The organism is Inquilinus sp. YAF38, from assembly GCF_052113205.1.
Classification (GTDB): Bacteria; Pseudomonadota; Alphaproteobacteria; order DSM-16000; family Inquilinaceae; genus Inquilinus.
Genome location: NZ_JBFRCU010000059.1, coordinates 1 through 47,088 on the forward strand (window position 1 = coordinate 1; position 47,088 = coordinate 47,088).

The 47,088-nt window shown below is 68.7% G+C and carries 41 protein-coding genes; 23 read left to right on the top strand and 18 right to left on the bottom strand.

Annotation, left to right across the window (positions count from 1 at the left end; all coding sequences use genetic code 11):
* Positions 1-269 precede the first annotated feature (269 nt).
* From AB4Z01_RS23335 to ligA, 5 genes are all read left to right on the top strand, one after another.
* Complete coding sequence (locus AB4Z01_RS23335; RefSeq protein ID WP_441698045.1) at positions 270-893, top strand: hypothetical protein; 624 nt, start codon at positions 270-272, stop codon at positions 891-893.
* 505 nt (positions 894-1,398) lie between these two features.
* The gene (gene lpxC, locus AB4Z01_RS23340; protein WP_441698046.1) at positions 1,399-2,364 is read left to right on the top strand and encodes a UDP-3-O-acyl-N-acetylglucosamine deacetylase; all 966 of its coding nucleotides are present in this window, start codon (positions 1,399-1,401) and stop codon (positions 2,362-2,364) included.
* 139 nt (positions 2,365-2,503) lie between these two features.
* Positions 2,504-3,331 (top strand): outer membrane protein assembly factor BamD, encoded by an 828-nt coding sequence (locus AB4Z01_RS23345; RefSeq protein ID WP_441698048.1) that lies wholly within the window; start codon positions 2,504-2,506, stop codon positions 3,329-3,331.
* A gap of 4 nt (positions 3,332-3,335) precedes the next feature.
* A complete protein-coding gene (gene recN / locus AB4Z01_RS23350) occupies positions 3,336-5,015 on the top strand; it encodes a DNA repair protein RecN (RefSeq protein WP_441698050.1) in 1,680 nt (559 codons plus the stop codon).
* On the top strand, positions 5,012-7,156 hold the full coding sequence (gene ligA / locus AB4Z01_RS23355; RefSeq protein WP_441698052.1) for an NAD-dependent DNA ligase LigA: 2,145 nt from the start codon (positions 5,012-5,014) through the stop codon (positions 7,154-7,156). Before recN ends, ligA begins: the two co-directional genes overlap by 4 nt.
* Before the next feature lie 59 nt (positions 7,157-7,215).
* Here ligA and AB4Z01_RS23360 read toward each other — a convergent pair whose 3' ends face one another.
* On the bottom strand, positions 7,216-10,314 hold the full coding sequence (locus AB4Z01_RS23360) for a M10 family metallopeptidase C-terminal domain-containing protein (protein ID WP_441698054.1): 3,099 nt from the start codon (positions 10,312-10,314) through the stop codon (positions 7,216-7,218).
* A 622-nt stretch (positions 10,315-10,936) separates the two neighbouring features.
* On the opposite strand from AB4Z01_RS23360, the gene AB4Z01_RS23365 reads away from it, so the two are divergent.
* Complete coding sequence (locus AB4Z01_RS23365) at positions 10,937-11,269, top strand: hypothetical protein (RefSeq protein ID WP_441698056.1); 333 nt, start codon at positions 10,937-10,939, stop codon at positions 11,267-11,269.
* Between the two features lie 3 nt (positions 11,270-11,272).
* Here AB4Z01_RS23365 and dinB read toward each other — a convergent pair whose 3' ends face one another.
* Positions 11,273-12,532, bottom strand: a complete 1,260-nt coding sequence (gene dinB / locus AB4Z01_RS23370; RefSeq protein WP_441698058.1) for a DNA polymerase IV — start codon at positions 12,530-12,532, stop codon at positions 11,273-11,275.
* A 149-nt stretch (positions 12,533-12,681) separates the two neighbouring features.
* Between dinB and AB4Z01_RS23375 the strand changes: the two genes are divergently transcribed.
* Positions 12,682-13,290 (top strand): hypothetical protein, encoded by a 609-nt coding sequence (locus AB4Z01_RS23375; protein WP_441698060.1) that lies wholly within the window; start codon positions 12,682-12,684, stop codon positions 13,288-13,290.
* Between the two features lie 15 nt (positions 13,291-13,305).
* Here the strand turns inward: AB4Z01_RS23375 and AB4Z01_RS23380 are convergent, their stop codons facing one another.
* A complete protein-coding gene (locus tag AB4Z01_RS23380) occupies positions 13,306-14,031 on the bottom strand; it encodes a GntR family transcriptional regulator (protein ID WP_441698061.1) in 726 nt (241 codons plus the stop codon).
* 241 nt (positions 14,032-14,272) lie between these two features.
* Here AB4Z01_RS23380 and AB4Z01_RS23385 point away from each other — a divergent pair, with 241 nt between their 5' ends.
* From AB4Z01_RS23385 to AB4Z01_RS23405, 5 genes are all read left to right on the top strand, one after another.
* Positions 14,273-15,304, top strand: coding sequence for an ABC transporter ATP-binding protein (locus AB4Z01_RS23385; protein ID WP_441698063.1), 1,032 nt, complete (start codon positions 14,273-14,275; stop codon positions 15,302-15,304).
* 13 nt (positions 15,305-15,317) lie between these two features.
* The gene (locus AB4Z01_RS23390) at positions 15,318-16,607 is read left to right on the top strand and encodes an ABC transporter substrate-binding protein (protein WP_441698065.1); all 1,290 of its coding nucleotides are present in this window, start codon (positions 15,318-15,320) and stop codon (positions 16,605-16,607) included.
* Positions 16,608-16,675: 68 nt separating this feature from the next.
* Positions 16,676-17,608 carry an ABC transporter permease gene (locus tag AB4Z01_RS23395; protein WP_441698067.1) on the top strand — a complete coding sequence of 311 codons (933 nt, stop codon included), beginning with the start codon at positions 16,676-16,678 and terminating at the stop codon, positions 17,606-17,608.
* Positions 17,608-18,510 carry an ABC transporter permease gene (locus tag AB4Z01_RS23400; RefSeq protein ID WP_441698069.1) on the top strand — a complete coding sequence of 301 codons (903 nt, stop codon included), beginning with the start codon at positions 17,608-17,610 and terminating at the stop codon, positions 18,508-18,510. The genes AB4Z01_RS23395 and AB4Z01_RS23400 overlap by 1 nt, the downstream gene beginning before the upstream one ends.
* Before the next feature lie 158 nt (positions 18,511-18,668).
* On the top strand, positions 18,669-19,418 hold the full coding sequence (locus AB4Z01_RS23405) for an aspartate/glutamate racemase family protein (RefSeq protein ID WP_441698071.1): 750 nt from the start codon (positions 18,669-18,671) through the stop codon (positions 19,416-19,418).
* 183 nt (positions 19,419-19,601) lie between these two features.
* Here the strand turns inward: AB4Z01_RS23405 and AB4Z01_RS23410 are convergent, their stop codons facing one another.
* On the bottom strand, positions 19,602-19,847 hold the full coding sequence (locus AB4Z01_RS23410; protein WP_441698073.1) for a type II toxin-antitoxin system ParD family antitoxin: 246 nt from the start codon (positions 19,845-19,847) through the stop codon (positions 19,602-19,604).
* Positions 19,848-20,076: 229 nt separating this feature from the next.
* Positions 20,077-20,682, bottom strand: coding sequence for a DUF1349 domain-containing protein (locus tag AB4Z01_RS23415; protein WP_441698075.1), 606 nt, complete (start codon positions 20,680-20,682; stop codon positions 20,077-20,079).
* Positions 20,683-20,895: 213 nt separating this feature from the next.
* Here AB4Z01_RS23415 and AB4Z01_RS23420 point away from each other — a divergent pair, with 213 nt between their 5' ends.
* The 4 genes from AB4Z01_RS23420 to AB4Z01_RS23435 all read left to right on the top strand — a co-directional run bounded on the left by AB4Z01_RS23420 (position 20,896) and on the right by AB4Z01_RS23435 (position 24,660).
* The gene (locus AB4Z01_RS23420) at positions 20,896-21,870 is read left to right on the top strand and encodes a Bug family tripartite tricarboxylate transporter substrate binding protein (protein ID WP_441698077.1); all 975 of its coding nucleotides are present in this window, start codon (positions 20,896-20,898) and stop codon (positions 21,868-21,870) included.
* Between the two features lie 4 nt (positions 21,871-21,874).
* A complete protein-coding gene (locus tag AB4Z01_RS23425; protein ID WP_441698079.1) occupies positions 21,875-22,321 on the top strand; it encodes a tripartite tricarboxylate transporter TctB family protein in 447 nt (148 codons plus the stop codon).
* 19 nt (positions 22,322-22,340) lie between these two features.
* Complete coding sequence (locus AB4Z01_RS23430) at positions 22,341-23,840, top strand: tripartite tricarboxylate transporter permease (RefSeq protein ID WP_441698081.1); 1,500 nt, start codon at positions 22,341-22,343, stop codon at positions 23,838-23,840.
* 61 nt (positions 23,841-23,901) lie between these two features.
* Positions 23,902-24,660 carry a metallophosphoesterase family protein gene (locus AB4Z01_RS23435; RefSeq protein ID WP_441698083.1) on the top strand — a complete coding sequence of 253 codons (759 nt, stop codon included), beginning with the start codon at positions 23,902-23,904 and terminating at the stop codon, positions 24,658-24,660.
* 15 nt (positions 24,661-24,675) lie between these two features.
* Here AB4Z01_RS23435 and AB4Z01_RS23440 read toward each other — a convergent pair whose 3' ends face one another.
* Positions 24,676-25,524 carry a hypothetical protein gene (locus tag AB4Z01_RS23440; protein ID WP_441698085.1) on the bottom strand — a complete coding sequence of 283 codons (849 nt, stop codon included), beginning with the start codon at positions 25,522-25,524 and terminating at the stop codon, positions 24,676-24,678.
* A gap of 207 nt (positions 25,525-25,731) precedes the next feature.
* On the opposite strand from AB4Z01_RS23440, the gene murA reads away from it, so the two are divergent.
* The 3 genes from murA to AB4Z01_RS23455 all read left to right on the top strand — a co-directional run bounded on the left by murA (position 25,732) and on the right by AB4Z01_RS23455 (position 27,786).
* Complete coding sequence (gene murA / locus AB4Z01_RS23445; RefSeq protein ID WP_441698087.1) at positions 25,732-27,063, top strand: UDP-N-acetylglucosamine 1-carboxyvinyltransferase; 1,332 nt, start codon at positions 25,732-25,734, stop codon at positions 27,061-27,063.
* 61 nt (positions 27,064-27,124) lie between these two features.
* On the top strand, positions 27,125-27,562 hold the full coding sequence (locus AB4Z01_RS23450; RefSeq protein WP_441698089.1) for a PPC domain-containing DNA-binding protein: 438 nt from the start codon (positions 27,125-27,127) through the stop codon (positions 27,560-27,562).
* 23 nt (positions 27,563-27,585) lie between these two features.
* Positions 27,586-27,786 carry a CsbD family protein gene (locus tag AB4Z01_RS23455; protein WP_441698091.1) on the top strand — a complete coding sequence of 67 codons (201 nt, stop codon included), beginning with the start codon at positions 27,586-27,588 and terminating at the stop codon, positions 27,784-27,786.
* 60 nt (positions 27,787-27,846) lie between these two features.
* Here AB4Z01_RS23455 and AB4Z01_RS23460 read toward each other — a convergent pair whose 3' ends face one another.
* Together AB4Z01_RS23460 and AB4Z01_RS23465 are read right to left on the bottom strand one after the other, a co-directional pair.
* Entirely contained in the window at positions 27,847-28,269 is a 423-nt protein-coding gene (locus tag AB4Z01_RS23460; protein WP_441698092.1) for a hypothetical protein, read from the bottom strand.
* Positions 28,270-28,357: 88 nt separating this feature from the next.
* Positions 28,358-29,197, bottom strand: coding sequence for a phytanoyl-CoA dioxygenase family protein (locus AB4Z01_RS23465; RefSeq protein ID WP_441698094.1), 840 nt, complete (start codon positions 29,195-29,197; stop codon positions 28,358-28,360).
* A 139-nt stretch (positions 29,198-29,336) separates the two neighbouring features.
* On the opposite strand from AB4Z01_RS23465, the gene AB4Z01_RS23470 reads away from it, so the two are divergent.
* A complete protein-coding gene (locus AB4Z01_RS23470) occupies positions 29,337-30,554 on the top strand; it encodes an MFS transporter (RefSeq protein WP_441698096.1) in 1,218 nt (405 codons plus the stop codon).
* Positions 30,555-30,904: 350 nt separating this feature from the next.
* On the opposite strand, the gene AB4Z01_RS23475 is transcribed toward AB4Z01_RS23470, so the two are convergent.
* Complete coding sequence (locus AB4Z01_RS23475; protein WP_441698098.1) at positions 30,905-32,911, bottom strand: aminopeptidase P family protein; 2,007 nt, start codon at positions 32,909-32,911, stop codon at positions 30,905-30,907.
* Positions 32,912-33,258: 347 nt separating this feature from the next.
* Between AB4Z01_RS23475 and AB4Z01_RS23480 the strand changes: the two genes are divergently transcribed.
* A complete protein-coding gene (locus AB4Z01_RS23480; protein WP_429227086.1) occupies positions 33,259-33,513 on the top strand; it encodes a DUF1127 domain-containing protein in 255 nt (84 codons plus the stop codon).
* Here the strand turns inward: AB4Z01_RS23480 and AB4Z01_RS23485 are convergent, their stop codons facing one another.
* The 3 genes from AB4Z01_RS23485 to AB4Z01_RS23495 all read right to left on the bottom strand — a co-directional run bounded on the left by AB4Z01_RS23485 (position 33,514) and on the right by AB4Z01_RS23495 (position 37,593).
* Positions 33,514-34,767: an MFS transporter gene (locus tag AB4Z01_RS23485; protein WP_441698100.1), complete on the bottom strand. Its 1,254-nt coding sequence runs from the start codon at positions 34,765-34,767 to the stop codon at positions 33,514-33,516. It abuts the gene before it with no gap.
* Positions 34,768-35,212: 445 nt separating this feature from the next.
* A complete protein-coding gene (locus AB4Z01_RS23490) occupies positions 35,213-36,574 on the bottom strand; it encodes a glycerophosphodiester phosphodiesterase family protein (protein ID WP_441698102.1) in 1,362 nt (453 codons plus the stop codon).
* Positions 36,575-36,702: 128 nt separating this feature from the next.
* Positions 36,703-37,593: a 50S ribosomal protein L11 methyltransferase gene (locus AB4Z01_RS23495; RefSeq protein ID WP_441698103.1), complete on the bottom strand. Its 891-nt coding sequence runs from the start codon at positions 37,591-37,593 to the stop codon at positions 36,703-36,705.
* Positions 37,594-37,820: 227 nt separating this feature from the next.
* Here AB4Z01_RS23495 and AB4Z01_RS23500 point away from each other — a divergent pair, with 227 nt between their 5' ends.
* Positions 37,821-38,843, top strand: coding sequence for a lipase family protein (locus tag AB4Z01_RS23500; RefSeq protein WP_441698105.1), 1,023 nt, complete (start codon positions 37,821-37,823; stop codon positions 38,841-38,843).
* Between the two features lie 220 nt (positions 38,844-39,063).
* Here AB4Z01_RS23500 and AB4Z01_RS23505 read toward each other — a convergent pair whose 3' ends face one another.
* The 6 genes from AB4Z01_RS23505 to AB4Z01_RS23530 all read right to left on the bottom strand — a co-directional run bounded on the left by AB4Z01_RS23505 (position 39,064) and on the right by AB4Z01_RS23530 (position 46,582).
* Entirely contained in the window at positions 39,064-40,974 is a 1,911-nt protein-coding gene (locus tag AB4Z01_RS23505; protein ID WP_441698107.1) for a S9 family peptidase, read from the bottom strand.
* Positions 40,975-41,042: 68 nt separating this feature from the next.
* Positions 41,043-42,038, bottom strand: a complete 996-nt coding sequence (locus AB4Z01_RS23510) for an ABC transporter ATP-binding protein (RefSeq protein WP_441698109.1) — start codon at positions 42,036-42,038, stop codon at positions 41,043-41,045.
* Entirely contained in the window at positions 42,035-43,030 is a 996-nt protein-coding gene (locus AB4Z01_RS23515; protein WP_441698111.1) for an ABC transporter ATP-binding protein, read from the bottom strand. The genes AB4Z01_RS23510 and AB4Z01_RS23515 overlap by 4 nt, the downstream gene beginning before the upstream one ends.
* The gene (locus AB4Z01_RS23520) at positions 43,020-43,919 is read right to left on the bottom strand and encodes an ABC transporter permease (protein WP_441698113.1); all 900 of its coding nucleotides are present in this window, start codon (positions 43,917-43,919) and stop codon (positions 43,020-43,022) included. Before AB4Z01_RS23520 ends, AB4Z01_RS23515 begins: the two co-directional genes overlap by 11 nt.
* Positions 43,916-44,833 carry an ABC transporter permease gene (locus AB4Z01_RS23525; protein WP_441698115.1) on the bottom strand — a complete coding sequence of 306 codons (918 nt, stop codon included), beginning with the start codon at positions 44,831-44,833 and terminating at the stop codon, positions 43,916-43,918. The genes AB4Z01_RS23520 and AB4Z01_RS23525 overlap by 4 nt, the downstream gene beginning before the upstream one ends.
* 138 nt (positions 44,834-44,971) lie before the next feature.
* Positions 44,972-46,582 carry a peptide ABC transporter substrate-binding protein gene (locus AB4Z01_RS23530; protein ID WP_441698117.1) on the bottom strand — a complete coding sequence of 537 codons (1,611 nt, stop codon included), beginning with the start codon at positions 46,580-46,582 and terminating at the stop codon, positions 44,972-44,974.
* 266 nt (positions 46,583-46,848) lie between these two features.
* Here AB4Z01_RS23530 and AB4Z01_RS23535 point away from each other — a divergent pair.
* Positions 46,849-47,088, top strand: a 240-nt coding sequence (locus AB4Z01_RS23535; RefSeq protein WP_441698118.1) for an alcohol dehydrogenase catalytic domain-containing protein, incomplete at its 3' end; no start/stop codon positions are given.

The window sequence follows — 47,088 nt, forward strand, 5'->3', positions numbered from 1 at the left end:
CCGCCGMACGGCGAAGCCGGTCCAGACCGGCTTGCGTCTGACCTCGCGCATCTCGTCCTCGCATGAAAAAGCCCGCCGCGGCGGGGCCGGGCGGGCGCAACTCTTCGACTGTGCCTGAATGATGCGGTTCGATGCGGCATCGCGTCAAGAACAAAGATAGAACATGCGCATGGGCGCGCACGCCGCCACGGCCCGCCGGGCACCCGGCCGGAGCCAGTAAACACATTGTGCAATTGTATTAACTGCGACTCACGTTCATGCTATGTTCCATGAACAAGGCGCAGACCGATTCGGCCACCGAGGCCCCGGCCGCTCCGCAGGAGGAGCGGGCGGCGGATCTGTGCGTGGTGGCGGAGCTGGTCGAGATTCAGATGTCGATCGCCCGGGCGACGCAGCGGGAGGCGCTGCAGGCGCCGCAGCCCGGGGTCGACTATTGCCAGCGGATCGCCACCGTCTCGCGTGCCGTGCGGCTGACCCTGCTGCTCAAGGACAAGCTGTCGCGCCAGGCCGCCGAGCGGCGCAAGGCCGCGGCGCAGCGCGAGGCGGCGCAGGAGGACTGGCACGCGCTGCGGGTCCGGCTGGCGATGATGGCGGCGGCCTATGAGGTGTCCRAGGACGGCGAGGAGGCCGACCGCCGCGCCGACGAGGTCTGCGAGCGGCTGGAGCGGCCGGAGGTGGCGGAGCTGGTGGAAGCCAGCCGGGCCGAGGTCGCGGTGGCAGCCTTGTGCCGGCGCTGGGGCTATCCGGTGCGGGTGAAGCAGTGGCTCGAGATGGCCGACGAGGCCCTGGAGGAGCTGGGCTTCATTCCGCCGGAGGACGGCGAGGATGATGAGGATCCGCCCGAGCCCCGCTCGGCCGGCACCGGCCGCCGCAAGCCTCCGGATACCGGATGACCGCGTAGGTTGGGTTCGCGTCTTCGCGAACCCAACATGTCGCCGCCGTCGCGGCCCCCGATCCCGTTGGGTTCGCTGCCGCGAACCCAACCTACAACACCGATTTGCGCAGCCTTCCACACTCCCCCTGCCCTTGCGGGAGGGGATTGGGGGAGGGGTGTGCGCGCGTCCGCGCGCCTGCCGCCGTCCGCTTTCCCAAACAAAACCTCGTCATCCCCGCGAAAGCGGGGATCTCATCCCGCTCGACCGGATAGAGATTCCCGCTTTCGCGGGAATGACGGCAAAAGGATGGATTGGTGCTCTGAAAACGTCCCGCCCCGCGGGCGAGGCTGGAGGCGCTTGCACCTCCGGCCGCAAGCGAACGCCCACGCGTAACAGTCCGAAACAAAGTGTGATTTTTTCTGGCGCGCCGGGGGGTCTAGGGTGCCTTCGTCCCGAAAGGGAAGCTTTGTCAGCCCTTTGTGCTGCGAAGTGCATGTTAAGCGAAGCGAAGGACACCCCAATCGTGGCTCATCTCTCGGCGGAATCGGGTGCGGCAACGCAGAAGACGCTGAAGACCGCGATCAAGTGCACCGGCGTCGGCCTGCATGGCGGTCAGGACGTCACCATGGTGCTGCGCCCCGGTGAGATCAACACCGGCATCGTCTTCGTGCGCACCGACGTGCCCCAGGGCCGGCGCAGCATCGGCGCGCGCTGGGACAAGGTGACCGACACCCGGCTGTGCACCGTCATCAGCAACACCCAGGGCATCAGCGTCGGCACCATCGAGCATCTGATGGCGGCGCTGCGCGGCTGCGGCGTCGACAATGCGGTGGTCGAGCTGAACGGCGCGGAAGTGCCGATCATGGACGGCAGCGCCGCCCCCTTCGTGTTCCTGATCGAATGCGCCGGGCTGGTCAGCCAGCCGGCACTGCGCCGCAGCATCCGCGTGCTGCGTCCGGTCGAGGTCACGGCCGAGGACCGCTGGGCCCGGCTGACGCCGTCGGCCAGCACCACCTACAGCTTCGAGATCGATTTCCCGAGCCGCGCGATCGCGCATCAGGAAGGCCTGATCCGGCTGTCGAACGGCAACTTCAAGACCGAGATCGCCCGCGCCCGGACCTTCGGCTTCGCCCAGGAGGTCGAGGCGCTGCGCCGCCACGGCCTCGCGCTCGGCGGGTCGCTGGAGAACGCGATCGTGGTCAATGGCGACCGGGTGCTGAACGCCGAGGGCCTGCGCTACGAGGACGAGTTCGTGCGCCACAAGATCCTCGATTCGATCGGCGACCTGTATCTCGCCGGCGCCCCGATCCTCGGCCATTTCCACGGCTACAAGGCCGGCCACGCGCTGAACAACCAGCTGCTGCGGGCGCTGTTCGCCGACGACACCGCCTGGTGCTACGACACCAGCTTCGGTGCCGAGACCGCGGCCGAACCCTGGGCCCGGCCCGCGGTTGCCGCCGCTGCGCTGCCCACCGCCAACGCCGCCTGATCCCGTTCCGCTTGCCGCAATCGTCCCCCTTCGCTATTGCGTCGGGGGACGACGTGTGTCTGCCCGCGGGAAGGCGTCTCGCCATTCGCGTTCGGGGTGGGTATATAGGGGCCCGGACAGAACCGAAGGCGATGATCGAGTGAACAAGCGTCTGCAGTTTCGCCATCTGGCGCGGGTCGGGCTCGTCCTGCCGGCCGTTCTTCTCGCCGCCTGCGGCGGTTCCTCCGACTCTGCGAAGCCGGCCGCGGACCAGCCGCCGGAAGCGCTGTATTCCCAGGCGCAGCAGGCCTTCGACGAACGGGACTTCAAGACGGCAACGAGCCGGTTCGACGAGGTCGAGCGGCAGCATCCCTATTCGACCTGGGCGACCAAGGCCCAGCTGATGTCGGCCTATGCCAGCTATCAGCGCGGCGATTATGACGGCGCGATCGTGGCGCTGGACCGCTTCATCAGCCTGCATCCGGGCAGCGAGGAGCTGGCCTACGCCTATTACCTGAAGGCGCTGTGCTATTACGACCGGATCTCGGATGTGGAGCGCGACCAGCGCATCACCCAGCTGGCGACGAACGCGCTGAACGACGTCATCACCCGCTTCCCGAGCAGCGACTACGCCCGCGACGCCAAGCTGAAGCTGGACCTGACCTATGACCAGCTCGCCGGCAAGGACATGGCGATCGGCCGCTTCTACCTGAAGCGCGGCGAATACAACGCGGCGATCAACCGCTTCCGCAGCGTGGTCAAGAACTGGCAGACCACCAGCCAGGTGCCGGAGGCGCTGGAGCGGCTGGTCGAGGCCTATGTCGCGCTCGGGCTGAAGGAGGAGGCACGGCACGTCGCGGCGGTGCTCGGCCACAACTACCCGGGCGACCCCTGGTACCAGGACGCTTATGCGCTGCTGACCGGCTCCGGCATCCGCCCGCCCGACGACAAGGACTTCTTCGACCGCACCCTCGGATCGATATTCTGATCCAATGCTAGCCGGACTTTCGATCAGGAATGTGGTTCTGATCGAACAGCTCTCGCTTGGCTTTGCCGAAGGCCTGTCGGCGCTGACCGGTGAGACCGGGGCCGGCAAGTCGATCCTGCTCGACGCGCTCGGCCTCGCCCTCGGCGGCCGCAGCGATTCCGGGCTGGTGCGGCACGGCGCCGAGACCGCGACCGTCAGCGCCGAGTTCCTGCTGCCCGACGGCCATCCGGTCAAGGCGCTGCTGGCCGGGCAGGAGCTGCCGGTCGACGACGCGCTGGTGCTGCGCCGCAGCGTCGGCGCCGACGGGCGCAGCCGGGCCTTCGTCAACGACCAGCCGGTGTCGATCGGCCTGCTGCGCCAGATCGGCGCCGGGCTGGTCGAGGTGCACGGCCAGTTCGAGACCCAGGGGCTGCTCGATCCCAGGACCCATCGCGACGTGCTCGACGCCTATGCCGGCGCCGAGGCCCTGGCGGCCGCCTGTGCCAAGGCCTGGGACGCCTGGCGCGGCGCCCAGCGGCGGCAGGAGGAGGCGCTGGCCGAGGCCGAGCGGGCCCAGGCCGAGGAAGGCTTCCTGCGCCATTCGGTCGAGGAGCTGGAGGCGCTGGCGCCGGAGCCGGGGGAGGAGGCGCTTCTGGCCGAGCGCCGCGCCCTGCTGCAGCATCGCGAGAAGGTGATGGAGGGCGTCACCGCCGCCCTGTCCGAGTTGTCCGGCGACCGCGGCGCCGAGCGGGCGCTGGTGGCGGCGCAGCGCGCGCTGCAGCGCATCGCCGACCGCGCCGCCGGCCGCCTCGACCCGATCCTGGACCAGCTCGGCCGCGCCCTGGACGAGGCCGCCGAGGCCGTCACCGCGATCGAGCGCTTCTCCGCCGACATCGATCTCGACGCCGGCGAGCTGGAGCGGCTCGAGGACCGGCTCTACGCGCTGCGCTCCCTGGCCCGCAAGCACGGGGTGGAAACCGAGGCGCTGCCCGAGCTGCGCCGGCAATTCGCCGAGCGGCTGGCGCTGGTCGAGGACCGGGCGGCGGTGCTGGCGCGCCTGGCCGCGGCGGCGTCCGAGGCCCGCACCGCCTATGTCCAGGCCGGCGAGGCGCTGTCCAAGGCCCGGCGCAAGGCGGCGTCGAAGCTGGATGCGGCGGTGAAGGCCGAGCTGCCGCCCCTGAAGATGGAGCGGGCCCGCTTCGTCACCGATATCGGTCGTCTGCCGGAGGCCGATTGGGGCCCGGCCGGGCTCGACCGCGTCACCTTCCTGGTCGCGGCCAATCCCGGCAGCCCGCCCGGGCCGATCGGCAAGATCGCCTCGGGTGGCGAACTGGCCCGCTTCATGCTGGCGATCAAGGTGGTGCTGGTGCATCAGCGCGGCACGCCCGGCACCCTGCCGTCGATGATCTTCGACGAGGTCGATGCCGGCATCGGCGGCGCCGTCGCCGATGCGGTGGGCGAGCGGCTGAAGCGTCTCGGACAGCAGGTCCAGGTGCTGGTGGTGACCCACAGCCCGCAGGTGGCGGCCCGCGCCGACCATCACTGGCAGGTGCGCAAGGCGGATCGCGGCGGCGCCGTGGTCACCCAGGTGGCGGGATTGACGGCGGAGGAGCGGCGTGAGGAGATCGCGCGGATGCTGTCCGGGGCGAAGATCACGGCAGAGGCGCGCGCGGCGGCGGACAGCCTGCTGGGGAGGCGGGAATGAGCGACCAGGATCTGCGCGGTCGGCCGGTCGATGCGCTGACGCCGGAAGAGGCCGCGGCGGAGCTGGCGGCCCTGGCGGCGGAGATCGCCGGCCATGACATCGCCTACCACCAGCACGACGCGCCGACGGTCTCGGATGCGGACTACGACGCGCTGCGTCGGCGCAACGCCGATCTGGAGGTGCTGTATCCCGAGCTGATCCGGCCGGACAGCCCTTCGGCCAAGGTCGGCGCGGCGCCGAGCAGCGGGTTCAAGAAGATCCGCCACGCCATCCCGATGCTGTCGCTCGGCAACGCCTTCACGCCGGAGGATGTGCACGATTTCCTCAGCTCGGTCCGGTCCTTCATCAAGGAGCTGCGCGACGACCCGGAACGGCCGGTCGCGATCATGGCGGAGCCGAAGATCGACGGCCTGTCCTGCTCGCTGCGCTACGAGAAGGGGCGCTTCGTCCAGGCCGCCACCCGCGGCGACGGCAGCGAGGGCGAGGACGTCACCGCCAACGTCAAGACCATCGACGATGTGCCGCAGCGCCTGAAGGGTGAGGCGCCGGACGTGCTGGAGATCCGCGGCGAGGTCTATATGGACCGCAGCGACTTCGCGGCGCTGAACGCCCGCCGGGCCGAGGCGGGCGAGCCGATCTTCGCCAATCCGCGCAACTCGGCCGCCGGCAGCCTGCGTCAGCTCGATCCGTCGATCACCGCCTCGCGGCCGCTGCGCTTCTTCGGCTACACCTGGGGCGAGGTGTCGGCGCCGCTGGGCAAGACCATCGAGGAGATCCGCAAGCGCTTCGCCGGCTGGGGCTTCCGCCTGAACGAGCCGTCGCGGCTGTGCCACAGCGCCGAGGAGCTGCTGGCCTATTACGACGAGATCGGGGCGCTGCGCTCCAGCCTGCCCTTCGACATCGACGGTGTGGTCTACAAGGTGAACCGGCTGGACTGGCAGGAGCGGCTGGGCTTCGTCAGCCGGGCGCCGCGCTGGGCCACGGCGCACAAGTTCAAGGCCGAGCAGGCGCAGACCGTGCTGAAGGCGATCGACATCCAGGTCGGCCGCACCGGGTCGCTGACCCCGGTGGCGCGGCTGGAGCCGATCACGGTCGGCGGCGTCGTCGTCTCCAACGCCACGCTGCACAATGAGGACGAGATCCGGCGCAAGGACGTCCGCATCGGTGACACGGTGGTGGTGCAGCGCGCCGGCGACGTCATCCCGCAGATCGTCCAGGTGATCCTGGAGCGCCGCCCCGAAGGGGCGGTGGAATACGTCTTCCCCGAGACCTGCCCGGAATGCGGCAGCCTGGCGGTGCGGGAGGAGGGCGGCGTGATCCGCCGCTGCACCGGCGGTCTGATCTGCCCGGCCCAGGCGGTGGAGCGGCTGCGCCACTTCGTCTCCCGCAACGCCTTCGACATCGAGGGGCTGGGCGACAAGCACATCCGTGCCTTCCACGCCGATGGGCTGATCAAGACGCCGGGCGACATCTTCCGGCTGGAGGAGCAGGACAAGGCCAGCCTGACGCCGCTGCGCAACCGCGAGGGCTGGGGGCCGAAGAGCGCGCAGAAGCTGTTCGAGGCGATCGAGACCCGGAGGACCATCCCGCTCGACCGCGCCATCTACGCCCTCGGCATCCGCCAGGTGGGCGAGGCGACGGCCAAGCTGCTGGCCCGGCACTATGGCAGCTTCGCGGCCTGGCGGGCCGGCATGGAGGCGGCGCAGGACCGCGACAGCGAAGCCTGGCGTGACCTTACTGCGATCGACCAGATCGGCCCGTCGGTGGCCGACGATCTGCTGGCCTTCTTCGCCGAGGACCATAACCGGGCGGTGCTGGACGATCTGGCGGCGCAGCTGACGATCGAGGATTTCGTGCGGCCGCGTGCGACCTCCAGCGCCGTAGCCGGCAAGACCGTGGTGTTCACCGGCACGCTGGAGACGATGACCCGGCCGGAGGCGAAGGCGCGGGCGGAATCGCTCGGCGCCAAGGTCGCCGGCTCGGTCTCCGGCAAGACCGATTATCTGGTGGTCGGCGCCGATGCCGGCTCCAAGGCCGCCAAGGCGCGCGAGATCGGCGTCGCCACCCTGACCGAGCAGGAATGGCTCGACCTGATCGGCGGGGCGGGGGAGGCGGGGGCGCCGGACAAGAACGAGGCCTGAGGGGACGCCCCCTCAGGCCTCGCAGGTCACCGACGTCTGCTAGACGTCTTCAGCTTGGTTCACAGCACGAAGTCGCCGGCCACGAGGACGAGGGCGCCGGTGAGCCGGATGTGGAAGTCCGACGTGCCGTCGCCGTTGACGTCGCCGCCGATCGTGGTGAAGCCGCCGCCGCTGGAGAAGATCAGCTGGCCGGCGACGTGGGTGTACGGGCCGTTGCCGATGAAGGTGAAGGCCTGGTTACCAGCGACGCCGGTGTTGGCATCGATCGCCGACAGGTCGATGCGGTCGACTTGGGCATGGCTGAAGTCGGTGATCAGGTCCGCATTCGGCCCGAACGCGCTGTCCGTTGTCGCCTGGAAGACGAAGCGGTCGGCCCCGGCACCGCCGGTCAGCGTATCCGTGCCGCCCGCGCCGACGAGGACATCGTTGCCGTTCCAGCCCTGCAGCACATTGTTGCTGGCATTTCCGGCCAGGCCGTCATTGCCCTGGCTGCCGGACAGATTCTCGATCGACACCAGGATGTCGCCTGTGGCGTCGCCGCCACCGATCGTGCCGGCGGCGAGATTGATCGAGATCCCGACCGCGCTGTCGTAGTAGCTGGCGGTATCGATGCCGGCGCCGCCGCCGAGAGCATCGCCCCCCGCCCCACCGCGGAGCACGTCGTTGCCGTTATTGCCCTGCAGGTTGTTGACGCCGGCAGTCCCGACCAGGGTGTCATTGCCCTGGCTGCCGGAAAGGTTCTCGAACCCGCTCAGGGTGTCGCCCTGCGCGTCACCGCCGGTGCCGACGCCGGTGGCGAGGTTGACCGAGATTCCGACCGAGGTTTCATAGTAGGTGACAAGGTCGGTGCCGGCGCCGCCGTTCAGCACATCGGCTCCGGCGCCGCCGCGGATGATGTCGTCGCCGGCATCACCGTTGATGGTGTCGTTGCCGCCCAGTCCCCATGCATTGTCGTTGCCGGCGCCGAGGGTCAGGACGTTGTTCTCACCCGAGCCCGTGATCTGGTCGTTTCCGCTCGTTCCGATTGCGTTCTCGACGCTCGACAGCCAGATCTGGCCGTTCAGGGCGTTCAGGTCGTAGAAGATGCCGTCCTGGAGGTTAATGTAGGCGCCGAATCCTGGGAAGATTACGGTTGATGCATCGAAGGTGTCGGTTCCGGCGCCGCCGAAGAAGGCTTCGCCGACGCCGCCGTTCCATCCGGCCTCGATATAGAAGCGGTCGTTGCCCGCATCGCCGTAGACCTGGTCGACGCCCGAGCCGGCGGTCAGCGTGTCGTCGCCGGCGCCGCCCTGGATCAGGTCGTTGCCGTCGCCGCCGCTGACGGTATCGTTGCCATCCCCAGCCTGGATGTTGTCAACGCCGCTGCCGCCGCTGATGACGTCGTTGCCGGCGCCGCCCTGGATGTTGTCGTCGCCGCCGTTGCCGTAGAGGGCATTGGCCCCGCCGTCGCCGATGATCGTGTCGGCCAGCTGCGTGCCGCTGACGTTCTCGACCCCGGTGAGGATATAGGGGCCGCCAAAGGAGGGCGAGAAGTTGTAGGTCGCGCCGGCGAGGTTCACGACCGAGCCGTAGGTGGCCGTGTAGTTGCTGAGATCGAGGGTGTCGATCCCCGCGCCACCGGTGGTGTCGTCACCGAACTCGCCCTGACGCACGTAGAAGGTGTCATTGCCGTCGCCACCATCGACGGTGTCCTTGGTGAAACCGCCCTCGATCCAGTCATTGCCGGCACCGCCATTGATGACATCAACGTCGTAACCACCCGTCAGGACGTCATTCCCGTCCCCGCCATTGATGGTGTCGTTGCCGCTGTTGCCGTTGATGGAATCGGCGCCGGCGTTGCCGTTCAAGACGTTGCCGGCGATGTTGCCCTGGATGGTGTCGTTGCCGGAACCGCCATTGGCGTTCTCGATCAGCGAGCGCGCATCCCCATTGTACTGCAGCGCGTTGAAGACGTTGCCGCGGGCATAACCGCCGTTCGGGCCGCCGCCGAGATAGGCGAGCTGGCCTGACGAGAAGACGGAGAAACCGCCGGGATTGAGGTCCAGGGTCAGATTGGTGGTGTAGTTCGACAGGTCGTAGGTGTCGACGCCGCCGCCGTCCCAGACCGTCTCGAAGATGCGGTTGCCGCCGGGCGCGATGGCGATACCACCGTTGACGAAGGTGGTGCCGGTGGTCGGGCTCCAGCTATAGACCGTATCGGTGCTGTTGGTGGTGAAGTCCGCGCCGTACATGTATTGCAGCGCGGCGATGTCCAGCATCATGAAGGTCTGGGGGGCGCCCCAGGTCTCGTAATTGTAGCCGCTGGTGTCGTCGCCGATGAAGGTGCGGTACGTCATCACCGAGAATTCGAGCGAATCATGGTCGGCCGGCAGGGCTCCGTAGACGCCGGTTTCCTGACCGTGCTTCAGGCCCAGCGCGTGGCCGAGCTCATGGATCACGGTGTGCCAGTCGTAGTTGCCGGCGACCGGCGCGTCGCCGCTCGGCCCGAAGAAGGCATCACCGCCATAGACCCCGTTGTTCGGGTAATAGGCGTAGGCCGTGCCGGGATCGCTGGTGTTGGCGACGCGGATGGTGCCGGCCCCCGAACCGCTGCCGGCATAGCTGATGGTGAGATTGGTGAACCCTTCGGCCGCGAAGCCATAGGCACCGCCGGGCTGGGTGAAGATATCGGCGTTTAGCGCGAAGTGGACGGCGATCATCTGCTGCGCCGTCATCTGGTGGAAATTGGTGAACGCCTCCGGATGGCCGGCCTGATAGTCGCTCACCGCATCCGGGTCGCTGTAGGTGATGGAGCCGTCCGACCAGCGGACGCCGGCCAGGATGCCGTCGATCAACTGGTTGCCGGACGCGGCCACGGCCACGGCGGCGTCGGCCGAGCCGTTCTCCTCCGGCTTCGGCGCGCCGGAGCCGGCACTCGACGAAGTCGAGGTGTTGTGGACCACGAATCCGTCGGACCGGTCGCCAATCGCCGCGCGAATGGAGTCCGCGAGCGCGCCGCCATGGGCCAGGACTGCGTCCAGGCGGGACGCATCGGCGAATGTATTGTGGTACAGGAGGTCGTTCGACGATTGGCGCATCGACGACCATGCCATCGGATCGGCGAGAAGATCGCCGTCGGACGACAAGGCGTCGTATTCAAGGATGTTTGACGATTTCATACCGGGTCTCCCCTACGTGGTGAAGATCCGCAACCTTTGAGTGAAGATCCGCAACTTCTTGTTGTTTATTATTGATTGGTAGAAGGCACGATCGTTCAGGGTCCGAACGCGTCGTTCACTCGCGCGCTTCAGCCCAGTTGGAGCATGTCAGGAGATTGTGTCGTGAAGATGTTGCAATCCCGCCCTGGTGCGTAAGATTTATCCCCGCCGATCCTACTGCATCGCAAGCTGTCCCAAGACAAACGGTCTTTTCCTATCTAATGAATTATACATAAAATCCGCTATTGTGTCAATCTTGCGCCAGTACCCTAGTCGGAATTGTATGATTAAATTGGCGCGCTGACAGGACAGGAGTAGTGACTCAATTCCTGAATACTGAATGTTTGGATTACCTCATGGATTCGCCATATTCCCGAGAGAAAAGGTCGTTGTCGCCCTGCCGGCCTTGCGCGGTGCCAGGCATCTCTGCGTGCCCGGGAAGGAGCCGTGACCGATGAATGTCCAGATCTGGCCCTCCGCTTGTCTCGCATTGTCCGTGCTGTCTGCGGCGTTGCCGTGCTGGGCGCAGGGAGCCTTCGTTCCCCGGGACGGCGGCGCCCCGGAGCTTCGGGAGGAGGAGAGGATGGTGGCGCAGGCCGGCATGGCGCGGCCGCCGGACGACGCGGCGGTGCTCGCCCAGGAGTTTCGCGGGGCGGTCGCCGACGGCTCGAATGCGGCGCTGATCCGATTCATCGCGCGGCATCCGGGGACGGCGCTGGCGGATGAGGCGTGGCGCCGGCTGCAGCAGCGGCCCGCGCCGGACGAGCGGCCGCTGGCCAACGACCCGGACGCCGCGATCTATGCCGCCTTCGACACCGCCCGCCGCACCGGCACGGCCGAGGCCTGGCGCGACTTCGCCCGGACCTACGCCAACCACCCGCTCGCCGCCGAGGCGAGCCGGCTCGCGTCGCCGTAGCGGTCAGAGGTCCTTTTCGGCGAGCTCGCGGAACGCGTCGGGGACGGATCGGGACGGCCCCAGCGCGACCGAGCCATATCCGACCGCCTGCCAACCGAACCGTGCGCGGATCGCGTCGATCGCCCGGTCGGCCTGCCCGCGCGCCATGCCTGTCCGGGAGCCGGGCCGGCGCCGCTCATCGGCGAGCCCGAGCGGCAGCTCCAGTTGCAACTGCGGCCGGTCCCCGAGATGCGACACCGAGATCGCCAGCAGCGAGATGCTTTTCTCCTCTGGATGCTGCGCCAGGATGCCGCGCACCAGCTCCTCGGCGATCTCGGCCAGGATCGTGGTCGCCGAGACCGGCGCGTCGAGCGTCACGGCGCGCGTGACCGAGCGCAGATCGGCGAAGCGGACGCGGACCGTCACCGTCCGGCCGGGCCGCGACTTGGCCCGCAGCCGGGTGGCGACCCGGTCCGCCAGATGGCGCAGCGCCGGCACGAACACCCGCTCCTCGGCTGGTTTCCGGCCAAGCGCGGATTGCGCCCCGGCCGAATGCGACCGCCGCCGTGTCTCGATCGCCCGCGGATCGCGGTTCCAGGCCAGCGCCGACAGCTTCTCCCCGGCGGCGCGGCCCAGCAGCCGCTCCAGCGACCATCCCGGCATTTCCGCCAGCTGGCCGATGGTGTGCACGCCGCTTTCCGCCAGCCGTGCCCGCGTCACTGGGCCGACGCCCCACATCAGCTCGACCGGCAAATCGTGCAGGAACGCCAGCTCGACCTCGGGATCAACGACCACCAGCCCGTCCGGCTTGGCCACCTGCGAGGCGATCTTGGCCAGGTGCTTGGTGCGGGCCACGCCGATCGAGATCGGCAGGCCCAGCTCCGCCCGCACCCGCCGCCGGATCATCCGCGCGATCTCGTCCGGCGGGCCGAACAGATGGGTGCAGCCGGCGACATCGGCGAAGGCCTCGTCGATCGAGATCCGCTCGACCAGCGGCGTGAAGTCGCCCAGCACCTTGATGGCGGCGTCGCCCAGCCGCTGATATTCCCGGAAATGACCGGCGACGAAGATCAGGCCCGGGCACAGCTCGCGCGCCCGGCGTCCCGGCATGCCGCCGCGCACGCCGAAAGCCTTGGCCTCGTAGGAGGCGGCCAGCACCACCCCGCCGCCGACCGCGATCGGCCTGCCGCGCAGCGCCGGGTCCAGCAGCTGCTCGACCGACGCGTAGAAGGCGTCCAGATCCGCATGGAGGATGGTGGCTGTCGTTTCGGTCCCAACCGTCACCTGTCGACTCCGCGGCGGCTGTCAGGAACATATAGAGAACAATCCGATCGAAATGTCAAGCCGCCGGCATCACGATCAGCACCCAACCCCTTGCATTCCTGTGGAAATGGCGCACCATCCTCGGGATGTAGCCAAGGAGGAGGGCTGCGATGGGAAACGCTCATCTGGAGAAGTGGCGGTCCCTGGTCGACGAGTTCCGGCAGAAAGCCGGTGAGCTCGAGCGGGAGGAGCGCGAGACCTGTCTCGCCTGCACCGCGGCCGACCGGGCCAAGGTCGCCGAAGCACAGCATTTCATGGAAAGCAGTGGCATCGGCGAGGCGCTGTGTGCGCTGGTCTGGGACGTCCGCCGCTTCGCCGCCTGGTCATGCCACGGCAAGCCGGTCCCGCCGGACTTCACCGAGCTCGCCATGGTCGCCGACCACATGAAGGACTTCGCCGTCGACTTCGCCTATCGGGGCCGGCGCTACGGCATCACCTTCAAGGAGCGGTCGCTGCATCCCGACCCGCGCGGCGACAACCATGGCGAGGCCCATCTGTCGTCAGCCGGCGAGACGGTGTTCGGCGTGTCGATGGTGAATCGGGCGGGCGCCGCCTACGACGACTGGCATCCGATGGCGGTGGAGGCCTTCCGCCCGGGCGGCTGGATCGCCGACCTGCTCGAAATGCACCGGGAGCACCGGCGCGCCAAAGCAGCCGCCGAGGCGAAGGCGCGGGATCAGGTCACCAGCCGGCGCGCCGCGATGATCTCGCTGGAGTGAGGCGGTCGCCTCTCCTCAGCGCGGCCTGAGCACCGTGGCCAGGTCGACCGGCCCGGCTTCGGCCGGGGCCAGGTCGAGGTCCTGCTCGATATGGGTCAGATGGGCCAGCATGGCGGCACCGGCGCGGTCGGCGTCGCGCCGCGCCAGGGCGTGCAGGATCGCTTCATGCTCGGTGTTGCCGCAGGCCGAGGCGCCGCTGCGGCCGTACAGGGCGATGACCAGCGAGGCGCGCGACACCAGCTCGCGCAGGAACCGCTCCATCACACGCTGCCGGGCGATCTCGGCGATGCCGAGGTGGAACAGGCCGGACAGCTGTATGGCACGCGGCCGATCGGCCCGGCGCAGCGCCTCCGCCTCCTCGGCCAGGTGCCGCTGCAGCCGCTCGATGTCGGACGGCACGGTCCGCTCGGCGGCGCGGCGGGCGATCGCCGCCTCCAGCGTGCGCCGCGCCTCGAACACCTCGCGCGCCTCCTCCACCGTGGGTGCCGCGACGAAGGCGCCGCGGTTCTTCTCGATCACCACCATATGCTGATGCGCCAGCGCCTGCAGGGCGGAGCGGACGATGGTCCGGCTGACGCCGAAGGCGGTGCCGATCTCGTCTTCCGACAGCTTGGTGCGTGGCGGCAGCCGGTGCTCGACGATCGCATCCAGGATCGAGCGGTAGATTGCCGCCGACCGCGCGCCGCGGTCGGGGATGTCGCGGGTTCCGGCCAGCGTGCCGACGGTCTCGATCGTGTCCATGCTTCCGCTCCGGCGCGGCGCGGCCGCGACTCGTCCGGCTCACCATCCCATGCGGATCGGCAGGGCTCAAGATTGTATTCTTGTCCAGTCTGGATTGTGCACAATCTTCGGGCTGGCTGTATGCGAGTGCCCAAAGCGTAGGCGGCTGCCGATCCGTGATGCGCCTCCACGCGGCGGGAGTCGCGGCATCAGGCGCTTGGCACGGCGCTTGCTCCTCCGTCTTTCCGAAAGGGAGAGCGGCATGCGCGGCGCAGATCTCGAACTGGTGAAGGTGACCAAGCGCTACGGCGGCACCGTCGCCGTGGACGGCATCGACCTGAGGATCCCGGCCGGCACCTATTGCTGCCTGCTGGGCCCCTCCGGCTGCGGCAAGACCTCGACCCTGCGCATGGTCGCGGGGCATGAGGCGGCGTCGGACGGCGACATCATCCTCGGCGTCGCCAACGTCACCGACCGGCCGCCGGCCAAGCGCGGCACGGCCATGATGTTCCAGTCCTACGCCCTGTTCCCGCATCTCTCGGTCGCCGACAACGTCGCCTTCAGCCTGAAGATGCGCGGCGTGGCGAAGGCCGAGCGCCGGGCCAAGGCGGCGGAGCTGCTGGCCCTGGTGGCGATGGAGGCCTATGGCGAGCGCTTGCCGGCGCAGCTGTCGGGGGGGCAGCAGCAGCGCGTGGCCCTGGCGCGGGCCTTGATCACCCAGCCGCAGATCCTGCTGCTGGACGAACCGCTCTCGGCCCTCGACCCCTTCCTCCGCATCAAGATGCGGGCCGAGCTGAAGCGGCTGCAGCTGGAGCTCGGCATCAGCTTCATCCACGTCACCCACAGCCAGGAGGAGGCGATGGCGCTGGCCGACCTGGCGGTGGTGATGAAGGGCGGGCGGATCGAGCAGGCCGGCCCGCCGCGGGATCTGTTCACCCGGCCGGCCACCGAATTCGTCGCCCGCTTCATCGGCGGCCACAATGTCGTGACCCTCGGCGGCCGCCTGGCGACGTTGCGCGCCGACCGGCTGCGGCTGAGCAAGGTCAACGGCGCCGGCGTGCCGCCCGGGCAAGTCGAGGCGGTGGTGCAGGGGGTCGAATACCAGGGCGCCACCGTCCACGTCGCCTTCGCCTGCGAGCTGGCGCCGGACATGCTGGCCTGGCTGCCCGAGGCCGCCTTCTTCGCCGACCCGGTGGCGCCGGGCGACCGCGTCGCCGTCGCCTGGGCCGACCAGGACATCCACCCTCTCCACACCGATGCCGCGGGGCGCGGCGACCATCGCCCCCAACCCTAAGGAGGCTCACACCATGGCGGAACCCAAAGACACCAAGCGCGGCTTCTCCCGCCGCACCCTGCTGAAGACCACCGCGGCCACGGCCGGCGCGCTGGTCGGCAGCCGCGCCATCACCGGATTCCCGGCGATCATCGCGGCCGAGCCGGTGACGCTGCGTTATCTCGGCACCGCGGTGAACCAGAGTGCCGACATCGCCAAGAAGGCGAAGGAGGATCTCGGCATCATCATCGAATACGTGCCGGTGACCACCGACGAGGTGACCAAGCGCATCGTTACCCAGCCGAACTCCTTCGATCTCGTCGACAGCGAATACTTCTCGCTGAAGAAGCTGCTGCCCTCCGGCAATCTGCAGGGCATGGACGCCAAGCGGATCAAATATGTCGACCAGATCTCGACCGTCTTCACCAAGGGCGAGCTGAACGGCAAGAAGATCGGCGACCAGGGCACCGCGCCGAAGAAGGTGTTCTACCTGCCCGAGAAGAACGGCAAGACCTTCGCCACCGAGCCGACCGAGTGGATCACCCTGATCCCGACCACCTACAACGCCGACACGCTCGGCATCCGGCCCGATTTGATCGGCCGGCCGATCGAGAGCTGGAAGGAGCTTTTGAACCCCGAATTCAAGGGCAAGGCCTCGATCCTGAACATCCCGTCGATCGGCATCATGGACGCGGCGATGGTGGTGGAATCGGCCGGCCTCCACACCTATGCCGACAAGGGCAACATGACCAAGGAGGAGATCGACCTGACCATGAAGGTGCTGACCGAGGCCAAGCAGGCCGGCCAGTTCCGCGCCTTCTGGCAGGATTTCAATGAGAGCGTGAACCTGATGGCGTCGGGCGAGACGGTGATCCAGTCGATGTGGTCGCCGGCCGTGACCAAGGTCCGCTCCATGGGCATCGCCTGCACCTTCCAGCCGCTGAAGGAAGGCTACCGCGCCTGGGCCTCGGGCTTCGGCCTGCCGAAGACGCTGAAAGACAAGAAGCTCGACGCCGCTTACGAGTTCGTCAACTGGTTCCTGTCCGGCTGGGCCGGCGCCTATCTCAACCGCCAGGGCTACTACTCGGCGGTGCTAGAGACGGCCAAGGCCAATATGGAGCCCTATGAATGGGCCTATTGGATGGAAGGCAAGCCGGCCGCCCAGGACATCAAGGCGCCGGACGGCACGGTGATGGAGAAGGCCGGCGCGGTGCGCGACGGCGGCTCCTATGACGCGCGCATGGGCGGCGTCGCCTGCTGGAATGCGGTGATGGACGAGAACGACTACATGGTCCGCAAGTGGAACGCCTTTATCGCCGCTTAGCATGATCATCCGCGCAGGTCGGGTTTGCCGCGCGCGAACCCGATCTGCGCCGCTGAAAGATGTCGACCATGACGGCCATCTCCGCGGAAGACGCACCCATCCGCACCGCCGCGGCGCCCCGGGCAGAATCCTCCGGCCGCTTCACGGCATTCCTGCAGGCGGCGCCGATGATGCTGGTGTTCCTGCTGTTCTTCGTGCTGCCGCTGGCGGTCACGGTGGTGGTCAGCTTCTGGGACTACACCGAATACTCGATCGTGCCGGACTTCACGTTGCGCAACTATGTCGAGGCGTTCGACGGCTGCCTGACGTCGCTGCCGGAGCTGTGCACCACCTTCAAGACCTATCTTTCGACCCTGAAGATCGGCGCGATGGTGTGGGCCATCACCCTCGGCCTCGGCTTCACCATCGCCTATTTCCTGGTGTTCCATGTGCGGACCACGGCGATGCAGATCGTGCTGTGCCTGCTCTGCACCATTCCGTTCTGGACCTCCAACGTGATCCGGATGATCTCCTGGATCCCGCTGCTCGGCCGCAACGGGCTGGTCAACCAGGGGCTGCTCGGCCTCGGCGTGATCGACCGGCCGATCGACGGGCTGCTCTATTCCGAATTCTCGGTGGTGCTGGCCTTCGTGCACCTGTTCACCGTGTTCATGATCGTGCCGATCCTGAACTCGATGCTGCGCATCGACCGGTCGCTGATCGAGGCCGCGACCGACGCCGGCGCCAGCGGCTGGCAGATCCTGTGGAACGTGATCGTGCCGCTGTGCAAGCCGGGCATCGTCATCGGCTCGATCTTCGTCGTCACCATCGTGATGGGCGACTTCGTCACCGTCGGCGTCATGGGCGGGCAGCAGATCGCCTCGGTCGGCAAGGTGATCCAGGTCCAGCTCAGCTACCTGCAGTTCCCTGCCGCCGCGGCCAACGCCGTGATCCTGCTGGCCGTGGTGATCATGATCATCGTCGTCCTGACCCGGCTGGTCGACATCCGGAAGGAGCTGTGATGCGCGAGGGCCGTCCGCTCTCCTTCTACGTCCTGGCCGCGGTGTTCGCGCTGTTCGTGCTGTTCCTCTATGGCCCGACGCTGACCATCTTCGTGCTGTCCTTCCAGGGGCCGCAGGGCGGGCTGACCTTCCCGATGAACGGCGTCTCGACCTTCTGGTTCGAGAAGCTGTGGGCCGGGATGGGCGTGGTCGACATCGGCGCCGCCTTCTGGCGCTCGCTCAAGCTCGGCCTCGTGGTCATGGTGCTGACCATGGCCTTCTCGGTGTCGGCGGGCCTGGCCTTCCGCCGGCGCTTTCCGGGCCAGTCGGCGCTGTTCTACACCGCCATCGCCAGCCTGATCATGCCGTCGATCGTGGTCTCGCTCGGCATCGCGCTGGAGTTCCGCCTGCTGGACGAGGCGATCAAGAGCCTGGGCGAAAGCTGGGACATCGCCTGGGTCAATGACGAGTTCACCACGACGATGGGCCTGTTCCGCTCCGGCCTCGGCGCGCATCTGACCTGGACCATGCCCTTCGGCCTGCTGATCATGTTCGCGGTGTTCAACCGCTTCGACCGCCGCTACGAGGAGGCCGCGCGCGACCTCGGCGCCTCCGCCTGGCAGAGCTTCCGCCATGTGGTGCTGCCGATCATCGGCGCCAGCGTGGTCGGCGTCGGCCTGTTCGGCTTCACTTTGTCCTGGGACGAGATCGCCCGGTCGTCGCAGGCGATCGGCGAGCAGAACACCCTGCCGCTGGAGTTGCAGGGCCTGACCACCACGGTGACGACGCCGGAGATCTATGCCCTCGGCACGGTGACCACGGCGGTATCGCTGGCGGTGGTGCTGACCGCGCTCGGCCTGATGGCGCTGCTGCGCCGCCGCCGCACCCGCCACGGCACCGACGCCGGCAAGGGGCTGGTGTGAGGATGGATGGAGTGGTGAGGGTTTCCCTTTTTCTGTCATGCCCGGGCTTGACCCGGGCATCCAGGGCGGCAAGAGCCGCTCTCGGTGGCCCCTGGATTGCCGGGTCAAGCCCGGCAATGACAGCAAGGGGAACCGCCGTGCCTCGAACGGCCTGACCCATGGAGATCCTCGTCGTCAACCCGAACACCACGGCCGGCATGACCGCCAAGATCGGCGCCGCCGCCGCGGCCGCCGCGGCGCCGGGCACCCGTGTCACCGCGGTGAATCCGGAGACGGGCCCGGCCTCGATCGAGGGCTGGGTCGACGGCGCCTTGGCCGTCCCCGGCCTGCTGCAGGAGATCGCCCGCGGCGAGGCGCGCGGCGTCGCCGGCCACGTGATCGCCTGCTTCGACGACACCGGGCTGGATGCCGCGCGCAGCCTCGCGACGGCCCCGGTGGTCGGCATCGGCGAGGCCGGCTTCCATGTCGCCTCGCTACTGGCCGGCCGGTTCTCGGTGGTGACGACGCTGGCGCGGTCGATCCCGATAATCGAGGCGAACCTGCAGCGATATGGCCTGGCCGCCCGGTGCGCCCGGGTCCGGGCGGCGGAGATCCCGGTGCTGGAGCTGGAGCGCCCTGGCTCGGATGCCGAAGAGCGGATCTCGGCAGAGATCKCGACGGCGCTCGAGGCCGACCGGGCCGAGGCGATCGTGCTCGGCTGCGCCGGCATGGCCGATCTCGCCGCGCGGCTGTCGGCCCGGCACGGCGTGCCGGTGGTCGACGGCGTCGCCGCCGCGGTCACGCTGGTCGAAAGCTTGGCGCGGCTCGGCCTGCGCACCGCCAAGACCGGCGGCTACGCCCCGCCACGGCCGAAGCCCTATGCGGGTGGCTTCGCGCCGGTCACGTCGGGACACACCTCGATCACGTAGCGGCTCAGCTTGTGGCGCTTGGCAGGTGATACCAGCGGACCGAAATATTAACTCGTCATGGCAAGCCCCGAAGGGGCGTGGCCATCCAGCGGTACCGACCTACTGGATGGCCACGTCGCTACGCTCCTCGCCATGACAGAGGAGGGATCGAAGAGTCGATCTCAAAGACCACTGGTATAGGGTTTACCTCGCATGCTTGACCCGCATCCGAGCCACAAACACCTCGCTATCAAAGGCCTGCGGTTTGCCTGATCTTTCGCCTGCGACCAGCGCATCCTGCAACGCCTTCACTTTGGCTTCATGGACTTCCAGCAGGCGCAGCCCGGCGCGGACAACGTCGCTGGCCGAGCGGTACCGCCCGCCCTGCACCTGCGCATCGATGATGTCGGCGACGTGATCGTCGAGCGGAATCGTTGTATTGCGCGCCACCTAAAACTCCCCGGACGCGGGCTAACGGCATTTAGCCACAAAACAAGTTCTGATGCAGGCGAGCCCACGAAAGATCGTCATTGCGATCCCGGCCTTGAGCCGGGGGAAGCAATCCAGGGCCGCAAGAGCGGAGACATGGATTGCTTCGTCGGCTTCGCCTCCTCGCAATGACGGTTCTTTAGTAGGAGAAGGATAGAGCAGATTACGTGCTCGCCAGTATGAGCCGATATCAGGGCCTCGTGATCCGCAGATGGCCGAACTGCGCCTCGTAGCCTGCATCCTTCGGGCTGCAGGCGTAGAGGCCGGCCAGGATCGGGCCGGCGCCGTCATCGGCGTGCAGCCGGGCGATGCGCAGCTGCACCCAGCGGTCGTCGCCCTCCGGCGCCGCCTCGACGATGTAGTCGGCGCCGGTGCGGCGGATGCGGAAGCCGGTGGCGCCGCCCGGCCGGGTCGGCACGTCCTGGGTCGACCAGTCGGACCAGCCGGCATTGGTGACCACGGCGCCGAGGCGGCTGTGCGCCGCTGTCTCGAACTCGACAGAGGTCTTGATCCAGCTGTCCGGCGACTGCCGTACGATCAGCCCGGCCTGGTCGTACTGATGCACGGGGCTGCCGCGCACGACCGTCTCCATCACGAAGTCGCCGGCGACCGGCAGCGCCAGCACATGGCCGTTGTCGACCCGGAAACCGTAATGCGTGCCCTGCCAGAAATCGGTTCCGGCGGCGGTGCGCAGCCGCAGGCCCTCCGGCCCGATCGACCAGTCCTGTGGCGGGTTGGTCCAGGCCAGCCCGGGGTCCAGGGCAGGGGACAGGAAGGTCTCGTCCAGGATATTCATCGCGTCTCTCCCTGTATTTGCGGCCCATCAGACGTGAGCCCGGCCGGCCGGGCAAGGGACATCGCGCCAGGACGATAATCTCGATCGATGCTCGCCATGCATCGATCGATGCCGTCTTGGACCTGGAGTCGGATCGGTGTCCTCCGTACCGTCCGGATAAGCCCGCCGGAAGACGGTCGGAACCGAGACGATTCATCAGGGGGAGGACCAACCATGATCACCAGACGCCGCGCGCTCGCGCTCGCCGCCGGCCTTGCCATCCTCGGGGCTGCCGGCTCGGCCTCCGCGCAGAATTTCGAACGCACCGTCCGCATCGTCGTTCCCTACGCGCCGGGTGGCACCTCCGACACGCTGGCGCGCATCATCGCGCCGCAGCTCTCCGAGGCCATCGGCCAGACCGTGGTGGTCGAGAACAAGCCGGGCGCCGCCGGCAATATCGGCGCCGACGCGGTGGCCAAGGCCGACCCGGACGGGCACACGCTGCTGCTGGCGGATGTCGGCTCGATCGCCACCGCGCCGGGGCTGTTCAGCGACCTGTCCTACGACCCGCTGAAGGATCTGGCGCCGGTCGGGATGATCATGTTCGTGCCCTATGTGCTGGCGGTGAACAAGGACCTGCCGGTCAACACGGCGGCCGAGCTGGTCGATTACGCCAAGGCCAATCCGGGCAAGCTGGCGGTGGCCAATTCCGGCATCGGCGGCGTCAACCACATCACCGCGGTCGCCATGGCCAAGGATCTCGGCATCCAGTGGAAAACGGTGCCCTATCGCGGCGGCTCGGCGGCCACCCAGGCGGTGGTGTCGGGCGAGAGCAAGGTCATCATCAACGGCGCCACCGCGACCCTGCCCTTCGTCGCCAACGGCCAGCTTCGCGGCATCGCGGTGACCGGCACGGACCGGATCGCCAGCGCGCCGGACATCCCGACCTTCACCGAGGCCAAGCTGCCCGCCGCCGATGTCGGGTCCTGGCAGGGGCTGCTGACCACCGCCGGCTCGCCGCCCGCTTTGGTCGACAAGCTGAACCAGGCGCTCGGCGAGATCCTGAAGAAGCCGGAGGTGGCGGAGCGGATCGCCCAGCAGGGCGGCCGGGTCGTCGCCGGGCCGCCGGCGGATCTCGGCTCCTGGCTCGCCACCAACACCGAGGCCTGGGGCAAGGTGATTGCCGACGCCGGCATCAAGGGCGAGTGACGGGGTGACGCGCATCAACTGGCCGGACCTGCTGTTCGGCCTCTTCCTCTGCGTGGTGGCGGCCGTCGTCCTGGTCGCCACGCGCAAGCTCAGCTTCGGCAGCCCGGCCGATATGGGGGCCGGCTTCATGCCGCGGGTGCTGGCGATCGGCGCCGCCGGCTTCGGCCTGGTCTTCGCCCTGCGCAGCCTGGCGATCGGCGGCGAGGGGATCGAGGCGCCGAAGCTGCGGCCGATCCTCGGCGTCCTCGCCGCCGTCGCAATCTTCGCCCTGCTCGCCGCCAAGGCCGGGCTGGCGGTCGCCGGCTTCGCCACGGTGGTCGTCGCCGGCCTCGCCAGCCGGGAGACGCGGCTGCGCGAGACCGTCGTCTTCGCCGTCGGGCTCAGCGCTGCCGCGGTGATCCTGTTCGTGCTGCTGCTGGACCTGCCGGTGCCGGTCTGGCCTCGCTTCTAGGCCGTATTCCAGGGACGCCATGGACCTGTTCGACAACCTGCTGCTCGGCCTGACCACGGCGCTGCAGTGGCAGAACCTGCTGTACTGCCTGTTCGGCGTGCTGATCGGCACGGCGATCGGCGTGCTGCCCGGCATCGGGCCGATCCCGACGGTGGCCCTCTTGCTGCCCTTCACCTTCGGGCTCGACCCGGCCTCCGCCTTCATCATGCTCGCCGGCATCTTCTACGGCGCGCAATATGGCGGCTCGACCACGGCGATCCTGGTCAATGTGCCGGGAGAGACCTCGTCGGTCGTCACCTGCCTCGACGGCCATCAGATGGCGCGCCAGGGCAAGGCCGGACTGGCGCTGGCCATCGCCGCCATCTCCTCCTTCTTCGCCGGCACGGTGGCGACGGTGGTGATCGCCCTGCTGGCCCTGCCGCTCGCCGCGCTGGCGCTGCAATTCACCGCGGTCGAGTATTTCAGCCTGCTGGTGCTCGGCCTGATCGCGGCGGTGATCCTGGCGCATGGCTCGGTGGCCAAGGCGCTGGCCATGGTGGTGGTCGGGCTGCTGCTCGGCATCGTCGGCATCGACGTCTCCTCCGGCGCCTCGCGCCTGACCTTCGGCATTCCGGAGCTGGGCGACGGGCTCGACTTCGTGCCGATCGCCATGGGCCTGTTCGGCCTCGGCGAGATCATGGCCAATCTCGACCGGCCGCAGCCGCGCCAGCTGGTCAGCAGCAGGGTGCGCGACCTGATGCCCCGCTGGGCCGATCTGCGCCAGGCCTTCCCGGCGATGGTGCGCGGCACGGCGATCGGCTCCTTCCTCGGCGTGCTGCCCGGGGGCGGGGCGGCGCTGCCGCCCTTCACCGCCTATGCCGTGGAGAAGAAGCTGGCCCGCGATCCCAGCCGTTTCGGCAAGGGCGCGATCGAGGGCGTGGCCGGGCCGGAGGCCGCGAACAATGCCGGGGCGCAGACCAGCTTCATCCCGCTGCTGACGCTCGGCATCCCGTCCAACGCCCTGATGGCGCTGATGATCGGGGCGCTGATGATGCACGGCATCCAGCCCGGGCCGCAGATCATGACCGAGCAGCCGCAGCTGGTCTGGGGCGTGGTCGCCAGCATGTGGGTCGGCAACCTGATGCTGCTGGTCATCAACCTGCCGCTGATCGGGATCTGGATCTCGATGCTGAAGATCCCCTACCGGCTGATGTTCCCGGCGATCGTGCTGTTCTGCTGCATCGGCACCTACGGCATCGCCAACAGCATGTTCAATGTCTGGCTGATGCTGGGCTTCGCGCTGGTCGGCTACTTCTTCGTCAAGGTGAAGGCCGAGCCGGCGCCGCTGCTGCTGGGCCTGGTGCTGGGGCCGCAGCTGGAGGAGAACTTCCGCCGCGCCATGCTGCTGTCCGATGGCGACTTCACCGTGTTCCTGACCCATCCGATCAGCGCGGTGCTGCTGGCCGTCGTGGCGATCCTGCTGCTGGCGATGCTGGTGCCGGCGATCACGCGCAAGCGCGAGCAGGCGCTGGCGGAATAGCCTTCCCCTCGGTGCGGCGGGGCGGCATCGTGGCCGTCCCGCCCCCCGCCGCAGGTCCCGTATGCGCCTCGCCGTCCTCGCCGACATCCACGGCAACCTCCCGGCCCTCGAAGCCGTGCTGGCCGATCTCGACCGCCGCGGCGCCGATGGCATCGTCCATCTCGGCGACTGCGTCTCCGGCCCGCTGTGGCCGCGCGAGACGCTGGACCTGCTGATGTCCAAGGACTGGCCGACCGTGCGCGGCAACCATGACCGCTGGGTCTGGGAGGACCGGGACGAGCCGCCGAGCACCTCCGACGGCTATGCCCGCCACGCGCTCGACGCCGCCGGCCGCGCCTGGCTCGGCGCCCTGCCGATGAAGCTGGAGCTGCCGGGCGGCATCACCGCCTTCCATGCAAGGCCGGACGACGACAACGCCTATCTGCTGGAGGATATCGAGGCCGGCCGGCTGGTGCGGGCTCCGACCGACGCCATCGCCCAGCGGCTGACCGGCGTCTCCGGCCCGGTCATCCTGTGCGGCCACAGCCACCTGCCCTGGCTGCTGCGCCTGTCGGACGGGCGCTGGATCCTCAACCCCGGCAGCATCGGCGCCCCGGCCTATGACGACCCGACGCCGCCGGCCCATGTCTCCGAATCGGGATCGCCCGCCGCCCGCTACGCGATGCTGGAGCTGGACGGCGACAAGGTCGCGGCCGAGCTGATCGCCATTCCCTACGACCACGACCGCGCGGTCCGCCGGGCGGCGGAGAACGGCCGTCCCGACTGGGCGCACGCGCTCGCAACCGGATATGCGCTCGGGGGCGACCTCACCGTGTTGTGATATCGCGCGAGAGTGCTAGGCTCCCGATTGTGGCGAAGACATGCCAATCTTCGCCTGAAACTCAGGAGATGGGCCGACTGAGAACCGGATTGGGCAGTGTAGGTTACGCCTTTCGATTGGGATCTCATAGAAGGCGATATCTTTGAAGATCGACTTATCTTTCGTTGCGTGGATCAACAAATCTTCGGCAAGAGTCAGCATATTGTCGAGAGCAGCATCCATATCCCCAACAACGTCACTTTTTGGTTCACCGGTCCGGCTCCAGGTCGGAGGGACATAGCCGTCCGGGAGAGCGACGATATTTTCGATTGTCATCGTACCAGAGAGCCCGCCAGGATGCTCAAGCGCGTTCCTCATCCGAATTAATTTGGCGGTCCAGCCTTGTTCTGTTTTGAGAAGCTCCGTGAGGTGGTGGTTTGCTCCAAGGGTGGCAGCCGCCCACTTTACGAGGTTGCTGTCGCCTACTCCTTTTAGATCCGTGAACGCACTAGCATCCTTTAGTTCACAGCCGTACACAATTTGAAACAAGCCAAGTAGGTCGCGCAGGTAGTTTTTGGCTTCATAGAGAAAACTCTCGACGATTCCATCTAGGCCGATGACGTGGGGAATTTCACGGACCCTAGAATCTTTCTGTTCTTGGATTCGTTCGGCGCTATTCACAATTTTATTGACTAATTCTTCCCGATTTTCGTGGCAGCGCAAAAGTCTTGGTGAAAGCGTACGGGTATAGAGTTCGACAAGCGCCTCTCGGTTTGCCTTGGTCAGGTCGATCCACTGTACCAGTTCGGCTGTTTGTGGACCGAGACGGGCCACCACCGGATGGCTGGTGCCAACATCCGAGATCTTCCGAATCTCAAAAGCCACGGTATCTATCCGCGTGTGAAATGGAGTTTCCCTCGTATGGGCGTCGCGCCGTCGCATTGCAAGGGCTACCCATCATGGATGCCGCAGGGAATTCGAGGTGCGCAAATGAACGTCCGAGTGCAGTTGCCCAGTCATTCAAAAGTGACTTCCTGTGCATGTTGATCGTGCTATGCCGCCTTGTTGCCGCCCCCTGACCACGGAGTGCCCATGTCGCGTGCAAATGTCGTGTCGTTCCGCCGGGCGGCGCCGTGGTGGACCGCGTCGGCGGCCGGCCGGCTGGAGATCGACGGCGGCGTGCCCCTCCGGGGCGAGATCGCCGTCGCCGGCGCCAAGAATGCGGCGCTGCCGCTGATGGTCTGCGCCGCCCTGACCGATGACCGGCTGACCCTGCGCAACCTGCCGCGCATCCTCGACGTCGCCATCCTGGCCGGCATCCTGGCCGAGCTCGGCGTCGAGGTGTCGTGGGACGAGAGCAGCCCGGCCCTGTCCGGCGCCCTGGGCGGCGCCGGCTTCGGCACCGGCCGGGTCGATTCGGCCCTGGTCGCCCGCATGCGCGCCTCCTTCCTGATCGCCGGCGCGGCGCTGGCCCGGCTGGGCCGGATCGCCCTGCCGCTGCCGGGCGGCGACGCCATCGGCCTGCGACCGGTCGATTTCCACCTCGCCGGCTTCCGCCAGATGGGGGCGACCGCCGAGATCGAAGGCGGCGAGGTGGTGCTGAGCGCGCCAAGCGGCCTGCGCGGCGCCGCCATCGTGCTGCCCTTCCCCTCGGTCGGCGCCACCCAGAACCTGATGTTGGCGGCGACGCTGGCGAAAGGCGAGACCAGCATCACCAACGCGGCGCGGGAGCCGGAGGTCACCGACCTCGCCCGCTGCCTCGCGGCGATGGGCGCCCGCATCGGCGGCATCGGCACCGACACGCTGCACATCACCGGCGTCGACCGGCTGCACGCAGCCACCTATGACGTGCTGCCGGACCGGATCGAGCTCGGCACCCTGATCTGCGCCGCCGCGGCCACGGATGGCGAGCTGCGGCTGGCCGGGGCCTCGACCGAGCTGCTGAGCGCCGCGCTGCCGGTGTTCGAGGATGCGGGGATCGAGATCGAATCGGCTGATGGCGTCATCTCCGCCCGCCGCGGCGCCGGCGGGCTTGTCGGCGTCGACATCATGACCCAGCCCTATCCCGGCTTCGCCACCGACCTGCAGCCCCAGGCCATGGCGCTGCTGTCCTGCGCCGAGGGGGCGGCGATGGTCACCGAGACCCTGTTCGAGAACCGCTTCCGCCACGTGCCGGAGCTGCAGCGCATGGGCGCCAACATCCGCGTGGTGCGCAACCACGCCGTGATCCGCGGCGTGCCGGCGCTGCATGGCGCGGAGGTCACGGCGACAGACATCCGCGCCGGCGCCGGCCTGCTGATCGCGGCGCTGGGCGCCCGGGGTACCAGCACGCTGCATGGGGTCGAGCATGTCGACCGCGGCTACGACAACCTGGTCGAGCGCCTGCGCCGCTGCGGCGCCCGGATCCGCCGCGTCGACCTGTAGCCCGAGCGGAACGTCCGTCCCTGCCGCCCCGTTGCCCTGTTGAGCGTCACGGGAGCAATGGATGATCGCCAAGCAGCTGCACGCGGCCGACGGCCAGAGGGTCTTCGCCGTCATCCTCGAGACCGGGGAGGCGGTGATGGAGAACCTGCAGCGCTTCGCCGAGGCGGAGCGGCTGACGGCGGCTCAGATCACCGGCATCGGCGCCTTCAGCGACGCCGAGCTGCGCTATTTCGACTGGGAGCGGAAGGAGTACCTGCCGATCCCGGTCAAGGAGCAGGTCGAGGTGGCGTCGCTGCTCGGCGACGTCGCGGTGTCACCCGACGGCAAGCCGGCGCTGCATCTGCATCTGGTGCTGGGCCGCCGCGACGGCACGGCCCTGGCCGGCCATCTGGCCGAGGCCCGGGTGCGGCCGACGCTGGAGCTGATCGTCACCGAATCCCCGGCCCATCTGCGCAAGGCGCTCGACCCGGAGAGCGGACTCGCTTTGATCCGGGCCTGACCACCTCACGACAGGAGATCGCGATGAACTGGGACCAGATTTCAGGCCAGTGGAAGCAGCTGAAGGGCAAGGCCAAGGTGCAGTGGGGCAAGCTGACCGACGACGACCTCGACGTGCTCGCCGGCCAGCGCGACCAGTTGGTCGGCCGGGTCCAGGAACGCTACGGCATCGCCAAGGAAGAGGCCGAGCGGCAGGTCGACACCTGGTCGCGCAACATGCACTGATCCGGGCTGCGTGCCCAACGAGACGGGCCGGCGAGAGCCGGCCCGTTTCTGTTGCGGCGTCTAGGCGACCGGCTTCGCCCGTTCCGGCCGCGCGGCGTTGACCCGCCGCAGCACCAGGTCGCGCTCCTCGCGCACCTGGATCTCGCGGCCGCGGGCCAGCAGCACCGTGCGCGCCCTCGGGTGATGCCAGCTCTGTGGCGCCCGCACGCCCTCGACCCGCGCGGCGACCACATGCACCGGCGTGCCCGACGGGGTGGTCAGCCGGGCGACCACGACGCCGTTGCCGAGCTTCTTCAGCACCGTCGTCAGCGAGTCGACCAGATAGGCCTCCTGCTCATCGGCGGCGGCAGTGCCGAAATCGATCTTGGTGCGGCCGGGGATCTCACCCGAGCGATAGGATTCGCGGATGAAGACGATGTCGCCCTTYGGGATCGACACGGCGCCGCCCTGGTCGTCCGTCCCGGTCAGCACTGCCTTGACCATGGCTTCCTCCCATCCTGCGGTCGGTTCCTGGGGAACCTGTTATGGGCAGGATGGAGTCAACCCGCGGCGGGATGCAAGCCTTGTGGCCTCAGGCGAAACCACGCACCGGCAGCTCCGGCCCGCGGCGCAGCCAGTTGCGCGGCGAATAGGTGGTGCGGGCGTCGGTGACGTGCAGCGTGTAGGCGTGGCGCGACACCGGCGACCGGTTCGGGGCGCTGTAATGCGGCAGCCGGCCGTGGAAGCAGACCAGGGCGCCGGCCTTGACCTCGACCGGCACGGCGGTGGCGTCGGTCGGCCAGGGCGTGGCGTCCAGCTTTTCCATCCGGGTCGCGCCGTCCTCCAGCAGGAAGCGCTCGCGCAGCGGGCCCCGGTGCCCGCCGGGCTCGACCCACAGGCAGCCATTCGACCGGTCGGCATCCTCCAGCGCGAACCAGAAGGTGGTGACGCTGAGCGGCGTGGTCTCGAAGAAGCTGGCATCTTGGTGCCAGCGCACCTCGCCGCCGATACCGGGCTGCTTGAAAATGTACATCGACTGCCAGATCTGCGGCTCGGCCAAGCCGAGATCGGCGGCCAACGTGGCCAGCTTGGGGTCGCGTGAGAAGCGGTCGAACACCGGGTCCAGGTCGTGCAGTGCATGGCCGATCTTGTTGATCGACAGCGCCTTGGCCTGGCACAGCCGGCCGTCGGCGTCGAACGCCTCCTCCTCGAAGAAGCAGCGCACCTTGTCGCCCGAGGTCAGGAAGTATTCGTCCGATTTCCGCTCCTGCTCCTTGGTGGTGAAGATCGACACCGACTCGCCGGGATCGAAGGCATCGACGATCGCCTCGGCCCGGGCGCGGACGGCGCGGATCTCCTCGATCGGCTTGAAGCCGTCCAGCACCAGATAACCGTCGCGCTCGTACAGCGCCTTCTGCGTCTCGCCCAGCATCGCCGTCCTCATTCCGATTCCGCGATCAGTCTAGCGCGATCGCTATCCTTGGCACCGGTCTTGCTTGCAATCGAACTGAAACAATGCTCGGACGGTTCGGGAACAGGCGGGGGATGCAATGGCGACGACAGAGATCGGGATGATGGCAAGCGGCGCGGCGGCGGACCGGCCGGATGCCATGGCAAGGCGGGCGCTGGTGGCCTCGGCGGTCGGTTATGCCATGGACGGGTTCGACCTGCTGATCCTCGGCTTCATGCTGACGGCGGTGGCCGCCGGCCTCAGTCTTACTCCGGCCGAATCGGGGTCGCTGGTGACGGCGACGCTGATCGGTGCGGTGGCCGGCGGCATCCTGTTCGGCATGCTCAGCGACCGCCTCGGCCGGGTGCGGGTGCTGACCTGGACCATCCTGCTCTTCGCCGTCTTCACCGGCATGTGCGCCCTGGCCCAGGGCTATTGGGATTTGCTGGCCTACCGCACCATCGCCGGGCTCGGCCTCGGCGGCGAGTTCGGCATCGGCATGGCGCTGGTGGCGGAGACCTGGCCGGCCCGCTACCGGGCGCGTGCCTCCTCCTATGTCGGGCTCGGCTGGCAGGCCGGGGTGCTGGCCGCGGCCCTGGCCACGCCGCTGCTGCTGCCGGTGATCGGCTGGCGCGGCATGTTCGCGATCGGCCTGCTGCCCGCCATCGTCTCCTTCGTCGTCCGCCGCACCATCGGCGAGCCGGCGCTGTTCCTCGACCGCGCCGCCCGGCCGCGCCAGGGCAACGCCCTGCGGCTGCTGGTCAAGGACGCCCGTACCACCCGGATCAGCTTCGCCGTCTTCATCCTCTGCTCGGTGCAGAACTTCGGCTATTACGGGCTGATGATCTGGCTGCCGACCTATCTGTCGACGGCGATGGGCTATTCCCTGACCAAATCGGCGCTGTGGACGGTGGTGACCATCCTCGGCATGTGCGTCGGCATCGGCGCCTTCGGCCATCTCGCCGACCGGATCGGCCGGCGCCCGACCTTCATCCTGTTCCAGATCGGCGCCGCGATCATGGTCGTGGTCTACGCCCAGCTCGGCTCACCGGCGGCGCTGCTGCTGGGCGGCGCGGCGATGGGGCTGTTCGTGAACGGCATGATCGGCGGCTACGGCGCGCTGATCTCGGAGCTGTACCCGACCGAGGCGCGGGCGACGGCGCAGAGCGTGCTGTTCAACCTCGGTCGCGGCGTCGGCGGCTTCGGCCCGCTGGTGGTCGGCGCCCTGGCCTCGCAGTATTCCTTCAGCCTGGCGATCGGGCTACTGGCGGTGATCTACGTGCTCGACATCGGCGCCACGCTGATGCTGCCGGAAACGCGCGGCGTGGAGCTGGAATAGGGGCGGCGCTGCCGGCGCCCACCCCTCATCTGTCATTGCCGGGCTTGACCCATGGCTGTCCGGTTGAGAAAGACCGCAACCGAAGCGTGTTTATCTTAGGTTCTTATTCTATTTTATAGTCATCCTCGGGCTTGACCCGAGGATCCAGGGGCTTTCAAAGCAGCTCTCGGTGGCCCCTGGATTGCCGGGTCAAGCCCGGCAATGACAATAAAAGTTCAGCTTCTCGCCTAGATCTGCAACCCGAAAAGCTTAGCCGGACAGCCGCGGGCTTGACCCGGCAATCCAGTCTTTGTCGATATCCTCTGGATGCCCGGGTCAAGCCCGGGCATGACAAAAGGGTGAGGGCAGTCCTACCCAATCGCCCTTGTCGCCTGCTCCAGCCAGGCGCGGTCCTCGCCCTCGAGCTGCGGCTCGACGACCGAGCGCACCTTGGCGTGGTAGGCGTCCAGCCAGGCGCGTTCATCTGGGGTCAGCAGCGCCGCTTCGACCAGGGCCAGATCGATGGGCGCGAAGGTGATGGTCTCGAACTCGTAGAAGGTACGGGTGTCGTCGCTGAGCGCCGCGCAGGGCTGCACCACCACCAGCGTCTCGGTGCGGATGCCGTAGCGGCCGGCGGCGTAGTAGCCGGGCTCGTTCGACAGGATCATGCCGGGCTCCAGCGCGATCGTGTTCGGGGTCTTGGCGATCCGCGCCGGCCCTTCATGCACGCTGAGATAGCTGCCGACGCCATGGCCGGTGCCGTGGTCGTAGTCCAGCCCGTGCTCCCACAGCGGCCGGCGGGCGAAGGCGTCGATTTGCGAGCCCGTCGTGCCCTTCGGGAAGCGCGCGGTCGAGATCGCGATATGGCCCTTCAGCACCAGAGTGAAGGTCCGCCGCATCTCCTCGGTCGGGGTGCCGACGATGACGGTGCGGGTGATGTCGGTGGTGCCGTCGCGGTACTGTCCGCCGCTGTCGACCAGATAGACATTGCCGGGCTCGATCCGCCGGTTGCTCTCGGCGCTGAAGCGGTAATGGGGCAGGGCGGCGTTCGGGCCGGCGGCCGAAATGGTGTCGAAGCTGAGGTCGCGCAGCGCCCCGGTGGCGACCCGGAACTCCAGCAGCTTGGCGGCGGCGCAGGCCTCGTCCAGTTGGCCCGAGGGAGCCTCGCGCGACAGCCAGGCCAGGAAACGGCTGACCGCGGCGGCGTCGCGGCGATGGGCTTCGCGGGTGCCCTCCAGCTCGACCGCGTTCTTGCGGGCGCGGGGCAGGGCGCAGGGGTCGGCGCCGACATCGACCTTGGCGCCCGTCAGCCGGTCCTGCACCCAGGCGCTGGCCGAGGCGGCGTCGATCCGCACCGCCTTGCCGGCGCGGCCCAGCCCTTCCAGCGCCTGGCCCAGCGTGCTGGGTGGCTGGATCGCCACCTCGTTGCCGAGATGGATATCGACGCCCGGCACCAGCTTGCGCCGGTCGATGAACAGGTCGACCAGCCCGTCGGCATGCAGCACGGCGAAGGACAGCGGCAGCGGCGTGTGCGGCACGTCGGCGCCGCGCAGGTTCAGCAGCCAGGCGACGCTCTCCGGCGCGCTCAGCACCACTGCGTCCAGCCGGTCGCGCCGCAACGCCTCGGCAATCTCGGCCCGCTTCTCCCGCGCATCCTTGCCGGCGACATCCAGCGCCTGGACGATGGTGGGCGAGATCGGCGCCGGCGGCTGGTCGGTCCACAGCGTGTCGATCGGGTTTTCCTCGACCGCGACCAGCGAGCCGCCCACGGCTTCCACTGCCTTGCGCGCCTTCTCGACCCAGGCGACGGTTGCCAGGCGGGGATCGTAACCGGCGCGGCCGCCCTTCGGCAGCGCCTCGGCCAGCCAGGCCTCATGCGGCTCCTGGTGCAGGTGCCGGCGCTCCCATTGCGCCGGGTCGGTCTGCTGCTCCACCTGGATGGTGTAGCGGCCGTCGACGAAGATCGCCGCTCGCTCGGCCGTCACCACGGCGGTGCCGGCGGAGCCGGTGAAGCCGGTCAGCCAAGCCAGGCGCTCGGCCCGGGCCGGCAGGTATTCGCCCTGATGCTCGTCGGCATGCGGCACGACATAGGCGTCGAGGTCCAGCCGGGCCAGCGTGCCGCGCAGCGCGGCCAGCCGCTCGGCCGGCTTCGGCCCGGCCGGCCGATGGGCGGCGGCGACCGCGGCCCTGGCGGCGCGCAGCCGCTTGGCCTGGGCCTCGGTCGCGCCCGGCACCGCCAGCTCCATCCATTCGCTTTCGTCCAGCGCCGCGGGCGCGGCGACCACGCCCTCCAGCAACTCCTGCAGCCCGGCGGCCTCGTAGCGGCCGCCGGTGTCGGCAGCCGCGGCGGCGAGGGTGTCGGCGAGATCGGTGGTCATGGTCGGCGCGTCCGTGAACGGGGCGGCCCGGGCATCGGCGCGCCGGGCGGGATGACTCCTTATCGCGCATCGTGCGGGGCGGGGGAAGCGGCCGGGCATGGCTTCGATCAAGCCCGGCGCGGCTGCGTGCAGCGATATGTTGCTATGCACAAATTCGATATTGCAGCGCACAAGAAAGCGCGCATTCTATCGATCTGAGGCCGCCGTCCAGGCGATCCCTCCATCAACGACAATCTCGGAAACGTCTCCCGGAAGCAGCGTTCCTCCATGCCGTCACGGCGGGGCCGCGGCGGATGTTGCAACGCAATAACCTGCGTCAGCAGGAAGCGGAAACACGGGACACGATCATGGGATACCAGCTTCTCGCCAGCCTCATCCGCGGCTTCTTCCGGATCCGGGGCGGCATCGACCGCAGCATGACCTATCATGAGCTGATGGAGCTGACCGACCGGCAGCTCGAGGACATCGGCCTCACCCGCAACCTGATCGAGACGGTGCTGGTGCAGGGCGACAACGACGTCGCCGCGATGCTGCCGGAGGGCGCCGTGCGCGCTTCGCTGCAGCGCGCCGCCAACACCAACCGGCTCGCCAGCGTCGCCTGATCAACGTTCGGCAGTCTCGACGGCGGGCGTCTCCGGCGCCCGCGGGTCGAGCCCGATGGCGCCCTGCGTCGCCGGCTGCACCGACACGAAGCCCGGCCGTGACTCGGCCGGGGCGCGGGCCCGCTGCCCCATCCGGTACAGGGTGAAGGCGACCAGCGCCAGGTTCACCGTGCCGACGAAGGCGAACAGCGTCGGGCTGCCCAGCTCCACCATCAGCAGGCTGGCCGGCACCGGTCCGACCACGGCGCCGATGGCGTAGATCAGCAGCAGGCCGCTCGAGGTCTCGACGAACTCCCCGGCCCGGACCTGGTCGAAGGTGTGCGCCAGGGCCAGCGGGTACAGCGGCAGCGAGAAGGCGCCGTACAGGAAGGCCAGGCCGATCACCGCCTCCCCCGGCAGCCAGTCGACCGCCAGCAGCGCCAAGCCGGCGGCCGCGGTGCCGATGCCCGAGATCACGATCGTCCAGCGCCGGTCGACCCGGTCGGACAGCCGGCCCAGCGGCCATTGCCCGACGGCACCGCCCAGCACGGCCGCGCTCATGAACAGCGCCACGGTCGCGGCGTCGAAGCCGCGCGCCTGGGCGAAGACCGGCCCCAGCGACCAGAAGGCGGCGTTGCCGATGCCGACCACCAGGCAGGCGGCGGCCCCGACCGGCGAGGTCGCGACCAGCCGGGCCAGACGCAGCCGCACCACCTCCGGCACCGGCGGCGCCGCCACCCGGGTCATCGCGACCGGCAGCACCGCCAGGCAGATCATGATCGCGATCCAGGTGAAGGCGGTCATCGGGTTGCCGGTCTCCACCCCCAGCAGCATCTGGCCGACCGTGATCGCGAGCAGGGTGACGATGGTGTAGAGCGACAGCACGGTGCCGCGGGTGCGGCTGGTCGCCTGCTCGTTCAGCCAGCTCTCGATCACCATGAACACCACGGCGAAGCAGAAGCCGGTGCCGCCGCGCAGCACGATCCAGGGCGCCGGGTGGACATATTGCGGGAACGACAGGGCCACTGCCGCGGCCAGCCCCGCCACCGCCGCGAAGGTGCGGACATGGCCGGCGCGGCGGACCAGATGCGGGCCCAAGAGGCAGCCCAGCACGAAGCCGGCATAGTAGCCGGAGCCGAGCAGGCCGGTGACCACGGTGCCGAAGCCGGCATCGGTCGCCCGCACCGCCACCAGCACCGCCTGCAGCCCGTTGCCGCACAGCATCAGCCCGACCCCGGCCAGGAGCGCGGCGACGGACGAGAGGACGGCGGACATGTGATGGACCTCGGCGGCAAAGACTTCTGATGCCACCGGCCTTGGAGGCTTGCCTTCCCCTTTCTGTCATCACCGGGCTTGACCCGGTGATCCAGGGCCATCAAGCGCGGTGCTTGCGGCCCCTGGATGCTCGGGTCAAGCCCGAGCATGACAGAACAAGTGGGAGTCGGCGGGTCCGCTTCCAGACCGGCGGCACCAGTCCAAGGTGTCAGCCTAGGCCGGCCTTCGACCGGAATTTTGTCCAGGAGCGACAGCCGCTGCAGCCGGTGCGCTGCGCTGCTGTCTCCCCAGGCTCATTCGCATGTCGACGAGGCTGTGATCAGCCTGTCCTTGAACCGTCATTGCGAGGAGGCGAAGCCGACGAAGCAATCCAGGGGCCGGTGCGTACAGCCCCTGGATTGCTTCGCTGCGCTCGCAATGACGATCCCTCAAGGGCGCGTTGTTGTCAGCGGCCCAGCTCGTGCAGATAGGCCGTGCGCGCTGCCACCCCGGCATTGGTGAAGTCGGTGAACACGCCGTCGACGCCGAGGCGGAAGAATTTCAGGTACTCGGCCTGCGGGTCGCCCTGGTAGTCGGCCGCCAGGTACTTGCCTTCGTTGCGGAAGGTAAAGACATGGACGAACAGCCCGGCCTTGTGCGCATCGGCGACCAGGCTGGTCGGCGGCTGGGTCGTCGCCTGCGTGGTCGACCCGGTGAAGGCCGTGCCGTCCGCGTTCTTGTCCTTCCAGGGCGTGATCTTCAGCGGCACGATCTGCGGCTTCCACGGGCCGATGCCGTCGGCATAGGTCTTGATCTCGGCCAAGCCGGCCGGGGTCAGCATGGCGTCGAACCAGCGCGGGTCGCCGGCCACGGTCCAGTCATAGGGCCGGCTGTCGACCACCTCGTTGTAGACGACGGCGCCGGTCTTGTAGTCGACGTCGTAGCCGTCGATCAGCTGCACCACCTTGGTCTTCAGCCCGTGGGCGCGCAGGTATGTCAGGCTGCTCGGCTCGAAGCTCTGCACGAAGATCGGCGCATCCTTGGTGTTCAGCCCGTTGTCCGTGATGATCTTGATCATCGCATCCTCGAGCGGATGGCTGCCGGGCGCGCCGCAGCCATTGGCGATCGCCTGCTCGTCGTTCCAGGTTGGGTTCTTGCTCTCGGGATAGACCGAGATGGTCCGGCCGGTCGCCTGGCTCTTGGCCTTGGCGATGTCGATGATCTCCTGGAAGCTCAGGATCGGGAACTTGCCGTTGAACTCCTTCGGCCGCTCGCTGGCGGCGTCGTAGGTGGTGCCGCCCAGCCATTGCTTCAGCTCGGCCAGGGTGAAATCGGTGATGGCCCAGTCGCCGGTGTGGTCCTCGCCGTCGACGATCAGCGACTTCAGCACCGATTTGGGATCCTTCGGATCGGTCAGGTCGGTCAGGTATTCCGACGGGCCGCTGGTCGGGGTCTGGGCCCAGGCGACCTTGACCATCACGCCCGGCACGGTGCGCTTGCGGGACGCGACCTCCGGGTTGGTCTTCGCCACCTCGGCGATGTTGGTGTTGTCGCTCAGCCAGGGATTGTGCCGCGCCACCAGGACGCAGTCGCGAGTCAGGTGGAGGTCCTCCTCCAGCGCGTCGGTGCCCAGCGCCGCCGCCATGTCGTAGGAGGGCTGGGTCTCCTCCGGCATCAGGCCGGGCAGGCCGCGATGGCCGACCACCAGCGGCGGCTTGCCGTCGAGGGTCTGGAAGGGCTGCGGATCGGCGGCGGTAACCATGCGGCCGCCGGCGACCAGGGCGACGGCGGCGAGGGCGATCAGCGAGGCGGAGCGGTGGCTTCCCATGCGGGGCGACCTTTGGGGCAGGGTGAAGGAGGCCCCAGGCTAGTGACCGGCAATGACGCATCCGTGACTCTGCTGCCGGAATCCTCAGCCCCGAAGATGAAGAATTGGCAATGTTCGGGCGCGCTGCCTCAGCCCAGGACCAGCGTCGGCCAGCCGCGGATCGGGATCTTGTCGGCCAGTGTCAGGCGCTGCAGCCGGTGCGCCGCGAGCACCTGGGGCGCCTGGCGGTCCAAGAGGCCGGCCAGGATCGCCACCCCGCCGGGCGCCAGGTTGCGGCGCAGGTCGGCCGCCATGCTCATCAGCGGCCGGGCCAGGATGTTGGCGATGATCAGGTCGTAGGGGCCGTGCTCCGCCACCACCCGGCTGGCATAGCCGTTCGAGACCACGGCGGTGACCCGGTCCGACAGCTGGTTGATCCGGGCGTTGATCCGGGTGACGCGGATCGATTCCGGGTCGATGTCGGCGGCCAGCACCGGGGCATGGAACAGCCGCGCCGCGCCGAAGGACAGGATGCCGGTGCCGCAGCCCATGTCGAGGATTCGGCGGAAGCGGCGGCGGCGCGACAGCCGGTCCAGTGCCCGCAGGCAGCCCTCGGTGGTCGGGTGCTCGCCGGAGCCGAAGGCGGTGGCGGCGTCGATGCACAGCGGGACTGTGCCCGGCGGCGGCGCCTCCTCGATATGCGAGCCGTGGATGAAGAAGCGGCCGATGCGCAGCGGCGGGAAGGCCTGATAGGTCGCGGCCAGCCAGTCGGTCGGCGGCACCTTCTCCACCACCGGCGCCGGCAGCGTCGTGCCCAGCATCGCCGCGACCAGCGCCAGCCGCGCGGCCAGCGCCGCCTCGTCCGGCGGATTGCGGTCGATCCCCTCGATCACCCAGTCGCCGCCATCCTCGATCTCGAAGGCAGCGACCGAGGCGAAGGCGTCGTCGAAGGCGGTCTGCACGGCATCGCCGATCTCGGGGCCGACGACGATGCTGGTGCGCCAGGCGGAGGCGGCTTCGGAAGGGACGGTGCGGCTCATCAAGGGTCCAGGCGGCGGGGTCTATGCTCGGCCGCACAGTATCGGGCCGGCCGCCGGTTTGCATCCGCGATGTCGCTTTCGTCCGCTCTGGCGATTTGATCGATATTTTCTACAACTTATAGGTGTTGACGCCGTTCACCGCCCCGAGCGGTCATATGGCATCCGGCCCGCCTCGCCGCGCAGGCGCGTGGCCGGCTGCCCAACATCCGCGCGGACATGGAGGCGTCATGACACCTCAGGAGATCAAGCAGGGTGCCGTCGGCCAGGGCGGCATCCCGGCCACGCCGTTCGCGATCAGCTATCTGCAGCTGTGCCAGATCTCGTATTTCCAGACCGACCAGATCGCCGAGGCCATGCCCTCGGTGCCGCCGCCGGGCGAGACCGCACCGGACTCCTCGATCGGCAGCTGGAGCGTCGTCTGGGGCCCGGCCAAGGACTGGGACGACAGCAACCTCGCCTATGCCGCCGCCTACACCGATGCGGCGTCGGGTGTGCCGGTGCTGCTGGTGGTCTGCCTGCGCGGCACCGACGTCCATGTCGACGACCCCTGGGGCATCCTCAAGCAGCTGTTCGAGGACCTGCGGGTGCCCGACCAGGTGCCGCTGCCCTGGGCGCCGACCAGCACGGCGCTGATCGCCAAGGGCACCCTGTCTGCCCTCGACGTGATCCAGAAGCTCAGCTCGAACGGCCAGAGCCTGTCGGATTTCGTGACCAGCTATCTCAATAGTTCGGCGAACCAGCAGCCGGTGCTGATCGTCACCGGCCACAGCCTGGGCGGCGCCCTGACCACCGTGGTCGCGCCCTGGCTGCAGAGCCTCGGCAGCATCACCACCCCGATCGTGCCCGCCACCTTCGCCGCGCCGACCGTCGGCAATGCCGGTTTCGCCACGCTGTTCGGCACCGACTTCAGCTACTCGCTGCGCTACTGGAACGACTACGACATCGTCCCGAATGCGTGGTGGAACCTGCCGGGGATGGAGACGATCTACACGCCCTGCAACCTGACGCCGCCCGGCTTCGTCACCGACGGGCTGACCCATTTCGAGAACAAGCTGAAGGGCATCAGCTATGCCCAGCCGGCGGCCAACACCCAGCTGTCGGGCTCCTGCAGCAGCCTGGGCACCAGCTGGCTCGACCAGGCCGGCGTGCAGCACAGCACCCACACCTACATGGCCCCTCTGGGCGGCGTGAACATCATGCCGCCGGGTGGTGTCGGGGTGCCGTCGATCGTCGACTACAAGCCGGCCTGAGGGGAATGAGCCGAGACCAGATCAAGTCATCCTATCGCGCAAGGCGGTAAAGTATTGCCTCTCCCGCTTGCGGGAGAGGTCGGAGACGCGAAGCGGCTCCGGGTGAGGGTTCTTTTGTCGAGGCCCGGGCCAGCCCTCACCCGGCCGTCCTTCGGACGTCCGACCTCTCCCGCCAGGCGGGAGAGGCAACGAAAAGACGCTCGACCCTCAACTCATCCGCTCACGAGTCGCCGACGGCTACCGTCTCGGTCATCGGCGCGTCCTGGTCGGCGCTTGCACCCGGTCCGAAGGCCGCATCGAAGAAGGCGATCAGCCGCTCATACAGCACGCGGCAGTTGCCCGGCTTGACGATGCCGTGGCCCTCATCCGGGAACAGCAGCGTCTCGTAGGGGATGCCGCGGGCGTCCAGCGCCGCCCGCATGATCTCGACATGCTCCGGCGTCACATTGGGGTCGGTCAGGCCCTGGACGATCAAGAGGCGCCCCTCGATCCGGTCGACGGCGTGGATCGGCGACCGCTCGCGGTATTTTTCCGGCAGCGCGTCCGGTGTGCCGCCCATCATCGCCTCGGAATAGGGGCGCAGGTCCGGTCGTGTGGTCCAGTAGTCGGTGACCAGGTCGGTCATGCCGCAGATCGGGGCCGAGGCGGCGATTACCTCGCGCGGAAAATGGGTGATCGCCCACCAGGCGGAATAGCCGCCATAGGACAGGCCGGTGACGCCGACCCGGCCCGGCTGCGCCAGCCCGGCATTCATCAGCGCCAGGATGCCGGTGCGGATGTCCTCCTGCTCGCGCCCGCCCCAGCCGTCTTCCTTGATCGCGTCCTGGAAGGCCAGGCCGAGGCCGGTGCTGCCGCGATAGTTCGGCTGCAGCACGTGGAAGCCGGCCTGGGCCAGCGCCTGCGGCACCGGGTCGAAGCGCCCGTCGTAATGCGCGGTCGGGCCGCCATGGACCTGGATCACCGTGCCGCGCGCCTCGCCCCGGGCTCGGTACAGCCAACCGTGGATGCGCAGCCCGTCGACCGAATGCCACCAGAAGGGCTCGGCCGGGCTCAGCGCCGTCGGGTCGGGCAGTGACCCCGCGGGCAGCGGCGCCAGCTCATGCGCGGTCAGCAGGTCCGGCGCCTCGGCCGCCAGGGCGATGATCGACGTCGGCGCCGTGGCCCGGCCGCGCTCCAGCACCCAGCGGCCGTCGGGCAGCGGCGCGATCGGGCGCAGGATGTCGCCGCCGCGGAACACCGGGGCATAGGCGCCGGTCGAGACCATCAGGAACCCGGCCTCGTCCCGCGCGGCGCCGGATTCGAGCACCATCAGCAGGTCCTGGCCGCCATCGGCCTGGCGCGGCCAGCGTAGATGCTCGACCGGGATCGCGGGATTGTCGATCAGCCAGCGCAGATCGTCGGAGGCCAGGTCGATCAGCCCCAGCCGCTTGTGGGCCGGCCCTTCGGCGACGAAGGCGATGCGGGTCCCGTCGGGCGACCACACGCCTTCGGCCTTGGCCGGCCCGCCGGGGTTGTACAGCTCGCGGTCCGCGCCGGTCTGCAGGTCGTAGACCCACAGCGCCCGGCCGCTCGGGTGGTGGTCGTTGCGCAGATACAGGATGCGGCGCCCGGTCGGGTCCAGCCTCGGCGCCAGCTTGCAGGAGCGCCGGGGCGAGGCCAGAGCGCGTTGGGCGCCGGTCGCGATGTCGTGCTCGTACAGATGCAGGATGTCGCCGCCCAGCCCGGTGGCCGGGTCGCGGCTGGCGGCATAGACCAGCCGCCGCCCGTCCGGATGCTGCTGGGCGCTGTAGACGTAATAGCCCGGCCGGTCCGGCAGCAGTGTCTCCGCCGGCCGCGCCGGATCCAGCCAGACCCGCTGCAGCCCGACCTGCTCCTCGCCGTCGCGGCGGCGGGCGACGATCAGGGCCAGGCTGTCCGGGGTCCAGCTGAAGCTCTCGCAATCCCAGCCGGAGAATGGTTCCAGTAACAGGCGCGGCGGCACGTCGCCGGCGGTCGGGGCGATCCACGGACCGTTGGYCTCGGCCTTGCCGTTCCACAGCCAGGCCACCCAGCGCCCATCCGGCGACACCGTCGGGAACAGCAGCCGCGGCGCGGCGATCAGGCGGTCCAGGAAGCCGGGATCGATGCTCATGACGGAAATGCTACTCCAGCAGCGGCGCATCGGGATACGGCGCCGGACGCATGGCGAGCGCGGCGCGGTCAGGCCGGGACGCCGGCCAGCTCCTCGACCCGGTGGCAGGCGGCGCGGTGGCCGGGGCCGAAGTCGCGCAGCGGCGGTGCGGCCCGGGCGCACAGGTCGACGGCATGCGGGCAGCGGGTGCGGAAGGCGCAGCCRGAGGGCGGGTTGATCGGCGACGGCGTGTCGCCTTGCAGCACCACGCGCCGGCGCTGCCGCGCCCGCACCGGGTCCGGCACCGGCACGGCGGACAGCAGCGCCTGGGCATAGGGATGCAGCGGCCGGGCGAAGAAGGCATCGCGGCCGGCAATCTCGGCCTCCCGCCCCAGATACAGCACCATCACCCGGTCGCTGATGTGCCGCACCACGCTCATATTGTGCGAGATGAAGATCAGCGCCATGCCCATCTCCCGCCGCAGCCGCATCAGCAGGTTGACGATCTGCGCCTGGATCGAGACGTCCAGCGCCGAGACCGGCTCGTCGCAGACGATCAGCTTCGGCCGCAGGATGATGGCGCGGGCGATGCCGATGCGCTGGCACTGGCCGCCGGAGAACTCGTGCGGATAGCGGTGGGCCAGGGTGGGGGACAGGCCGACCTGGCGCATCGCCTCGTTGACCCGGGCCGCGACCTCGGCCCGCTTCAGCTCGGGGTGGAAGGTGCGCAGCGGCCGGCCGATGATCTGGGCCACGGTCATGCGCGGGTCCAGCGACGCCAGCGGGTCCTGGAAGATGATCTGCATGTCGCGCCGCCGCGGCCGCAGCGCATTCTCCGGCAGGCCGGTCACGTCGCTGCCGTTCCAGGCGATGGTGCCGGCGGTGGGCGGAATCAGCTTCAGCACGGCCCGGCCCAGGGTGGACTTGCCGCAGCCGGATTCGCCGACCACGGCCAGCACCTCGCCGGGGGCGAGGTCGAAAGACACGTCGTCCACCGCCTTCACCAGCAGCGGCGGCCCGCCCAGCAGCCCGGACGAGAGCGGGAAATGGACCTTCAGGTTGCGGACCGACAGCACCGGCGTCATGACACCAGCTCCGGCACCGCGGTGGGCTGCGGCAGAGGGCGATGGCAGGCGACGACGCCGGCAGCGGCGGGGAGCAACGGCGGCATGGTGACGGTGCAGGCCTCGACCCGGCGCTCGCAGCGCGGGGCGAAGGGGCAGCCCGGCAGGTCGCCGGACGCGGCGCGCGGCTGGCCCGGGATCACCCGCAACTCACCCGACGTACCCTCCAGGTCCGGCGTCGAATCCAGCAGGCCACGCGTGTAGGGATGGGCCGGCGTGGCGAACAGCGGGTCGACCGGCGCCGCCTCCATCACCTTGCCGCCATACAGCACCAGCACCCGGTCGCACATCTCGGCGACGACGCCGAGGTCGTGGGTCACTAGGATCACCGCCGTCCCCAGCTCGCGCACCAGGTCGCGCAGCAGGTCCAGCACCTGGGCCTGGACGGTGACGTCCAGCGCCGTGGTCGGCTCGTCGGCCAGCAGGATGCGCGGGTTGCACAACAGCGCCATGGCGATCATCACCCGCTGCCGCATGCCGCCCGACAGCTGGTGCGGATACTGCCGCATCCGCTTCGCCGCATCGGGGATCTTCACCCGGTCCAGCATCCGGACGGCCTTGTCCCAGGCCTCGCGCTTGCGCATCCCCTGGTGGCGGATCAGCACCTCGGTCAGCTGCGCCCCGATCCGGTGATAGGGGTTCAGCGAGGTCATCGGGTCCTGGAAGATCATGGTCATGGCCGACCCGCGCAGCCGGTCCAGCCCGCGCCGGTCCAGCGCCAGCAGATCCTGCCCTTCGAAGCGGATCCGGCCGGTGGCGGCGCCGTTGCCGGCCAACAGGCCCATGATCGACAGCAGGATCTGGCTCTTGCCCGACCCGCTCTCGCCGACGATGCCCAGCACCTCGCCGCGGTGGACCGTGAAGTCGACCCCGGCCACGGCGACGGCGTCGCCCCGGCGCATCCGGAAGCGGATCGCCAGATCCTCGACGGAGAGGAGGGGATCAGCGCTCATTGGGGTCGAAGGCATCGCGCAGCCCGTCGGCGACGAAGTTCATGCAGAACAGGGTCAGGGCCAGGGCGAGGCCCGGCAGGATCAGCATATGCGGGGCGGTCTCGATCTTGGCCTGGCCCTCGCTGATCAGCACGCCCCAGCTGGTCTCCGGCGCCTGCACGCCGAGGCCGAGGAAGCTGAGCAGGGATTCGCTCAGGATCACGTCGGGGATCAGCAGGCTGGAATAGACGATCACCACGCCGACGCAGTTCGGCATGATGTGCTTCAGCACGATCTGGCGCTTGGTCATGCCGCCGGCCCGCGCCGCCTCGATGAACTCGCGGTGGCGCAAGGCGATGGCCTGGGCGCGGACGATGCGCGACGGCGTCAGCCACAGCGACAGCACCACGGCGATGATCACGGCGGTGCTGCCGCGCCCCAGCGCCATGCTGATCAGGATGACCTGGAAGATGTAGGGGATGCCGTACAGCACGTCGACGAAGCGCATCATCACCTGGTCGACCATGCCGCCGAGGAAGCCGGCAACCGACCCCCAGGTGACGCCGATGGCGACCGCGATCAGCGTCGCCACCAGGCCGATGATCAGCGACACCTGGCCGCCGGCCATGATCCGCAGCAACAGGTCGCGGCCGAGGTCGTCGGTGCCGAAGGGATAGGCAGACAGCAGGTCCATCGGCGCGTTCATCGCCTCGAAATTGGCGTCGTCCGGCTCGTAGCCGTACAGCAGCGGCCCGCCGAAGCAGAAGATCACGATCAGGATCAGCACGATCAGGCTGGCGACCGCGGTCCGGTTGGCGCGGAACCGGCGCAGCGCCTCGCGGAACGGGCTGACGCCCTCGGCGCCCGCTCCCTCCGGGGTGGCGAGATCGGTGGCGGTGGCGTCGGTCATGCGCGCGACCTTGGGTCCAGCAGCACCTGCAGCACGTCGGTCACCATGTTGAACAGGATGATGCAGCCGCCATAGACCAGGGTGACCCCCATCACCATGGTGTAGTCGCGGCTGATCGCGCTCTCGACGAAGTAGCGGCCGATGCCAGGCACGGCGAAGATGGTCTCGATCACCATCGACCCGGTGATCAGCCCGGCGGTGGCGGGGCCGAGATAGGCGATCACCGGGATCATGGCGCCGCGGATGGCGTGGTGGGTCAGAACGCGCCACTCGCCCACCCCCTTGGCCCGGGCGGTGCGGATGTAGTTGCTGCGCAGCGTCTCGATCATGGCGCCGCGGGTCAGCCGGGCGACATAGGCGATGTTCGGCAGCGCCATCGCCACCACCGGCAGCACCATCGACCGCCAGCCGCCGTCCCAGCCCGCCACCGGCAGCAGGCTCAGCATCAGGGCGAAGACGATCTGCAGGATCGGCGCCATGACGAAGGTCGGCACCACGATGCCGCCCATGGCGATGGCGCTGACCAGGTTGTCGAGCGGGCCGTTGCGCCGCAGCGCCGCGACCACGCCCAGGGTGACGCCGGCGATGGCGTAGAGCAGCGTGGCCCACAGCCCGATCTGCAGCGAGATCGGCAGGCCGTGGCCGATCAGCTGCGTCACCGTGTATTCGCGGTAGTACATCGACTGGCCGAAATCGAGCCGCACGACGTCGCCCAGGAAGCGCAGATACTGCCGCCACAGCGGCTCGTTCAGATGGTACTGCGCCTCCATCCGGGCGATCAGCGCCGGCGGCAGCTTCTTCTCGCCGTCGAACGGCCCGCCCGGCGCGAAGCGGATGACGAAGAAGGTGATCGTCGCCAGCGCGAACAGCGTCGGCACGCTGCCCAGCATGCGGCGAAGGACGGACAAGACCATCGGGTCCGACTGCTCCCTGCTTCTTTCTTCGTCATTCCCGCGAAAGCGGGAATCTCGTCACATCCAGAGGCGGCGCGAGATCCCCGCTTTCGCGGGGATGACAAGAAGGGGGCGCGGGGAGACCGCGCCCCCTTCTTGTCACTTCTCGATGCTCAGGAACTTCGACATCGGGTGGCCGATCGGGTTGGCGCCCCAGCCCTTGACGTAGGTCTGGACCAGCAGGTTGTCGCTCGACACCGTGATCGGGATGAACACGTACTGGTCCAGCATGCGCTGCTCGGCCTGGCCCAGGGTCTCGTAGAACTTGGCCTTGTCCGCGGCGACGGCATTGGCCTGGTCCATCAGCTTCTCGTACTCGTCGTCCTTCCAGTGATAGCTGGGCGTGCCGCTGTAGCGCAGCGCGTCCAGCCAGGTCTTGGCCTGTGGGTAGTCGCCGCCATAGCTGTCCATGCAGACCTGCCAGTCGCCGGTGTGCAGCTTCTCCAGCCAGGTCTTGACCTCGGTCAGGTCCAGCTTGGTGCGGACGCCGAGGTTCTGCTTCCACATCGCGGTGATGCCCTCGACCCGCCGCTTGCTGGCGGCGCTGGACGGCCCGATGATCTCGATCTCCAGCGGCTTGTCCGGGCCGTAGCCGGCCTCGGCCAGCAGCTTCTTCGCCTCGGCCAGGCGCTCTTCCTTGCTCAGCCCCGCTTCCTGCACGCGGCCGGGCTTGTAGCTGGGGTCCTGGTTGATCGAGAAGGTGACCATCGGCACGTTGCCGGCCTTTTCGATCTTCTCCTGCAGGAAGTCGCGGTCGATGGCATAGGCCAGTGCCTTGCGCACGCGGATGTCGGACAGGGGGCCGGCATCGGGCTGGAAGCTCAGATACTTCATGCCCAGCGTCGGGTTCTGGTGCAGCTCCTGCGGCCGTTCGGCCTTCAGCTTCTCGATCTGGTCGGACGGCACCGTCATGGTGCTGTCCAGCTCGCCGGCCAGGTAGCGCTTCAGCTCGGTCGAGGCGTCCTCGGTGACGTGGTAGACGACCGAGTCGATCTTGACGTTGGCGGCGTCCCAGTAGTTCGGGTTCTTGACCAGCACCACCTTCGACTGCGGCACGTATTCCTTCAGCATATAGGCGCCGTTGCTGACGAACAGCTCCGGCCTCGTATAGTCCAGCTTGTTGCCGGCCGCCTTCAGGCTGGCTTCATGCACCGGTGCCGTGGTGTGGAAGTCCAGGATGTAGGGCGCGTCCGGCATCGGGTAGTCGAGCGTCAGCACCACCGTGCGGTCATCCGGCGCCGCGGCGCCCAGCTGGCTCGCATCCTTCAGCTTGCCCTCGTTGAACGGCTTGCTGTTCTTGATCGGCAGGACGGCGGTCAGGTAGTAGGCGTGCTCCGACGCCGTCTCGGGGTCGAGGGCGCGGAGGATGCCGCGCACGAAATCGGCCGCCACCATCGGGTCGCCGTTCGACCATTTCAGCCCGGACCGCAGATGGAAGGTCCAGGTCAGGCCGTCGGCGCTGGTCTCCCATTTCTCGGCCGCGCCCGGCTGCGGGTTGCCCTGCGGGTCCAGGATCAGCAGCGCCTCGAACAGGTCGGCGATGATGTAGTTCTCGCGCGCGCCGTTGTTCAGCTGCGGGTCCAGGGTCGACGGCGCGCTGCCGAAGCCGCGGTTCAGCACCGTCTCCGCCACTGCCGGTCCGGCCAGCGCCCCGGCGGACACTGCCAGGCACAAGGCCAGCGCCATGGCCGATTTGTTCAGAAAGCTCATGCAAACCCCCAGATTGTGATCCCCCCGCCGAGGCGGCGCTACAGTCCCGGTCCGGCCGGGCTTCTCGTCCTGCCTCAGGCGTCTCGCGGGAATGGTCCGCCCCGCCGGTCGCGATTTGGGCAGGCGGCCGTCGCTCCTGACAAGGTACGAAAGCGACGGAGGCCTGAACTTCAGGTTATCGGGGCGTCGCCGCGGCATGTCGGGCCTGGGACTGGCCGGGCTCGTCCGCTAGGGTTTCGCCCGACGATTCGCGAGGAGCCGGGAAGATGAAGACGCGTGCCGCCGTAGCCGTGGCTGCAGGGAAGCCTCTGGAGGTCCTGGAAGTGGACCTGGAGGGTCCGAAGTTCGGCGAGGTGCTGGTCGAGATCAAGGCGACGGGGATCTGCCACACGGACGAGTTCACGCTGTCGGGGGCGGATCCTGAGGGGCTGTTCCCGTCGATCCTGGGGCATGAGGGTGCGGGGGTGGTGGTCGATGTGGGCCTGGGCGTGACCAGCCTGCAGAAG

What these genes read in the sequence shown, in the direction of transcription:
- AB4Z01_RS23365 (WP_441698056.1), top strand. Translation starts at nt 10,937, where the DNA reads ATGGTGGCGCAGGCCGGCATGGCGCGGCCGCCGGACGACGCGGCGGTG.
- AB4Z01_RS23525 (WP_441698115.1), bottom strand. Translation starts at nt 44,833, where the DNA reads ATGGTCTTGTCCGTCCTTCGCCGCATGCTGGGCAGCGTGCCGACGCTG.
- AB4Z01_RS23500 (WP_441698105.1), top strand. Translation starts at nt 37,821, where the DNA reads ATGACACCTCAGGAGATCAAGCAGGGTGCCGTCGGCCAGGGCGGCATC.
- AB4Z01_RS23495 (WP_441698103.1), bottom strand. Translation starts at nt 37,593, where the DNA reads ATGAGCCGCACCGTCCCTTCCGAAGCCGCCTCCGCCTGGCGCACCAGC.
- recN (WP_441698050.1), top strand. Translation starts at nt 3,336, where the DNA reads ATGCTAGCCGGACTTTCGATCAGGAATGTGGTTCTGATCGAACAGCTC.
- AB4Z01_RS23415 (WP_441698075.1), bottom strand. Translation starts at nt 20,682, where the DNA reads ATGAATATCCTGGACGAGACCTTCCTGTCCCCTGCCCTGGACCCCGGG.
- AB4Z01_RS23395 (WP_441698067.1), top strand. Translation starts at nt 16,676, where the DNA reads ATGACGGCCATCTCCGCGGAAGACGCACCCATCCGCACCGCCGCGGCG.
- AB4Z01_RS23400 (WP_441698069.1), top strand. Translation starts at nt 17,608, where the DNA reads ATGCGCGAGGGCCGTCCGCTCTCCTTCTACGTCCTGGCCGCGGTGTTC.
- AB4Z01_RS23490 (WP_441698102.1), bottom strand. Translation starts at nt 36,574, where the DNA reads ATGGGAAGCCACCGCTCCGCCTCGCTGATCGCCCTCGCCGCCGTCGCC.
- AB4Z01_RS23455 (WP_441698091.1), top strand. Translation starts at nt 27,586, where the DNA reads ATGAACTGGGACCAGATTTCAGGCCAGTGGAAGCAGCTGAAGGGCAAG.
- AB4Z01_RS23515 (WP_441698111.1), bottom strand. Translation starts at nt 43,030, where the DNA reads ATGAGCGCTGATCCCCTCCTCTCCGTCGAGGATCTGGCGATCCGCTTC.
- AB4Z01_RS23475 (WP_441698098.1), bottom strand. Translation starts at nt 32,911, where the DNA reads ATGACCACCGATCTCGCCGACACCCTCGCCGCCGCGGCTGCCGACACC.
- AB4Z01_RS23385 (WP_441698063.1), top strand. Translation starts at nt 14,273, where the DNA reads ATGCGCGGCGCAGATCTCGAACTGGTGAAGGTGACCAAGCGCTACGGC.
- AB4Z01_RS23430 (WP_441698081.1), top strand. Translation starts at nt 22,341, where the DNA reads ATGGACCTGTTCGACAACCTGCTGCTCGGCCTGACCACGGCGCTGCAG.
- AB4Z01_RS23375 (WP_441698060.1), top strand. Translation starts at nt 12,682, where the DNA reads ATGGGAAACGCTCATCTGGAGAAGTGGCGGTCCCTGGTCGACGAGTTC.
- AB4Z01_RS23465 (WP_441698094.1), bottom strand. Translation starts at nt 29,197, where the DNA reads ATGCTGGGCGAGACGCAGAAGGCGCTGTACGAGCGCGACGGTTATCTG.
- AB4Z01_RS23390 (WP_441698065.1), top strand. Translation starts at nt 15,318, where the DNA reads ATGGCGGAACCCAAAGACACCAAGCGCGGCTTCTCCCGCCGCACCCTG.
- AB4Z01_RS23485 (WP_441698100.1), bottom strand. Translation starts at nt 34,767, where the DNA reads ATGTCCGCCGTCCTCTCGTCCGTCGCCGCGCTCCTGGCCGGGGTCGGG.
- AB4Z01_RS23380 (WP_441698061.1), bottom strand. Translation starts at nt 14,031, where the DNA reads ATGGACACGATCGAGACCGTCGGCACGCTGGCCGGAACCCGCGACATC.
- ligA (WP_441698052.1), top strand. Translation starts at nt 5,012, where the DNA reads ATGAGCGACCAGGATCTGCGCGGTCGGCCGGTCGATGCGCTGACGCCG.
- AB4Z01_RS23530 (WP_441698117.1), bottom strand. Translation starts at nt 46,582, where the DNA reads ATGAGCTTTCTGAACAAATCGGCCATGGCGCTGGCCTTGTGCCTGGCA.
- AB4Z01_RS23450 (WP_441698089.1), top strand. Translation starts at nt 27,125, where the DNA reads ATGATCGCCAAGCAGCTGCACGCGGCCGACGGCCAGAGGGTCTTCGCC.
- AB4Z01_RS23435 (WP_441698083.1), top strand. Translation starts at nt 23,902, where the DNA reads ATGCGCCTCGCCGTCCTCGCCGACATCCACGGCAACCTCCCGGCCCTC.
- AB4Z01_RS23470 (WP_441698096.1), top strand. Translation starts at nt 29,337, where the DNA reads ATGATGGCAAGCGGCGCGGCGGCGGACCGGCCGGATGCCATGGCAAGG.
- AB4Z01_RS23480 (WP_429227086.1), top strand. Translation starts at nt 33,259, where the DNA reads ATGGGATACCAGCTTCTCGCCAGCCTCATCCGCGGCTTCTTCCGGATC.
- AB4Z01_RS23420 (WP_441698077.1), top strand. Translation starts at nt 20,896, where the DNA reads ATGATCACCAGACGCCGCGCGCTCGCGCTCGCCGCCGGCCTTGCCATC.
- murA (WP_441698087.1), top strand. Translation starts at nt 25,732, where the DNA reads ATGTCGCGTGCAAATGTCGTGTCGTTCCGCCGGGCGGCGCCGTGGTGG.
- AB4Z01_RS23520 (WP_441698113.1), bottom strand. Translation starts at nt 43,919, where the DNA reads ATGACCGACGCCACCGCCACCGATCTCGCCACCCCGGAGGGAGCGGGC.
- AB4Z01_RS23360 (WP_441698054.1), bottom strand. Translation starts at nt 10,314, where the DNA reads ATGAAATCGTCAAACATCCTTGAATACGACGCCTTGTCGTCCGACGGC.